A 56,211-nucleotide genomic window follows, 5' to 3' on the forward strand; every position below is an offset into this window, starting at 1 on the left:
CACGTGCGGCACGCGCAGCAGCGCGGCGATCGCCGCGTGCCGGCGGGTCTGCTCGACGACACCGTTGCGGGCGTCGACCAGGATCACCGTCAGCTCGGCGGTGGAGGCGCCGGTGACCATGTTCCGCGTGTACTGCACATGGCCCGGGGTGTCGGCCAGGATGAACCGGCGCCGGGGCGTGGCGAAGTAGCGGTAGGCCACGTCGATCGTGATGCCCTGCTCGCGCTCGGCCCGCAGCCCGTCGGTGAGCAGCGCGAGGTCGGGGCCTTCCTGGCCGCGGCTGGCGGACGCCCGCTCCACGGCCTCCAGCTGGTCGGCGAGGACCGACTTGGAGTCGTGCAGCAGCCGTCCGACGAGCGTGGACTTGCCGTCGTCGACGGAGCCGGCGGTGGCGAACCGCAGCAGGGTGGTGGCCGAGAGGGCCTCGGTCGTGGTCGTACTCATGCTTAGAAGTACCCCTCGCGCTTGCGGTCTTCCATCGCGGCCTCGGAGAGCTTGTCGTCGGCGCGGGTGGCGCCGCGCTCGGTGAGCCGGGAGGCGGCGATCTCGGCGATCACGGCGTCCAGCGTGGTGGCGTCGGAGTCGACGGCACCCGTGCAGGACATGTCACCCACGGTCCGGTAACGGACGAGCCGCTTCTCCACGCTCTCGCCGTCCTTCGGGCCGCCCCACTCACCCGCGGTCAGCCACATGCCGCTGCGCTGGAACACCTCGCGCTCGTGCGCGAAGTAGATCTCCGGCAGCTCGATGCCCTCGCGGGCGATGTACTGCCACACGTCCAGCTCGGTCCAGTTGCTCAGCGGGAACACCCGGACGTGCTCACCGGGCGCGTGGCGGCCGTTGTACAGGTTCCACAGCTCGGGGCGCTGCCGGCGCGGGTCCCACTGGGAGAACTCGTCGCGCAGGGAGAACACGCGCTCCTTGGCGCGGGCCTTCTCCTCGTCGCGGCGCCCGCCGCCGAAGACCGCGTCGAACTTCTCGCTCTGGATCTTCTCGGTCAGCGGCAGTGTCTGCAGCGGGTTCCGGGTGCCGTCGGGGCGCTCCTTGAGCACACCGCGGTCGATGTAGTCCTGTACGGAGGCCACGTGGAGGCGCAGCCCATGTGCGGCGACCACACGATCTCGGTACTCCAGCACCTCGGGGAAGTTGTGTCCCGTGTCCACATGGAGCAGCGAGAAGGGGATCACGGCCGGGGCGAACGCCTTCAGCGCGAGATGCAGCATGACGATGGAGTCCTTGCCACCGGAGAAAAGGATCACCGGGTTCTCGAACTCGCCCGCCACCTCGCGGAAGATGTGGACCGCCTCGGACTCCAACGCGTCCAGGTGCGACAGGGCGTACGGGGTGTGCGTACCGTTCGCGCCCTCGTCGTCCGTCGTTGCCTTGGCGACGGTGGTCATGCCAGTCCCCTCTCACTGAGCAGGGCGTACACCGACGCCGCGGACTCCTGCACGGTCTGGTCCTGCGATTCGATCCGCAGGTCCGGCGACTCGGGCTCCTCGTACGGGTCGTCGACCCCGGTGAGCCCGGTCAGCTCGCCCGCGGCCTGCTTGGCGTACAGCCCCTTCACATCGCGCACCGAGCACACCTCGACCGGCGTCGCCACGTGGATCTCCAGGTACGGCGTCCCGTTCCCCGCGTGCCGCCCCCGCACCGCGTCGCGGCTGTCCGCGTAGGGCGCGATCACCGGGACCAGCACCTTCACGCCGTTACGGGCCAGCAGTTCGGCGACGAAGCCGATGCGCTGCACATTGGTGTGCCGGTCCTCGCGGCTGAAGCCGAGACCCGCCGAGATGAACTCGCGGATCTCGTCGCCGTCGAGCACCTCGACGAGGTGGCCCTGCTCACGCAGCCGGCCGGCCAGCTCGTACGCGATGGTGGTCTTGCCGGCGCTCGGCAGACCCGTGAGCCAGACGGTGGCCCCGGTCGTCACGTGATTCTCCTGCTTGTCGGTCGAAGTCGTCATCCGTGCAGTCCGCACTCGGTCTTGGCGCGCCCGGCCCAGCGGCCGGCGCGCGCGTCCTCGCCCTCCAGGACGCGGCGGGTGCACGGGGCACAGCCGACGGAGGCGTAGCCGTCCATCAGCAACGGGTTGGTCAGCACGCCGTGTTCGACGACGTAGGCGTCCACGTCGTCCTGGGTCCAGCGGGCGATCGGGGAGATCTTGACCTTCTGCCGCTTCTCGTCCCAGCCGACGACCGGGGTGTTCGCCCGGGTCGGGGACTCGTCGCGGCGCAGGCCCGTCGCCCACGCCTGGTAGTCCCCCAGTCCCTCCTCGAGGGGCTGGACCTTGCGCAGAGCGCAGCACAGGTCGGGGTCGCGGTCGTGCAGCTTCGGGCCGTACTGCGCGTCCTGCTCGGCGACCGTCTGCCGCGGGGTGAGGGTGATGACGTTGACGTCCATCACGGCGGCCACGGCGTCGCGGGTGCCGATGGTCTCCGGGAAGTGGTAGCCGGTGTCGAGGAAGACCACGTCCACTGGGGCCCCGCCCTTGCGTACCCGGGAGGCCAGATGGGCGACCACGGCGTCCTCCATCGAGGAGGTGACGCAGAACTTCTCGCCGAAGGTGTCGGCGGCCCACGTGAGGATCTCCAGGGCGGAGGCGTCCTCCAGATCACGCCCCGCCTGCTCGGCGAGCGCCTTCAACTCGTCGGCGGATCGCTCGCGCTGAGGTGTCGTCATATCCGGTCATCCCCTCCGTTGTCGGCTCGCTGCAGCCCCCGGGCCAGCAGCCCGAGGAACTTCAGCCGGAATGCGCGGTTGCACGCCCCGCATTCCCAGGCGCCGTGGCCCTCTTCGCTCGGACGCAGGTCCTCGTCGCCGCAGTAGGGGCAGTGGAACGGCGCGGCACGCTCGCTCATGACAGGGCCTCCTCGGAAGCGCGCGCGGCCCAGGTCGCGAACCGCTCGCCGTCCTTGCGTTCGGCCTGGTAACGCCGGAGCACCCGCTCGACGTAGTCGGGCAGTTCCTCAGACGTCACCTTCAGACCGCGCACCTTGCGGCCGAAGCCCGCCTCCAGGCCGAGCGCGCCGCCGAGGTGCACCTGGAAGCCCTCGACCTGGTTGCCCTGGTCGTCGAGGACCAGCTGGCCCTTGAGACCGATGTCCGCGACCTGGATGCGGGCACAGGCGTTCGGGCAGCCGTTGAGATTGATGGTGATCGGCTCGTCGAAGTCCGGCAGGCGGCGCTCCAGTTCGTCGATCAGCTGGGAGCCGCGCTGCTTGGTCTCGACGATGGCGAGCTTGCAGAACTCGATGCCCGTGCAGGCCATGGTGCCGCGCCGGAAGGAGGACGGCCGGGCGGTGAGGTCCAGCGCCTCCAGGCCCTCCACCAGCGAGTCGACCTTGTCCTGCTCGACATCGAGGACGATCATCTTCTGCTCGACGGTGGTACGCACCCGGCCCGAGCCGTGTGCCTCCGCGAGGTCGGCGATCTTCGTCAGCGTGGCGCCGTCGACGCGGCCGACGCGCGGCGCGAACCCGACGTAGAACCGGCCGTCCTTCTGCCGGTGCACGCCGATGTGGTCGCGCCACTGCTGCACCGGCTGCTCGGGGGCGGGGCCGTCGACCAGCTTGCGGCCCAGGTACTCGTCCTCCAGCACCTGCCGGAACTTCTCCGGGCCCCAGTCGGCGACGAGGAACTTCAGGCGGGCACGGTTGCGCAGCCGGCGGTAGCCGTAGTCACGGAAGATCGAGATGACGCCCTCGAAGACGTCCGGGACCTCGTCCAGGGGCACCCAGGCGCCGAGGCGCACACCGAGCCTGGGGTTGGTGGACAGGCCGCCGCCGACCCAGACGTCGAAGCCCGGCCCGTGCTCGGGGTGCCGTACGCCGACGAACGCCACGTCGTTGATCTCGTGCACGACGTCCAGCAGCGGCGAACCGGAGATGGCCGTCTTGAACTTGCGGGGGAGGTTCGAGTACGCCTTGTTGTTCAGGACGCGGCGCTTCATCTCCTCCAGCGCCGGAGTGGCGTCGATGATCTCGTCCTCGGCGATGCCCGCCACGGGGGAGCCGATCATCACACGCGGGGTGTCGCCGCACGCGGTGACCGTGGACAGGCCGACGCCCTCCAGCCGGTTCCAGATCTCCGGCACGTCCTCGATCCGGATCCAGTGGTACTGGACGTTCTGCCGGTCGGTGATGTCCGCCGTGCCCCGCGCGAACTCCTGCGAGATCTCGCCGATCACCCGCAGCTGCCCGGTCGTCAGCGCCCCGCCGTCGATGCGCACCCGGAGCATGAAGTAGGTGTCGTCCAGCTCCTCCGGCTCCAGGATCGCGGTCTTGCCGCCGTCGATCCCGGGGCGGCGCTGGGTGTAGAGGCCCCACCAACGCATCCGGCCGCGCAGGTCGTTGGGATCGATCGAGTCGAAACCGCGCTTGGAGTAGATCGTCTCAATGCGTGTCCGCACATTGAGACCGTCGTCGTCCTTCTTGAACTGCTCGTTGCCGTTGAGCGGGGTCAGGTGCCCCACCGCCCACTGCCCCTCACCACGGTGACGGCTCACCTTGCGGCGGGGCGCGGCGGCGGCGGGGTTCTGTGGGGTGGCGGCCATGGTTTTTACGTCCTTCGGGACCGGCGGAAACGGCTCTGACCTGCGCATATAAGCGCATGCGGGCATGCGTGCGCACCCTTGCGGGGGCAGGCATCAGGTTCGGGGAGGAGCGGCGGTGCTGGGGCGATCAGCTCGCCGGACAGATGGCGCTGGACATGCGGCCGAGGTCGACGTGCCGCCGACTCACCAAGGCAATTCCAGTTCCAGGCATGGCGGAAGCGTGGCACGGCGATCTGGACACAGTCCAGCTTCGTCCATCATGCGGACACCCTTGTCCCGAAACGTGGACAAGGGTGTCGTCGGTCACATGCCGTGCGTGACGGCTTGTCGTGGCAGATCAGGCCTGGTACGCACCGGGCCAGGGTCCCGGCGTCGCCACCTCGGGCTCCTGCTCGACCTTGGTGTCGAACAGCGTGAAGCCGCGGCGCAGGTAGTTGTCCATCGCGAACTCACCGTCCTTGCTGCACGTGTGCAGCCACACCCGCTTGGTCGGGGTCCGGCCCGGCCACCGCTCGGCCAGGTCCCAGGCCCGCCGGGTGCCGTACGACAGCAGGTGGCCGCCGATGCGGTGCCCGCGGAAGGCGGGGATCAGCCCGAAGTAGACGATTTCGACCACGCCTTCGTCCTGCGGCTCCAGTTCGACGTACCCGGCCGGGGTGCCCCGCTCGTAGGCCACCCAGGTCTCCACACCGGGCCGCTCCAGGTACTCCTGCCACTGCGCGTACGTCCAGCCCAGCCGGTCGGTCCAGCGGATGTCACCCCCGACCGAGGCGTACAGGAACCGGCTGAACTCGGGGGAGGGCACCTCGGCGCGGACGATCCGCACGTCGCCCTCGGGCGCGGCGGCGGGCAGGAGGTCGGCCGGGGACGTCTGCTCCAGGGACCAGGTGGTGACAGGGACGCTGCTCATGCCGGCCAGGGAACCATCCCGTCCGGCCATCTGTCGATCGCCCGCCTCAAGCCTCCGGCACCTTCGGGGTGGGTAGGGCCTTCCGGTGGGGCGGGTTCTTCACCTCACCGCGCCCCCTCTCTCGGCCGGCCCGTTCCGGTCGCTCCGGCGGGTGGTCCGGTCCGGCGGGCGGTCCGGTCACTCCGGCGGGCGGTCCGGTCACTCCGGCGGGCGGTCCGGTCCGGCGGGCCGTACGGCGAACAGCATGCGGTCGGACAGCGACCACAACTCGCCCGTCTGCGGCCAGTAGGACAGCGAGCCGGGCGAGCGTGCCCAGCAGCGGTGCGGGACGGACGAGCCGCAGCCTGCCGCCTCGGCGCCCCGCGTGTCCTGCCGCCACAGCGCGCCGCGCCCGTCCCGGGGACCGGGCACGTGTCCCACATACCAGGACGGACGGCCAGCCCCGGCCGGCCGGTACGGCAGCACGCCCCGGATCCCGGCCGTGCGGGTCCGGTACGCCTCCACCGCCTCGGCCCGCCCCGCGGCGTCGGTGGCGAGCAGTCCGCCGCGCGCCGGGTCCGTGCTGAACGCGTACCGCCACAGCCGGGCGCGCCGCTCGCCGCCGGGGGCGGTCCACTCGCCGGCGGCCAGCGAGGCGGGGGCCGTTGTGCGGTCCAGCGCGAGCGCACCGGGGCAGGGCGGACCGGAGGGCGCGCAGCGGCCGGCGGTGAAACGGTAGGAGCCGATCGCCGGCAGCACGTACCGGTAGCCGTCGGCGGACCAGCCGCCGGGCACGCGGCCGATCGCGGGCGCGTCCACGGTGGTGCGCTCGATGCGGTCGAGGTCGTAGACGTAGAGCGCCTCGGCGCTGCCGGCCGTGGTGGTGACCAGCAGCTTGTCCCGGTACCAGACCATGCCGGAGACAGCGGAGACCAGGCCCCGGTAGTTGCGGCCCCCGTCGACGGGCACCACCAGAAGGGCCCAGCGGTAGGTGGGACGGGCGGACTCGTCGGCGTCGACGAAGGCGACCCTGGCGAGGCCGCGCTCGGCGGCGGGCCCGGTGTCGGTGCGATGGGTCCAGCCGGTGAGGATCACCCGGTGGCCGTCCCGCACGCCGTCGTCCTCGGCGTCGCCGGAGGCGGTCACCGCCGCGGGCCGCCATGCGCCGGCCGTATCGGCGCGGTCCCAGCAGTAGGCGCGGGTGACGGCCGGGGCGAGGGGCAGGCTCGCGCGGTCACCGGGCGAGCAGTCGGCGGCCTCGCGCAGTGTGCGGTCGGCGCCGTTCAGCACCGCGTCGACGCCGACCGGCCGGCCCATCGCGGCGGAGAGCCGGTTCAGGGTGCGGGCGGGCGTCAGCCGCTCCTGGAGCCGTAGCGGTGCCGTCTCGGCCCGGGAGGTGAGCGGCGCCAGCGCGCCGGGGTTCTCGGTGACCGTGGCCTGCGAGGCGCTGATCAGCGTGGCGGCCGCGGTGAGCGCCAGCCCGGTCCCGGCCAGAACCGCGCGCAGGGCCGCACCGCGCCTGCGCCGGCGGTGTCTGCCGCGATGTCTCATGTCTCCTCCCGGACGGGCCAACTGCGCCTGGTGATCCCCGCGTTGACCGAGAAGCAGATGGGGAGGCCCGCAGGCGATGCTACGACAGTGAAGGGCCGCGACGGGCCAGGACCGGCACATACCGGCAGGGCGAGGCTCACCGGCGCGCGCTCCGCGCCCGCGCCACCGCCGGAGCCGTCGACCGGGGCAGCAGGTCACGGGGATCGTCGGGGAGTAGCACCGAGACGTCCGCGTCCTCGCAGAAACGATACGGCCGATGCCGTAGGAGAGCCCCCAGATAGCGGCGGATCCGTGAGATCTCGGCCCGTACGGTGACCGTGCGCGAAGGATCGCCGAACAGGTCCTCGGCGAGGCCCGCCGCGCTCCGGCCGGCCGGGTGCTCGCTCAGCAGATACAGCAACTCGGCGTGTCGGAGGCCCAGTTCACGCGACCAGGAGCCGGCCGATCCCGTCACCGTCAGCGAACAGCGGGCCGCCCGGCCCAGGTCGAGCACGATCCGGGTGGCGGCGGACGGCACCGGCTCCTCGGCAGCCCGCAGCAGCCAGCCGTCCGCCAGCGGCTCCACGGCACACGGACCGAGGGCGGGCAGCGACCGGCGGCCCGGAGCAAGCGACTTGGGCAGTGCGACGCGCCGCACGTACGGCATGCCCGTCACCGCCGCCGCCCAGCCGTCCCGGTCCACGGCCAGCGCCCGCCCGGACAGCCGTGCCAGCACCGGCGCAGCCACCGTGCGCAGCCGCTCCAGCGATTCCAGATGCAGTTCGCGCAGCCGGGCCTCGGCGAGCTTGGCCACCGAGTCCACCCAGGCGAGGGTCGCCGGGTGCATGGTCTCCAGCGGGCCGCTGACGTCGACCACACCGAGCAGGCTGCCGTTCCTCGGGTCGGTGATCGGGGCGCCCGTGCAGGTCCAGGAGGCGTGCGAGCGCACGAAGTGCTCCGCGGCGAACACCTGCACGGGCCGTCGCGCGACCGCGGCCGTGCCGACGCCGTTGGTGCCGACGACGTCCTCCCGCCAGTCGGCGCCGAGTTCGAGTCCGAAGCCGGTGGCCTTGCGGAGCACCTGCGGGGAGCCCTCCCGCCACAGCACGCGCCCGTCCGCGTCCGCGATGATCATGATGTGCTGGGTGACGTCCGCGACCGAAAGCAGACCCTCGCGCAGCACCGGCAGGACGTGCCGCAGCGGCGACTCCTCGCGTCTGCGCCGCACCTCCTCGGGGGAGAGCAGTTCCGAGCGGTAGTCGCCGTCGGGGTCGACCCCGCTGCGCAGCATCCGTACCCAGGACTGCTGGATCACCGGCCTGGGCGCCATGCGCGCACGCTGTCCGGCGAGTGTTGCCTCGCGTATCTCGCTCAGCAGCCGCGCCGCCTGCGCCGCGTCCACGGCGGCCAGCCGCGCCATGTCCATCGGCGGGTTCACCACGGGGGTCCTTTCGGGGGATGCGCCCAACAAACCTGTCAAGCCTCCCGGACGGCGGTTTCCGGTCCGGCTGTGCCTCACATACTGCCGCCACGGGCAGGCCGGACGCTCATACTCCGCACACCGTCACCCACAAGTTGCAACCCTCTGCAACCCTGGTGAATCGCTGAACCCTCGCCGAGACTTGACCCTGGCGCCGCCCGTGGGCGGCGTGCGCGGCCTTCAACGGGGCCGAAAGGCGGGGATGGTGCCGTGTCGGCGCAGCACCATCCCCGCCGGGGGACCGGCCGGGGCCGCCGCAGAGCCCGCAGGTCCGGCAGGGCCCCGCGCCCCTGGGGCGGCGCCGCGACTGTGGGGTGGCGCCGCGACCGTGGGGTGACACCGTTTGCCGGTGCCTCACAGCGCAGGGCGTGACCGCTCCACCACCGACTTCAGGTCCAGGCCCGTCGGCAGTGTGCCGAAGGAGGCACCGCGGTCGGCGCCCAGACGAGAGGCGCAGAAGGCGTCGGCGACCTCGGCGGGTGCGTGGCGCACGAGCAGGGATCCCTGGAGGACCAGGGCGAGGCGCTCCACCAGGCGGCGGGCCCGCATCTCGATGCCGTCCAGGTCGGCCAGTTCGGTGAACAGGTCCTTCACGGCGCGGTCCAGGCGGTGGTCGGCGCCGTGCGCGCGGCCGATCTCCGTGAGGCAGGCGTCCAGCGCGCCGGGCTCCCGCCGCAGCGCTCGCAGCACGTCGAGGGCCTGCACGTTCCCGGCGCCCTCCCAGATCGAGTTCAGCGGAGACTCGCGCACCAGCCGGGGCAGCCCCGACTCCTCGACGTAGCCGTTGCCGCCCAGGCACTCCGCGGCCTCGACCACCACCGGCGCGCACCGCTTGGTGATCCAGTACTTGGCGGCCGGGACCGCCAGCCGCAGGAAGGCGCGCTCCTGCTCGCCGCCGTCGTCGCAGGCCGCCGCGAGCCGCAGCGTGAGCGCGGTAGCCGCCTCGCACTCCAGCGCGAGGTCGGCGAGGACATTGCGCATCAGCGGCTTGTCGATCAGCTTCCCGCCGAACGCCTCCCGGTGCGCGCAGTGGTGGATCGCCTGGGTCACCGCCTGCCGCATCAGCCCCGCCGAGCCGAGTGCGCAGTCCAGGCGGGTCGCGGCGACCATCTCGATGATGGTGGGCACCCCGCGCCCCTCCTCGCCGACCCGGCGCGCCCAGGTGCCGTCGAACTCGACCTCGGCGGAGGCGTTGGACCGGTTGCCCAGCTTGTCCTTGAGGCGCTGGATCAGGAAGGCGTTGCGGCTGCCGTCGGCAAGGACGCGCGGCACCAGGAAGCAGGTCAGACCCGCCGGGGCCTGGGCCAGGACGAGGAAGGCGTCGGACATGGGCGCCGAGCAGAACCACTTGTGCCCGGTCAGCGTGTACGTCCCGGCCTCGGCCAGCGGACGGGCCTCGGTGGTGATCGCCCGTACGTCGCTGCCGGCCTGCTTCTCGGTCATGCCCATGCCGAAGAGGGCGCCGGACTTGCTGCCGGCGGGCCGCAGCTGCTGGTCGTAGATCGTGGACGTCAGCCGCGGCACCCACTCGGCGGCGAGCTCCGGGTCGGCGCGCAGCGCGGGCACGGCCGCGTGGGTCATCGACAGCGGGCAGCAGGTGCCCGCCTCCACCTGCGTCCAGAGCAGGAAGCCGGCCGCCCGGCGCACATGTCCGGCCGGCCGGACCCACGCACCGGTCAGCCCCGCCGAGACGCCCTTGCCGAGCAGCCGGTGCCAGGCCGGGTGGAACTCGACCTCGTCGATCCGGTGCCCGTACCGGTCGTGCGTACGCAGCCGGGGCGGATACTGGTTCGCCTGCGCCCCCCACTCCTGCACCTGTGCGGAACCCGAGGTGGTGCCCAGCGCGGACAGCTCCGCGCGCACCTCCTCCAGCACCGCGGGGTCGGTGTGGCGCTCGACCGCCTCCACCAGGGCCCGGTCGCTGCTGTACAGGTCGTATCCGGCCAGCGGGGGCGGCTGGTTCGTCACGTTATGGGTGGAGGTGCCTGTCATGACTGCGTACCTACCCGGGACGGCGCTGATGCTGGCCTCCAGAGTGGCACAGCTGTGCGCGTCGGATGCGCCGGACGCCCGCCACCTGCCCCGGGGGGTTTTGTCACCCTCCCCGGAAGGTGAGGACAGTCGGCCACGGCGGATACGGTTGGACTGTGCAGCCAGCAAGTGAAACCCCCGACACGCCGGCCGGTCGGCTCCATCGGGCCAGAGCCCTCTACCGGAACGTCTCCAAGCGCAGGACCGCCTGGCTGTTGCTCAAGGACACCGTCAATTCCTGCATGGAGTACCGCATCCTGGGCCTGGCGGCCGAGGCGGCGTTCTTCACGCTGCTGTCCGTGCCGCCGCTGCTGCTGAGCCTCATCGGCCTGCTCGGCTACGTCGACGACTGGACCGGCGCCGACACCATCCAGAGCCTGGAGGCCAACCTCCTCGACGCCTCCCGTACCGTGCTGTCCGAAAAGGGCGTCCGGGAGATCGCCCAGCCGATCCTGCACGACGTCATGAGGGGCGGCCGGCCCGACGTCATCTCCATCGGCTTCCTGTTCGCCCTGTGGTCGGGCTCCCGCGCGGTGAACGTCTTCGTCGACACCATCACCGTGATGTACGGGCTCGACGGCGTCCGGGGCATCGTCAGGACGCGGGTGATGTCGTTCCTGCTGTTCATCGTGGCCCTGCTGATCGGCTCGGTGGCGCTGCCGCTGATGGTGGCCGGGCCGGACGCGGTGGTACGCGTCGTGCCGTGGTCGGCGACGCTCGTCCAGGTCCTGTACTGGCCGGTCGTGATCGTCCTGTCGATCGCCTTCCTGACGACCCTCTACCACGTGTCGGTCCCCGTCCGCTCCCCCTGGATCGAGGACGTGCCGGGCGCCCTGGTCGCACTCGCCATGTGGGTCCTCGGCAGCTTCCTGCTCCGCATCTACCTCACCCACACCATCGAGGGCGCCACCATCTACGGCTCCCTGGCCGCCGCCGTCGCCGTGCTCCTCTGGATCGGCGTGTCGGCCTTCGCCGTGCTCGTCGGCGCGGCGGTGAACGCCGCCATCGACAGGGTCTGGCCCGCCGCTGCCACGGCCGCCGCCCGCGAGGCCAACGAGCGGCTGCGCCACGCCCAGGTCGCCGAGTACGTCGCCCGCGCCGCCGCGGCCCGCGAGGCCGACCCCGACGACCCCGACATGCCCTCCGAGTTCCCCGAACGCTGGTCCCGCTTCCTGCCCCCCGAGGACGTCACGGCCCGCCTGCGCGCCCACGCGAGGAGCACCCACCACGCCCACAAGGCCCACGGAGAGCCGGCCCACGGCGACGACAAGTGACAGCGCCACCGGCGGTACGTGACCGCACCACGCTGACGCCCTGACGGCACGGCACGGCACGGCCTGCCGCTTTTTCGTACGGGGCAACCTCTTCCCCGTGACACCCACCCCGCTGCGCCACCGCACCTCTTGCGTCGCGACGGCACACACCGAAACGACGCTGTCCGGCGGTGCCCGGCAACCCAGCACCGCCGAGGCCCGCAGGGACCCGTAGCCTGATCTACGTGTACGAGGAGCGGGCGGCCCGGCTGGACGGGGCGGTGGTCTGGCACCGGGCCCCGGAAGATCTCGCCGCCACCCGCCCGGTGCTGCCCGATGGCTGTATGGACCTGCTGTGGAGCGAGGGCCGACTGCTGGTGGCCGGTCCCGACACGCGTGCGTACGTCCCCGAGGGCCCGCCCCGCTTCTGGGCCGGCATCCGCTTCTTCCCCGGCACCGCGCCCGCCCTGCTCGGCGTACCGGCGCACGAGCTCCGGGACAGCCGGGTGGAGCTGGCCGACCTGTGGCCGGCCGCCCGGGTCCGCCGGCTGTGCGACCGTATCGAGGCGGCGCCCGACCCGGTGACGGCACTGGAGGACATCGCCCTGGAGCAGGCGGCGCTCTCCCCGGCCCCCGACCCGCTGCTGCGCCGGCTGGTCGAGTGCATGGAACAAGGCCGCCCGGTGTCCGCGACCGCCGCTGAGCTCGGCATCGGAGCCCGCCGGCTGCACCGCCGCTGCCTGACCGCGTTCGGCTACGGCCCGAAGACACTGGCCCGCATCCTTCGCCTGCGGCGGGCGCTGGACCTGGCGCGTTCCGGGGTGCCGTACGCCGAGACCGCGGTCCGTGCCGGATACGCCGACCAGCCCCACCTCTCCCGTGACGTGCGGGAGTTGGCAGGGCGGACGCTCGGCGAGCTACTCGGCCGGTAGCGGGGCGAACAGGTCGACGCCGTTGCCGTCGGGGTCGTGCACGGTGGCGTACCGCTGACCCCAGAAGGCGTCCCACGGCTTCAGCTCCCCGTGGTACCCGGCATCCACCAGCTCCTCGTACAGGGCGTCGACCTCGGCGGGTGACCCGCAGTGGAACGCGAGCGAGACCCGGCCCCCCTCCGCGGGCGCACGCCAGCCGGGGTGGAAGGACCGGATGGTCTCCTCGGTGTCCAGCGCGAGCACCAGTCCACCGGGCAACTCGGCCTCGACATGCGGCTGCTCCTCGGCCCCGGCGGGGAAGGCCAGCCCGAGGTGACGGTAGAAGGCGAGCGAGGCGGCCAGATCGGAGGCCACCACGCCGATCACGGCGAATCGTGCGGTCATGCCGTCACCGTAGACGGGGGAGGGCGGCCGGGTCTTGAAGGAATCGGACACTCCACCAGCAGGGTGCGGTCGTCGAGCCCGGTGCCGTGGTCAGGCCATGCGAGGAGGCGGGCGGCGTCGGGGGACCGCGTGGGTGTGGTCGCCGATGAGGTCCTCGGCGTCGTCAGCAGGCCGCCCGGGACACCGGATTGCCGACGAGCCCTGGCGGCGTGACCGGGGACAGTGCAGGCAGGGGCAGGGGCAGGGGCAGGGGCAGGGGCAGCGGCCGAGTCGGACGCAGGCGCAGCGACGGGTCCGTCACGCCGGGCCCCCGGTGTCGACGGGCAGCTCGGCCAGGCGCCATTCGAGCATGCCGTCGTCGAGGCGGATCGCGCGCCGGCCGCGCTCGGTCAGCAGCCGTACGGCGTCGCGAGCGAGGACGCAGTACTCGCCGCGGCAGTACACGACGATGTCCGTGTCCTCCGGCAGCTCCTCGATGCGGCCGGCCAGTTCGTCGACCGGGAGGGACAGGGCACCGGGGATGTGTCCGGCCAGGTACTCCTCCACCGGCCGCACGTCCAGCACCACCACGTCCCCCGCCGCCACGCGGGCGAGCAGTTCCTCACGGGTGACCTCGGGTGTGCCGTCGTCGCCGAGGTAGGCGTCCCGGGCGGCGGGCACGGCTGCCTGGTGACGCTCGGCGACCTTGCGCAGCAGGGCGAACAGCTGGGCCACGTCGTCACCGGCGAGCCGGTAGTGGATACGTACCCCGTCGCGGCGCGTCGCGACGAACCCGGCCTGCTTGAGCGTCTGCAGATGCGCCGACGCGGTCGTCAGGTTCAGCCCCGCCGCCTTCGCGAGGGCGTCGACGGGCCGCTCGCCCTGGGCGAGCAGGTCGAGCAGTTCCAGACGCCTGCCGCTGGCCAGCGCCTTGCCGCTGGCCGCGAAGGCGTCGTAGAGCTGGGCCTTCGAGCGGGTGGTGACGGTCTCCGGCACGACATCCTCCATAAATCCATGGAATAGCCTAGAGGAAATGGGGACGCGGTGGCCAGCCGGACGGCACCTCATCAGGCCTTGGCTCGCCCGAAAACCTCACCCTTGGGTTCGCCCGAAGGCCGCCCAGCCGAAGGTCACCTCACCGGAAGGCCGCTCACTCGAAGGTCACCGGCCCGTTCGGGGTGTCCACGGTGAAGGAGAGCGCGGACGGGCCCGGTGTGAGCGGGAGGTCGGTGCCGAGGGCCGACAGCGGCCCGCGGACCTCCTCCGGATCCGGAGCCGTCGCCGTCACCTGCAGCAGCGGGGTGACGGGCAGGCCAGAGGCGGCCGGGTGCCGGGACCCGCCCCAGTCGATGAGGAAAGGGACCAGGCCGCAAGGGTGCGCGGCGCCGCTGTCGGTGAGCCGCCAGCGCAGCAGGGTGCCGTCCGGGGTACGCCGGCTCATCGCGTGCACCGGACCGGGGTCGTAGCCCCGCGCGCGGGCGGCCCGGATCGCCGCGTCCAGGTCGGGCGGGCTGATCGCCCAGGTCACCGTGCGCGGCCCGGGCAGCCGGTCGACGTCGAAGGGCCGCAGCTCCGCCGGCTCCGGCTGCTCCGGGTCCGGGCCGATGATCTCCAGGTAGCTCCGGCCGCCCAGGCCCACCAGGTGGTTCCGCGTGCCGAGCCCGACGTGCACCCCGCCGGGTGCGGGTGTCACCCCGGTACGCCGGACGAAGTCCGCCACGGTCGCGTAGAGGTCGGGCGTGGCGAGGACGAGGTGGTCCAAGAGTGCGGGAACGGCCTTCATTGCGGGGGAGGTTACGGTCATCGGCCGCGCCCTTCAAGGGGGTCCGCAGCCCTCCGGTCTCCTTTGCGTCCAGGTGGGACGGTCCTGTGCGTGACGTTTCTGCGGTGAACCCGTTCCGCCGTCCGAGTGAGCAAAGCTGGCGTAGAGAGATGGTCATGTGCGTATCTAGAGATGCTCTTGTCTTGGCAAAGGGCGTCGAGACGTGGAGGCCTGGCCGCCCCGCGTCACCCACCCACAGGAGGAGCCGGACCTTGACTTACGGAAAGAAGCTGCGCGAGCAGATCGCAGGCCCCGGGACCACGCCACTGATCGGCGTGTATGACATGTACTCGGCATCGATCGCCGCCAAGCACTATGACGGCATGTTCGTCTCGGGCTTCGGCTTCGCGGCCTCGTACTACGGACTGCCGGACATCGGTTTCATCGCCTGGCCGGACATGGTGGCCTTCGTCCAGCGGCTGCGGGGCGCGTTCCCGCACCACCACCTGCTGGTCGACATCGACGACGGGTACGTCGACCCCGAGGTCGCCTGTCATGTCGTCGAGGGGCTCGAGCGCATCGGCGCCTCGGGGGTGATCCTGGAGGACCAGAAGCGGCCCCGCCGCTGCGGCCACGCCGACGGCAAGCAGGTGCTGCCGCTGGAGGAGTATCTGGAGAAGCTGGAGAAGGTGCTGGCCACCCGCCAGGACCTGGTCGTCGTCGCCCGTACGGACGCCACCGACGAGCACGACATCCTGCACCGGGCCGAGCGGCTGGCCGCGACCGATGCCGATGTGGTCCTGGTCGACGGCGTGCGCAGCGTCGAGTGGATCAAGCGGATCCGCGAGGTCGTCGGGGACAAGCCGCTGCTGTTCAACCAGATCGCCGGCGGCAAGTCGCCCCGGCTGTCCCTCGGTGAACTGTCCGAACTCGGCGTCGACGTCGCGATCTACAGCACTCCGTGCCTGTTCGCCGCCCACGAGGCGATGGACTCCGCGCTCGCCGGACTGAAGGCCGCGGACGGCCGCCTGCCCCAGGTGGACGCCACGACGGGGGTCGGCGTGAAGGCGTCCACCACTCTGCTGGAACGCAACATCGATCCCGAGCGGCGCGTCCCCGAGGGCGTGGGCGTATGACGGGTGCCGTGCCCCGGCTCGGGGCTGCCGCCGCGCTGGTGGCGGCGCTCCTCGGCGCTGGTGCAGGTGCTGGTGCCGCATCCGCGGTCGCGCACGACAGCCTCATCACCGTCATCGACAACTCGCAGGCCGACTCGATCCTGGAGGTCGACCGAACCGCAAACCTCCAGACCGGCCGCGGCACGGCCGGAAGCGACCACGACGGCAGCGCCGTGGAAGTGGTGAAGGCCCTGGCGGGCGCCGCCGACGGAGACGAGGAGGAATGACGACGGCCAAGGTCTGACGGCCGACACCTGGAACAGCCAAGGACCCGGGACGGCCGAGGAACGAGAACGGCAGGACGGCATGCGGCCGGGCACCCCCGTGCGGGGGGATGCCCGGCCGCTGCTCGTTCCGGTGCGCGCGGAGGGGCCGGACAGCCGTGCCGAGCGCGCTGACCAGGGCGACCGCAGCCACGCCAAGCGTCGCAGCGGTGCGTGCGGCGACGTTCAGGCCGGGACGCATCCCCGGCAAACGATCTCGAGCGGCCGACGGCCGTCCGTCCGAAGCACGGACACCGTCACGCCCCGGGCTGCGGCAGTCGGACACCTCACCTGCCCGGGCGAGTACGGCGGCCGGCGCCGCCGTGCGCCGTCCTGGGACGCGACCGCGGGCGGCACCGGCACCCGTGCCTCACATCGTGTACGCGGCGCCGGCCGAGCGGGGCCTTCGGGTGCTGGACGGCATCAGCGTGGTCCGCTTCGACGACCCGCCGCAGGATACGGCGGCCATGTCCCCCGAACGGCTCAGTGAGGGTTCCGTGCACCGGAATACATCCGCGCGCTGTGATGCTCTGGAGTGAACGGTGCACGAGCACGGCAGCGAACCGTGCGGGGCACGGCGAAGGGCTGGTGGGCGATGACGGCAGACCGGACGGGCCCCGTGGTCACAACGCCCCACGGGGCCGTACGCGGCAGGTACGAGCAGGGCATCGCGGTGTTCCGGGGCATCCCGTACGCCGCCCCGCCCTTCGGTCCCCGGCGGTTCCGGCCGCCCGAGCCCCCCGAACCCTGGGACGGAGTGCGCGACGCCGTCGCCTTCGGGCCGACCGCGCCGAAGCCGCCGTACTCCGAGGCGTTCGCCCAGTACCTCTCCGACCCGGTCATCCCCGGCGACGACTGCCTCAACCTGAACGTCTGGACCCCCGAACCGGGCCCCGCCGCCCGGCTCCCCGTCCTGGTCTGGCTGCACGGCGGCGCCCTGACCAGAGGCTCCTCCGCCGTGCCCGTCTACGAGGGCAGGACCTTCGCCCGCGACGGCGTCGTCTTCGTCTCGGTCAACTACCGCCTCGGAATCGAAGGCTACGGCCTGTTCCCGGACGCACCCCCGAACCCTGGCCTCCGCGACCAGCTCGCCGCCCTGCGCTGGGTGCACGAGAGCATCAGTGCCTTCGGCGGCGACCCGGACCGGATCACCCTGGCCGGACAGTCGGCCGGCGCCATCAGCACCGGCGCCCTGCTCGCCGCACCCCAGACCCAGGGCCTGATCCGCCGCGCGGTGCTGCAGAGCGGCTCACCGGACGCATCCGAACGCGACAGGGTACGGCGCATGGTGCGCCGCATGGCGACCCGGCTCAAGATCCCCGCCACCGCCGCGGCCTTCGCGGACGTCACCCCCGACCTGCTGCTGCGCGCCCAGGCCGAGGCCGGCCGGCTCAGCAGCCCGGTGCTCGGCGGCCCCGCCTTCGGCATCGTCGTGGACGGCGACGTCGTACCCCGCAACCCGCTCGACGCCCTCCTCGAGGGCGAGGCCGCCCGGGGCGTCGACCTGCTCATGGGCTGGACCCGGGACGAGTACCGGCTGTGGCTGGTCCCCGGCGGGCTGCTGGAGCACGTCGACCGGCTCGGCCCCGTGGCCGTCGCCGGTGCCATGGCCCGCTGCCACGTCGGCCACGAGGTACCACGCGGCTACCGCGCCCTGCACCCCGACGCGGGCGCCGCCGAGGTCGTCGGCCAGATGGTCACCGACCACCTGCTGCGGGTCCCCCTCCACCGCCTCGCCGACGCCCGCCCCGGCACCTCGTACCTCTACGAGTTCGCCTGGCCGTCCGGCCTGCCCGGCCTCGGTGCCTGCCACGCCCTGGAGCTGGGCTTCGTCTTCGACACCCGCGGGGTTCCGGAATCGGTGAAACTCGCCGGTGAGGGTGCCCCGCTGGAGCTGTGCGACGCGATGCACCAGGCCTGGGTGCGGTTCGTCTCGACCGGTGACCCCGGCTGGCCGGCCTGGGATCCCTCCCATCCGGTGCGGGTGTTCGGCGACGGTGCGGCGCCTGTCGCCCACGGTCCGAGGGACCGGGAAGTCGCCCTGTGGTCGACCGCAGCCACCGTCCCCGTTCAGGCGTCACCGGCCTCCGAGCCGCGCGCCCCCGGCGCGGAAATCGCCGCAGCGATGCGCCGGCTGCGGCGCTCGGTGGAAACCCGGGCCCTGCGGCGCTGAGCCGCCTCGCGGCCGGCGCTCAGCGCGCCGTCAGCGTCTGCGCGAGAGCGCTGATCGCCTCCGGCCCGACCCGGCAGCAACCGCCGATCAGCCGCCCGCCGGCGTCCCGCCACGCCTTGACCTGCTCGGCGCCGAACGAGGTGCGCCCGGTCCAGGTGCGCGCCCGCGCGTCCCAGGACTCGCCGCTGTTGGGGTAGACGACGACCGGCTTGCCCGTCACCCGTGCCGCCGTCTCGACCGCGTACTCCGCATCGCGCGGGGCGCAGCAGTTCACGCCGACCGCGATCACCTCGTCCACGCCGGCGGCGAGTGCGAAGGCCTCCTCCAGGGGCTGTCCCGCGCGGGTGTTCCGACCGTCGACGGTGTACGAAAGCCAGGCGGGCACCCCCAGCCCGGACACCGCACGCAGCAGCGCGACGGCCTCGTCCGCGTCCGGGACCGTCTCCAGGGCCAGGGCGTCCGGCGCGGCGGCGGCCAGCAGCTCGATCCGCGGCCGGTGGAACCGCTCCAGCTCGGCCACGCTCAGCCCGTAGCGCCCCCGGTACTCCGAGCCGTCGGCGAGCATCGCTCCGTACGGACCGACCGACGCCGCCACCCACAGTGGCCGTTCGACACCCGCGGCGTGGGCCCGCCGGCCCGCCTCACGGGCGAGTTCCACACTCAGCGCCATCAGCCGCGCCGCCTCCGCGTGACCGGTGCCGCGCCGGGCGAAGCCCTCGAAGGTGGCCTGGTAGCTGGCGGTGATCGCCACGTCCGCACCCGCCACGAAATAGGCGAGGTGCGCCTCGGTGACCGCCTCGGGCTGCTCGGCGAGCAGCCGCGCCGACCACAGCGCGTCGCTCAGATCGTGCCCGGCCGACTCCAGCTGGTTGGACATGCCGCCGTCGAGCACGACCGTCCCGTTGGCGAGGGCCTCGGCGAGGCCGGGGAAGGGATTGCTGGTCATGCCACGACGCTAGTCGAAGCGGGAGGCGAACGGGCCCGTGCCCGCCCGCCCGTTCCTGAGCGCCCGCCGTTCCTCGTCAGGCGAGCGGGTGGATCGAGTCGATCGCGGTGCCCGCGGCGGGATCACCGGTCGTCCCCGAACCGCTCACCACCTCCATCTTCAGTCCATCTTCAGTCCATCTTCAGCGGTCGCCCCGCACGCGGTCGGTCATGATTCTTCCCCGCCCCGGTTCCGCCGCTCCGTGGGCCAGTGTTCGAGGGCGAGGTGGAGTGCCTCGACGGCCTTGTCCCAGGAGGCCTGGACGTCCCGGGCCGCGCCGAAGCCGCCCGCGGACTCCAGGGCGCAGTAGCCGTGGAAGGTGCTGCGCAACAGCCGTACGGCGTCCGTCAGGTCGGGCTCGGCCAGGCCGTAGGCACGCAGCATGCCGTACGTGATCTCGGCGGTGCGGTGCAGCGCGGGGGCCCTGGCCACCACGTCCTGGTCGATGCGGATCTGGGTGGCCGCGTACCGGCCCGGGTGCTCCAGGGCGTAGGCCCGGTAGGCGCCGGCGTACGCGGCCAGCGCGTCCTTGCCGGCGCGGCCGGCCACGGCCGCCGCGATGCGCTCGATCAGCTCCGCGCCCGCGTACAACGCGAGCCGGGTGCGCAGGTCCTGGAGGCCGCGCACGTGCGAGTACAGGCTCGCGTCCTTCACGCCGAAGTGGCGGGCCAGCGCGGACAGGGTGACGTTCTCGAAGCCCGCCTCGTCCGCGAGTTCTGCGGCGGCTGCGACGACGCGGTCGGCGGTCAGACCGGCTCGGGCCATGAGTCACTTCCTTGGATGCCTAGCAAGAGACCTAGGGTATCCAGGACCCCAAAGCGAGGCAGGCGCCAGGGACCGGTGCGACTGGCGGGTGGACGGAGGAGAGCCCGGGAGCAGAGTTTTGCATACCGCGGGTGAGGCGCGGGTCCGGAAACCGGGGGATGCGACGCCGAGGCCGCCGTAAGGTGGCGTCACAGGGGAGGGGGACACGTGAGCAAGGGGACGGGCAGGACGGACGGGGCGGGGGACGGGACAGGGCCCGGTGACGAGGCACGGCTCGCCGACGGGGCCTGCGGGGGCTCCGGGGCCTCCGGCTCTTCCGGGCCCTCGGATTCCTTACGACCCCTTTGGCGGCAGCGGGACTTCGGCGTCTTCTGGGCCGCGCAGACCCTCTCCGTCCTCGGTGACTCCTTCTCCCTGATCGCCCTGCCCCTGCTCGTCCTCGACGTCACCGGGTCCGTGGCCAGCATGGGCCGGCTCACCGCCGCCGGCGCGGCCGCATCCGTCCTCGCCGCCGTCTTCGCCGGAGCCGTCGTCGACCGCGTGGACCGGCGCCGGCTCCTCATCACCTGCGACCTGGTCCGCATGGCCCTGTACGGTCTGGTCCCGCTCGTGTGGGTTTTCGGCCCGCGCGTGTGGCTGCTGTACACGGTCCTGCCCGTGTGCGAGGCCGTCGGCATGTTCTTCGCCGTCGGCTATGTCACCGTCGTCCGGGGCCTGGTCGACACCGGCCGGCTCACCGAGGCCAACGGCCGGCTGAACGCCACCGCCGCCGCGGCCGGCGTCCTCGGTCCGCTGTGCGCGGGCCTGGTCGCCGCCTGGACCGGGCCGGTCACCGCCGTCGCCGTCGACGCCGCGAGCTTCGCCGTCTCGGCCGCCTGCCTCACCTTCGTACGACTGCGCCCCCGCGCCGCCGACGACGGGCAGCCGCCCAAGGACACCACCCTGTGGCAGGACCTGCGCACCGGCGTGGCCTTCCTCTACAGGCACCCGGTCCTGCGCTCCCTCAACCTGCTCCTCTTCCTCTTCAGCTTCCTCACCCTGGGCCTGAACGACCTCGTCATTTACCACCTCAAGCACGACCTGGGCCATGACGACGGCACCGTCGGCACCGTCCTGGCCGTCGGCGCCGTCGGCACCATCGCCGGGTCGCTGCTCGTCGCCCGCGTCCGACGCCGGCTCGGCTTCGGCCCCACATGGATCGGCGCGACGGCGGTCTGCGGCCTGGCCTTCGCCGGCCTCGGCCGGGTACGCGAACTGCCCGCGCTCGGTTTGCTCAGCGCCGCCTTTCTGGGATGCGTCGCCATCGCGGGCACCTGCTCCATGTCACTGCGCCAGGAGATCACCCCCGAGCCCCTCCTCGGTCGGGTGACCTCTGCCTACTGGACCATCCAGTACTCCGCCGCCCCCGCCGGTGCCGCCCTCCTCACCTGGGCCGCCGAAGCCCACGGCACCACACCGGCGGCCCTGGCCGCGGGCACCGGCTGTGTCCTCGTCGCGGCGGTCGCCCTCCTCACCCCGGTCCGCGCCGCGGGCCGCTCCTGACCTCGACTCACGCCCGGTACGCCGCTGTCCGCCGTGTCCACCGCAGGACGCGACCGCGGCCGGCCGGTTGAACCCGGCCGGCCGCGGGGGCCGTCAGGACCGTGTCGGCCGACGGATCTACAGGGCGGCGGTCGGTGCGGTCGGGGCCGTCGCCGAGAAGACGAAGGAGAACTCCGCCGGCTCGGCCGACAGGTGGTAGCGGGGCAGCGGGCCGGGCCCGCACGACTGGGAGCCGATACCGTGCTGGCCGTGGTCGAGGTTGACCCACACCGTGTCGCCGGGAGTGAGATCGGTGCGGTGCGCTGCCGCGTCCAGCTGCTCGGTGGTCCAGCGGCGGGCGGTGAGGAAGAACAGCGGGTCGCCCTCGATGCGCAGGCCGCCGATCTCCGCCCAGCGGACGTCGATGCGGGCACCGTTCTCCTGTGGGCGGACGTACGGCGTCTGCAGTTCCTCCACCGTCGACTGCCAACAGCCGACCGCGGACGCCATCCTCGTGTCGGGATACGCCTCGCCGGGACCGCCGCCGAACCATCGCACGCGGTCGGCTGCCGGCCGCGCAGCGTCGGCTGACGGCAGCCCGAGGCGGATGCCGAGCCGGGGTAGCGGCACCGTCCAGTGGCCTTCCGGTGCCACGGACACGGTCAGCTGCAGACGATCTCCGTCCGACGTCCAGCGGTAGACCGCCGACAGGCCCAGCTCCCGGCCGGCCGGCGCCACCCGGGTGCGTACCGTCAGCGCGTCCGCGCCCGCCTCGACCCCGTCCAGGCGGTGCCGCATGCGGTGCAGGCCGAGCTTGCGCCACAGCAGGCCGTAGCGGATGCCGGACTGCCAGGCGGCGCCGTCGTCGTTGTCGGTGGTGGCCCGCCACACGTCCAGGCGCAGGCCGGTGACGTCCACGCCGCCGATCGTGCGCAGCGCGCCGGTGCGGGCGTCGAAGGCGGCCGGGCCGAGGGTGATCACCCCGGCGCGGGCCACCGGCGCGGCGGTCGCAGGCACGCCCGGCGCGCGGCGGGCGGACACCGCGAACTGGCCCCAGGCGACGATGTGGCCCTTCGGTGCCCACGGGGTGTCGGCGGCGAGCAGGGCCCGTACCGTGCCGTGCATCTCCCCGGCCGAGGCGGCGGGCGGCGGCTCGGGCAGCTCGACCTCGGCCGACTCGCCGGGGGCGAGAGGGGGCACCGGCAGCGCGCCGGAAGCCACCGTCTCCCCGTCGACCTCGTACGACCAGGTGAACGCGAGCGCCGACAGGTCCGCGAAGTCGTACCTGTTGGTGATGCGGACCGTGCCGCCCGCGCCGTCGCCGTCGATCGCGACCGGTTCGATCACCTTCTTGTACTCGACGAGGCCGGGGGAGGGCCGGCGGTCGGGGAAGAGCAGGCCGTCGCAGACGAAGTTGCCGTCGTGCAGCTCCTCGCCGAAGTCGCCGCCGTACGCGTAGCCGTACCGCTCGTCCTTGATGCCGTGGTCGATCCACTCCCAGACGAACCCGCCCTGCAGCCGGTCGTAGGACTCGAACAGCCTTTGGTAGTCGACGAGTCCGCCGGGGCCGTTGCCCATGGCGTGGCCGTACTCGCACAGGACGAAGGGGAGCCGGCGGCGCTTGCGGGGGCCGCCGTCCAGGCCGCGGCCGATCCGCTCGACCTCGGCGTGGTCGGCGTACATCCGTGAATACATGTCCGTGTCACGGCAGTTGGCGTCGCCCTCGTAGTGGAGGAGCCGGGAGGGGTCCCGGCCGCGGATCCACTCGGCCATGGCGGTCAGGCCCCGGCCGGTGCCGGCCTCGTTGCCGAGGGACCAGATCACCACCGAAGGGTGGTTCTTGTCCCGCTCCACCATGCGGGCGGCGCGGTCGAGGAGGGCCGGGGTCCAGCGGTCGTCGTCCACCGGGTTGTCCCGCCAGGCGCGTTCGGTGAAGCCGTGGGTCTCCAGGTCGCACTCGTCGATCACCCACAGGCCCAGCTCGTCGCACAGGTCGAGGAAGGCCGGGTGCGGAGGGTAGTGGGAGGTGCGGACGGCGTTGACGTTGTGCCGTTTCATCAGCAGCACGTCCTCGCGCATGGTCGCCAGGTCCAGCGCGCGGCCCTTCTCCGGGTGCCACTCGTGCCGGTTGACGCCCTTGAACAGGACCGGCCTGCCATTGACCCTGATCAGTCCGTCGGCGAGTTCCACCGTGCGGAAGCCGATGCGCAGCGGCACCCGCTCGCCCGCGGTGGCCAGCACACCGTCGTACAGCCGTGGCGTCTCCGCCGACCACGGCCGGACCGGCACGGTCAGCGGCTCTCCGGTGGCGATGTCGATGCCGAGCTCCGGTACGGTCACGCGGCCGGGCACGTCCGAGTCGACGCGCAGCGTGCCGGTGCCGGTGGTGTGGTCGTAGGAGGCGTGCACGAAGTGGTCCAGGACGCCGTCCGCCGGCCGGTGCAGCAGGGTCACGTCACGGAAGATGCCCGGCAGCCACCACTGGTCCTGGTCCTCGAGGTACGAGCCCGCCGACCACTGGTGGACGCGGACCGCCAGTACGTTGTCCGCGGTCTTCAGCAGATGGCCGACCGCGAACTCGTGCGGAAGCCGGGACCCTTTGAACTCGCCGAGTTCCGTGCCGTTCAACCAGACCCGCGCGCAGGACTCCACCCCGTCGAAGCGCAGCACCGCGCCGCCCTCGGCGGGCCAGTCCGCGGGCAGGCCGAAGACGCGCAGGTGGTCGCCGGTCGGGTTCTCGGTCGGCACGCGCGGCGGGTCGACGGGGAAGGGGTAGAGATGGTTGGTGTAGACGGGGGATCCGAAACGGCCGCCGCCGTGGAGGACCCAGTGGCCGGGGACCGGGATCTCCGCCCAGCCGCCGGCGTCGTACCCCTCCGCCGCGAAGGAGTCGTCCTCGGCGTCGGCCGTCGGCGACAGCCGGAAACGCCATGTGCCGTTCAGGGAAAGGGACGTGGCGTCCGATGACGCGTACCGGGCGCGGGGCGGGAGGGCCCCGGATCCCGGCGAGACGTCCTCGACGTAAGTGGTCACGGTGTGGGTGCGAAAGGACATCGGTCTCCTAGCTCAGCCCTTTTTCCAGCCGTTGATGAGCGCGATCGTGGCGATCGCCGTGCGGAAGTTCCGCGAGTCGGGCAGACGACACGTCAGTACGCGCCCCGGTATCCGAGCCCGTCCCCACGTGCGGCCTCCTCCAGTTCCTTCGGGAACCCGAGGAAGTACTGCCGGAACAGCAAGCCGGTGAAACCGCCGAAGAGCTTCGGACGATGAGGCTCCCGCCGTGCCGCCGACGGTGAGGGGACGATGTCTGCGGGAAGGACATGGGGTGAGGCGGGGCGAGGGCCGCCGGGGCAGGGTGAGGGCGAGGACCCGACGCTTCTTCGGATTTCGTTGCAATGAGCTACTGAAACACCTGGTTCGGTAAATACATGGCCATGCTTGTGCGCTTTCAGTACCTTTCCGTGCATGACCTCAGATGCCCTCGCCACCCGGCTTCCCGAGACCGACCGCACCCGCCACCGCCGCCTTCGCGAGCAGGGCAGCCTCGAGCGGGCTGATCTGGAGGCGGTTCTCGACGCCGGGTTCGTCTGTCACCTGGGCGTGGTGATCGACGGGCGGCCGGTGGTCGTGCCCACCGTGTACGGGCGGGACGAGCGGTGGCTCTATGTGCACGGGTCCGTGGCCAGCCGCAGTCTCGCCGGTGACGTGCCGGTCTGTGTGACCGTCACGCACGTCGACGGACTCGTGCTCGCCCGGTCCGTTTTCGAGCACGGGGTGAACTACCGCAGCGCCATGATCCACGGTGACGCCCGCAAGGTCACCGACCCCGAGGAGAAGCTGGAGGGGCTGCGCCGGCTCACCGAGCACTCGGCGCCGGGGCAGTGGTCGTACGTCCGCCGGCCGAACCGCAAGGAACTCGCCGCCACCACCCTCCTCGCCCTCTCCCTGGAGGAGGCCTCCGTCAAGATCCGCACCGGCGCCCCCGACGACGGCGACGGACCCGACGCGGCCCTCGGCCTGTGGGCCGGAGTGCTGCCCCTCACCACCGCCTGGGGGACACCCGTGCCCGACCCGGCACTGCCGCCGGAGACGGCCGTGCCGGCACACATCGCGCGCCGTGCGGGGACCCGGCACGGCTGACCGGGAGGCGGGGGCATACGGTGAGAGCCGTACGCCTGAGCCGGGAGGAGATTTTACGGATGGGCAGTCGTACCGCGCTGGTCGAGGATCTGATGGAGCGCTTTCCGCATGTGCCGCGGGAAGCCGTCTTCAAGGAGGACCTGCTCCGGGGTGGCGTCGCCTTCGACCAGTCCGCCCTCAGCGACAACGAGGACGGGGACGTCAAGCCGAAGTCCTACTTCATCTTCTCCTTCGACCACGGCACCCTGCCCGAGCTGGGCGAGGCCGCGCTGCGCCGGCCACCGGAGGAGATCATCCTCACGGGCGGACCGTACGACCTGCGCCGTACCGTCGTCTCCGTGCGGGTGAACCCGGCCTCGCCGTACCGGGTCGCCGCCGACGCCGAGGGGCTGCTCGGCCTGTACCTGGACGGGAAGCGGATCGCCGACGTCGGTGTGCCGCCGATGCCCGAGTACTACCGGCACACCCTTTCCAACGGCAAGTCAGTCATGGAGGTCGCCCCCACCATCCAGTGGGGCTACCTGATCTACCTGACCGTCTTCCGGGTCTGCCAGTACTTCGGCGCCAAGGAGGAGTGCCAGTACTGCGACATCAACCACAACTGGCGCCAGCACAAGGCGGCCGGCCGGCCGTACACAGGGGTCAAGGACGTCGACGAGGTCCTTGAAGCACTGGAGATCATCGACCGGTACGACACCCAGAAGTCGTCCACCGCCTACACCCTCACCGGCGGCGCCATCACCAAGACCGTCGGCGGGCGCGACGAGGCCGACTTCTACGGCCGTTACGCCAAGGCCATCGAGGAGCGCTTCCCGGGCCGCTGGATCGGCAAGGTCGTCGCGCAGGCGCTGCCCAAGGCGGACGTGCAGCGGTTCAAGGACTACGGCATCCAGATCTACCACCCCAACTTCGAGGTGTGGGACCGCCGGCTGTTCGAGCTGTACTGCCCCGGCAAGGAGCGCTACGTCGGCCGGGACGAGTGGCACCGCCGCATCCTGGACTCGGCCGACGTCTTCGGCGCGCGCAACGTCATCCCCAACTTCGTGGCGGGCGTGGAGATGGCCGAGCCGTTCGGCTTCACCACCGTGGACGAGGCCATCGCGTCCACCACCGAGGGCCTTCGTTTCTTCATGTCGCACGGCATCACGCCCCGCTTCACCACCTGGTGCCCGGAGCCCACGACCCCGCTGGGCAAGGCCAACCCGCAGGGCGCGCCGCTGGAGTACCACATCCGGCTGCTGGAGGCCTACCGCGCCACCATGGACGACTTCGGTCTGTCCTCCCCGCCCGGCTACGGCCCGCCCGGGCCCGGCCGTGCGGTCTTCTCCGTCAGCTCCTTCATGGACAGCCTCCCGGCGCGCGAGCCCGCGCAGGCGGAGGAGACGGCACAGGCGTGAGGCGACCTGGGCGGGCGGCTCCCCAGTGAGCTGAGCTCGTTCGCGGACACGGCAGTCCCAGGCCCGACCTGCCGACCGCCCAGGGCGCCGCCGAGGCCGCGCCGTTCTCGCTCGGGATCGGCAGCCCACCGACTCTGCGACGCCCGGCTGCGCGACGCCCGCCGGGCCGCAGGGCTGCCGACGGTCCCGGCCCTCGTCACCGCCGTACGCAGCGCGGCCGTCGGCTGGGAGCCGACGGCCGCGGCCACCGGCTCGACCCCGGCCACCCCGTCGCGCTGCGGGGACTGCGGGACATGCAGGAGGAGACCTACGCCTCGCCGCTGTGGCCGCCGAGGTGGAGACGCTGCCCGTCCGCCGCGGCCCGCCCGCTCGGCCGGACCCGGCCGGCGTCGTGGCCGCACTCGACCAGGCCGGCGCCCTGTTCCAGGACCGCCGCCGGCCCGCCCACCGCGACAGCCCGACCGACTCCGGGTGCCGCAGCCACGCCCGGCTGCCGGACGCCGTCAGCGGCACGCCCGCCACCGCGCCCGACGACCTCTCCCGGCACCTCGCCACCTGCCCGCGGTGCGTAGAGGCCACCACCTGCCTGCGTCCGTACGGCGGCGCCCTGCCCGCGGCCCCGGCCGAGGAAGTGATCGGCAGAGAAGGCCTCGCCCACCCGGGACACCGCCGCCGTGCCGCCGAGGTCCGCCCCGGCACCGGCCGCCCCGGCACCGCCGCCCCTCCCACCGCCCACCCACAGCTCAACGGCTCGCCCGGCGCGGCGGACTGAGCGAATACGGCGCCGCAAGAAAAATGCTTTGACGCCACGCCGCGCCCCCGGGCTACAGTGGGCCCGCGCGTCGAGGTGACGTGCGTGAGCGCGAGCAGGAACGAGGAGGTGTCGACCGAATGGCTGTCACTGAGCTGGGCGCTGCCCTCATCCAGGAACTCCTCAAGTCCACCTCCGTGGCCACCGGCTGACGAACCGGCGCCTGCGCGCCCGCCCGGGGCCACCCTTGTGAAGGGTCTCCCTTGACTTCCACCTCCGCTGCTTTCTCCGCGCTGGCTCCCTACGGCTGGGACGCGGACTGGGCCGACGCATTCACCCCCTACGCGAGCGAAGGGCTGCTGCCCGGGCGGGTGATCCGGGTCGACCGCGGCCAGTGCGACGTCGTCACCTCGGGCGGAGTCGTCCGCGCCGACACCGCCTTCGTCACCCCGCACGACCCGATGCGAGTCGTGTGCACCGGCGACTGGGTCGCCCTCGAACCCGGCGGCAACCCCCGCTATGTGCGCGCGTATCTGCCGCGCCGCACCGCCTTCGTGCGCTCCACCTCGTCCAAGCGGTCCGAGGCGCAGATCCTCGCCGCCAACGTCGACCACGCCGTCGTCGCCGTCTCCCTCGCCGTCGAACTCGACCTCGGCCGCGTCGAACGCTTCCTCGCCCTCGCCTGGGAGTCCGGCGCACAGCCCGTGGTCGTCCTCACCAAGGCCGACCTCGTACCGGACCCGGTGACCCTCGCCCACCTCGTCCAGGACGTCGAGACGGCCGCGCCCGGCGCGCCCGTGGTCACGGTCAGCGCCCTGCACGGCGACGGACTCGACGTGCTCGGCGCGCTCGTCGGCTCCGGTACGACCGTGCTGCTCGGGCAGTCCGGCGCCGGCAAGTCCACGCTCGCCAACGCCCTCGTGGGCGAGGACGTCATGGACGTGCAGGCCGCCCGCGACGTCGACGGCAAGGGGCGGCACACCACCACCACCCGCAACCTCCTGGCCCTGCCCGGCGGGGGAGTGCTCATCGACACACCCGGCCTGCGGGGCGTCGGCCTCTTCGACGCCGAGGGCGGAGTCGGGCAGACGTTCGCCGAGATCCAGGAACTGGCCGGGCGGTGCCGGTTCCACGACTGCGCCCACGAGACCGAGCCGGGCTGCGCGGTGCGCTCCGCCGTGGACAGCGGCGAACTTCCGGTACGACGGCTGGAGAGCTACCGCAAGCTGATGCGGGAGAACCAGTGGATCGTGGCCAAGACCGACGCGAGGGTCCGTGCGGAGCTTCGGCGGAACTGGAAGCAGAAGGGAGCCGAAGGCCGGGTGGCGATGGAGATCAAGCGCGGGCGCCGCTCGTAGCCGGCCCGTGCCGCAGCGGGTGTCCGCAGTGGGTGTCCGGGGCCTGCCGTCCCCGGACACCCGGCGGGATCGGCTTGATGTCCGATTTCCGCCAGCCGACCTGCGCCCGCCGCCCCACACTGGACCATGTGAGGGACGAAGACAGCAGGTACGAGGCCGTGCGCAGCCGGGACGGCCGGTTCGACGGGGCGTTCTTCTTCGCCGTCGCGACCACCGGCATCTACTGCCGGCCCAGCTGCCCCGCGGTGACACCCAAGCGGCACAACGTGCGGTTCTTCCCCACGGCCGCAGCCGCCCAGGGGTCCGGCTTCCGGGCCTGCCGCCGGTGCCGTCCGGACGCGGTGCCGGGTTCGGCGGAGTGGAACGTCCGCGCGGACGTCGTCGGCCGGGCCATGCGCCTGATCGCCGACGGCGTCGTGGACCGCGAGGGCGTCGCCGGGCTCGCCGGACGGCTCGGCTACAGCGCCCGGCAGGTGCAGCGGCAGCTCACCGCCGAGCTGGGCGCCGGCCCCGTGGCGCTCGCCCGCGCCCAGCGGGCGCACACCGCGCGGGTGCTGCTGCAGACCACCGACCTGCCGGTCACCGAGATCGCCTTCGCGTCCGGGTTCGCCAGCGTGCGGCAGTTCAACGACACCGTCCGGCAGGTGTACGACTCGACACCGACCCAGGTCAGGGCCGCCGCACCCCGCGGCGCGGGCGCCCGCCGGGCCACCCCGGGTGCCGGCATCCCGCTACGGCTCGCCCACCGCGGGCCGTACCAGGCCGCCCCGGTCTTCGACCAACTGGCCCGGGAGGCCGTACCGGGCGTCGAGGAGGTCACCGGCGGCCGTGGCGGCCGTACCTACCGGCGTACCCTGCGACTGCCGTACGGCACCGGGCTCGTCGCCGTCACGGAGCGTACCCGGGCGCCGCAGCCGGGCCGCGGCACACATCCGGGCGGCTGGCTCGACGCACGCCTGCACCTCACCGACCCGCGCGACCTGGCCACCGCCGTCCAGCGGCTGCGGCGGCTGTTCGACCTGGACGCCGACCCGTACGCCGTCGACGAGCGGCTCGGCGCCGACCCGCGGCTCGCCCCGCTGGTCGCCGCCCGGCCCGGACTGCGCTCGCCCGGCGCCGTCGACCCGCTGGAGCCCGCCGTACGCGCCCTGGTCGGGAAGGAGGAGGCAGAACAGCTGGTCCGGCGGTGCGGCAAAGCGCTCGACGCGCCCTGCGGCAGCCTCACCCACCTCTTCCCGGAGCCCGCCACCCTCGCCGAGGCCGAGCCCGGCGGACCGCTCGGCGCGCTCGCCGCCGCCCTCGCCGACGGCACCGTACGCCTCGATCCCGGCGCCGACCGGGACGGCACCCAAGAGGCCCTGCTCGCGTTGCCCGGCATGGACCCGGCCGTCGTCGCCGTCCTGCGGGCCCGAGCCCTCGGCGACCCGGACGTGGCACCGCCCGGCACCGACGTGCCCGACGCCTGGCGGCCCTGGCGGTCGTACGCGGTCCAGCATCTGTACGTGGCAGGGGAGTGGAACCGGTGACGATCGTGTACTTCACCCATCTGGACACGCCCGTCGGGCGGCTGCTGCTCACCGCCGACGCCGACGGCGCGCTCACCTCGCTGTCCGTGCCCGGACAGAAGGGCGGGCGGGCCGTGCAGGACGGCTGGCGCGGCGATCCCGGGCCGTTCCGGGCGGCGCGGGCGCAGCTCGCCGCCTACTTCGCCGGGGAACTCAGCGTGTTCCGGCTGCCGTTGCACGCGCAGGGCACCGAGTTCCGGCAGCGGGTGTGGGCCGCGCTGGACGAGGTGCCGTACGGCGCCACCGTCAGCTATGGGGAGATCGCCGCACGGATCGGCGCTTCCCGGGCGGCCGTTCGCGCCGTCGGCGGAGCGGTGGGTGCCAATCCCCTGCTGATCGTGCGCCCCTGCCACCGGGTGATCGGCGCGGACGGGTCGATGACCGGTTACGCGGGCGGACTCGAGCGCAAGGTACGCCTGCTCACGCTGGAGGGCGCGCTCACGCCTCCTTCAGGCCCCAGCTGTGCACCTTGCGCGGATGGACGCGGATCAGCTCCTCGCTGAAGTGCGCGCCCAAGTCATGGGGGCCTACGAGGAGTTCGGCCTCGCCGCGGATGTCCACGCCGCGCACCCGCCAGGGCCGCATGCTCACGATGTCGTCCACGACCAGGGCGATCCGGGGGTTCTTCTGGAGATTGCGCCATTTCTTCGTGGTGCCCATCGAGTAGCCGCCGATCAGGAGGGTGCCGTCGTCCTGGAGGCGGAAGCCCACGGGGTTGGCCTGCGGCTGCCCGTGCGGGTCCACGGTCGCCATGCGGCCGAGCCGCTGGGAGCGGAGATACGCGCGCTCGGCCTCGGTGAATGCGGTCATGGCGGTAGCCAAGCACGCCTGTCCGCCGCGCACATCGGCTCTCCGGCGTAGGACCCGGGACCTGCACCCCGGCTGCGCCGAGCGGGTGGACCAGAGCCGTGCTTCCCGCTCCCCGAGGCGGGCGTATGGCACGGTCCCTCCCACGGATCATGGAAGGGCGGGCGTGCACATGGCCAAGGTCGGACGCGTCCTCGCGGTCCTGCTGCTCGTGGCGCTGCCGGGTACGGCGGCGGGGGTGTCCGGGGCGCGGGCCGGAGCCCGGGGCGGTGGCTGGACCGGCAGCTGGGAGACCGCCCCCTCCGGGACCGCCGCCGCGCTGCCCGGCGCCGCCGTCCGCAACGTCGTCCACCTCAGTGTCGGCGGCACCACCGTGCGCCTACGGCTCAGCAACCGGCTCGGCACCGCGCCGCTCGGCCTCGACGCCGTCACCGTCGCGCTCAGGCTGGCGGCCGACGCGGACGCCGTGCCCGGCACCGTGCGCGCCGTGACCTTCGACGGCGAGCCCGCGGTCACCGTCCCGCCGGGCCAGGACATGGTCAGCGACCCGGTGCCGCTGCCCGTCCCGGACGCCGCCGACCTGCTCGTCACCGTCCACACCCCCATCGACTGCGGTCCGGCCACCTACCACCGCACCGCCCTCCAGACCGGCTACCTGGCCCCCGACGGCGCCGGGCACGCCGACGACGAGGATGGCGCCGCGTACACCGGCCGCACCACCTCCTGGTACTACGTCACCGGCGTCGACGTGCAGGGCGGCACCGCCGCCGGCAGCGTCGTCGCCCTCGGCGACTCCCTCACCGACGGCACCGGCTCGACCCGCGAGACCAACTCCCGCTGGCCCGACCGCCTCGCCGCGCTGCTGCGCGCACACCGGCTCGGCGTCCTCAACGCCGGGGTCGCCGGGAACCGGCTGCTGCGCGACGGCACCGGACCGAGCGCCCTCGCCCGGCTGGACGCGGACGCCCTGGACCGGGCCGGGGTACGGGTCCTCGTCGTCCTCGAAGGCATCAACGACATCAAGGGCGCCCCGCCCGCCGACGACGTCACCGCCTTCACCGACGCCTACCGCACCCTCGTCGCCCGCGCCCACGCACGCGGTATCCGGGTCGTCGGCGTCACCCTCACGCCGTACGGCGGCTACTTTGCCTGCACGGCGGCCGGTGAGGCGGTACGGCAGCAGGTCAACGCGTTCATCCGCACGGGCGGTGCCTTCGACGCGGTCGCCGACGCCGACGCCGCGGTGCGCGACCCGGCCGACCCGCAGCGCATCCTGCCCGGCTACGACCCCGGGGACCACCTGCACCTCAACGACGCGGGCATGGCCGCCGTCGCCGGTGCCGTCGGCCTCGCGCTGGCGTCCTGAGCGGTCCCGCGACCGTTCGGCCCAGCACCCGGCACGCCGCCTCGCGCGGCTCGTCGGGCCCTGTCTCATACGGCTGTTCGGCTCATCCCTCCACCGGCCGTTCGAGGCGGTCCGAGGAGCGGGATTTTCCCGATGTCCCGTTTTCCTGCGGCCCGTGCGGTGGACAATGACGGGCATGAGCCAGCAGGGGGGCAGGCCCGCGCGCCAAGAGGACGACTGGTGGCGGGAGCTGTACGACGACTCCACCGACGACACGGGCCCCACGCAGGCGCCCGACTCCCTGGACGACCGCTTCGCGTCGGCGAGGAGCACCGTGGCGGCCCATGAACCGTCTGCCGAGCCGGCGCAGCCCGCGCCGCCGGCCGAGCCCGCGCCGCCGGCCGAGTCCGCGCCGCCGGCCGAGTCCGCGCCGCCGGCCGAGTCCGCGCCGCCGGCCGAGTCCGCGCCGCCGGCCGAGTCCGCCGGGCGCGTGGAGCCTGCCGTACCCGCGCAGCGCACCGCGGAGCCCGTCGCCGGACCGGTGGCCGGGCAGCCCGCCCCCACCCTCACGCCCACGCCGTCCTCGGCTCTGCCCGCACCCACCGACTACGTGGGCTCCGGGCCGCCCACCTACGACCCCGAGCCCACCGCTCTCCCGCCCGCCGACCCGGACCAGTTGGACGAACTCGTCGCCGACACCGTGCTGGACGGGGCGCGTTGCGGGGCGTGCACGCTGCGGGCGGTGTCGCTGCGCGGGGACTCGGCGCGATACCGGGGCGAGCCGCGCCGGGACGCGCTGCTCACCGCGCGGTTCGGCGCGGGGGAGCAGGCGCTCGTGCTGGTCGCGATGGCGACCGGCACGCGGGCGGTGCCGGGCGCGCACCGGGCGGCGGCCGAGGCGTGCCGGTGGATCGGGCGGGCCGTGGGCCGCAGCCACCAGCGGCTGGCCGAGGACATCCGGGCCGCCCGGCGCGACGACCTGAAGTCGGGGCTGCACCGGCTGACGGACCGCAGCCTCGGCAGGCTCCGGGCGAGCGCCGCCGAGCGGGGCGCCGACCCGGAGGAGTACCCGGCGTACCTGCGCTGCCTGCTGCTGCCCGCCCATCCGGACTGCCGTACCCGCGTGTTCTTCGGTGTCGGCGACGGTGGACTGTTCCGGCTGCGGGACGGCGAGTGGCAGGACATCGAACCGCACGTCCCCCCGGACGACACCACCGGCGCACCGGTCCCCGGCTTCGGCTCGCTGCCCGCGGAGACACCCGGGGGCGACCGGCTCACCATGGACCTCGGCATCACGACGGCGCCGAGCCCGCACGAGCCGGCCCCGCCGCCACGCGAACGCTTCCGCTTCCGCGCCTCGGTGGGCCGCCCGGGTGACGCCCTGGTGATGTGCAGCGCGGGCCTGGCCGAGCCGCTGCACGGCGAGCCCGCGCTCTGCGCCTACCTGGCGCGGCGCTGGTCCGGCCGTACCCCACCAGGGCTCGCCGCGTTCCTCGCGGACGCCCAGGTGCGCGTGAAGGGGTACGCGGACGACCGTACGGTCGTGGCTGTCTGGGAGGCGTAACCGACAACGCTGTGACTGTATGGAGTCATGGCCAAACAGAACGTCGCCGAGCAGTTCGTCGACATCCTCGTCCGCGCCGGGGTGCGCCGCCTCTACGGCGTGGTCGGCGACAGCCTCAACCCTGTCGTGGACGCCGTCCGCCGCAACGCGGCCATCGACTGGATCCACGTGCGCCACGAGGAGACCGCCGCCTTCGCGGCCGGTGCCGAGGCCCAGATCACCGGGAAACTGACCGCCTGCGCCGGTTCCTGCGGGCCGGGCAACCTGCACCTGATCAACGGCCTGTACGACGCCCACCGTTCCATGGCCCCGGTGCTCGCACTCGCCTCGCACATCCCCGCCGGCGAGATCGGCCTCGGCTACTTCCAGGAGACCCACCCCGACCGGCTGTTCCAGGAGTGCAGCCACTACAGCGAGCTGATCTCCAGCCCGAAGCAGATGCCCCGGCTGCTGCACACCGCCATCCAGCACGCGGTCGGGCGGAGCGGCGTGAGCGTGGTGACGCTGCCCGGAGACATCGCCGCCGAACCCGCCCCGGAGAAGGCCCCGCAGAGCGCCCTGGTCACCTCCCGGCCCACCGTCCGGCCCGGCGACGCCGAGATCGACCGGCTGGCGGAGATGATCGACGCCGCCGAGAAGGTCACCCTGTTCTGCGGCAGTGGGACGGCCGGTGCGCACGCCGAGGTGATGGAGTTCGCCGGGAAGATCAAGTCACCGGTGGGGCACGCCCTGCGCGGGAAGGAGTTCATCCAGTACGACAACCCGTACGACGTCGGCATGAGCGGACTGCTCGGCTACGGCGCCGCCTACGAGGCCACCCACGAGTGCGACCTGCTGATCCTGCTCGGCACCGACTTCCCGTACAACGCCTTCCTGCCGGACGACGTGCGGATCGCCCAGATCGACGTGCGGCCGGAGGTCCTCGGCCGCCGCTGCCGGCTCGACCTCGCCGTGTGGGGCGACGTACGCGAGACGCTGCGCTGCCTGATCCCGCGGGTGAAGGAGAAGACCAGCCGGCGTTTCCTCGACAGGATGCTGAAGAAACACGCCGACGCGTTGGAGGGCGTCGTCAAGGCGTACACGAGGAAGGTCGACAAGCACGTCCCGGTCCACCCCGAGTACGTGGCCGCCGTACTCGACGAAGTCGCCGACGACAACGCCGTGTTCACGGTCGACACCGGTATGTGCAATGTGTGGGCCGCCCGGTACGTCTCGCCCAACGGGCGCCGCCGGATCATCGGTTCGTTCTCGCACGGTTCGATGGCGAACGCGCTGCCCATGGCGATCGGCGCGCAGTTCACCGACCGGGACCGCCAGGTGGTGTCGATGTCCGGGGACGGCGGGTTCGCCATGTTGATGGGCGACTTCCTGACGCTCGTACAGCACAACCTGCCCGTCAAGGTCGTCCTGTTCAACAACTCCTCCCTCAGCATGGTGGAGTTGGAGATGCTGGTCGCCGGACTTCCCTCCTACGGCACCGCCAACACCAACCCCGACTTCGCCGCCGTGGCCCGCGCCTGCGGTGCCCACGGGGTGCGGGTGGAGCATCCCAAGCAGCTCGCCGGCGCGCTGAAGGAGGCCTTCAGGCACAAGGGGCCCGCGCTGGTGGACGTGGTGACCGATCCGAACGCGCTGTCCATCCCGCCGAAGATCAGCACCGAGATGGTCACCGGCTTCGCCCTGTCCGCATCGAAGATCGTGCTGGACGGCGGTGTGGGCCGCATGCTCCAGATGGCCCGCTCCAATCTGCGCAACGTCCCCCGGCCGTGAACCCGCCGCCCCCGCACGACGCGGAACGTCGGTTTCCGGACATTTTCCCGTCGCGCGGCGGCGGCCGGACACCCGGTGCCGGGGGCGCCGTCCCTCCGTGCCGGGGCGAACGGGTTGCCGTACGGCGACCGCCCGGTGTCCCGCGGCGGTCCAAGCGGGCGCGGCGCGAGCGGGAGGGGGCCGCAGGACCGGTGAGCAGGGGCGTCGAACAGTGGCCGAACAGGCGGGCGTGGCCGGGCCGCAAGGAGTGTGCGGGGGCCGGCCGGGAAAGGATCTGCCGTGAACGTGTTCGACCGGAGGGGCGGTTCAGCGGCGTCGGGCGGGGGTCATGAAGAGGCAGGCACGAGGGGGCGGCCCGGTGGCCGTCGGGGGCGCCTCGGCACAGGCGGGGGAGCCGGTCCGGGCGGGCAGGCCGGTACAGCTCCGGCGCAGGCTGGGACGGGCTGACCTGAAGGCGGTGCCGGAGGCGCGCCGGGAGGTGCGCGAACTGCTGCAGCACTGGGGCAGGCCGGGCCGCTCGCAGATCGCCGAACTGCTGACGAGTGAACTGGTCACCAACGCGCTCGTCCACACCGACGACGAAGCTGTCCTGACAGCCGTGGTCGGGCCCGGCGTACTGCGGGTGGAGGTACGGGACTTCATGGCGTGCAGGCCGCATCTGCGGGCGCCTGACGCGGACAGTGACACCCACGGCCGTGGCCTGCTCCTGGTGCAGTCCCTCGCGGACGCGTGGGGCGTACGGCCGCACAAGGTGGGCAAGTCGGTGTGGTTCGAGCTGGGGCCCGAGGCCGCGTGAGCCCAGCGGTGACGGAACGACGCGCATGCGCGTCGGCACAGGGACGGAAACGGGCCGGGGCGTGACCCCTGCGGTCACGCCCCGGCCCGTCGGATGCCAGACGTCCGGACTGTCAGGCCCGGCCTAGCCGAACTGCTGCTCCAGATCCTTCAGTTTGCGCTCCAGGGAGTCCAGTCGCGGCAGAGCCATGGTGTCGTCCTCCGCGGTGAGGTCGACGGTGACCGGCTCAGAGCCGCGGCGGACCGGCTGGAGGGAGGGCCGAGCGCGTACCGGCAGCTGCTCCGCGGTCGATAGGGCAGGCTCCGCGGTCGGCTGCGCGGAGCCGCGCTCCACGGCCTGCACCTCGACCTGACGCCCTCCGGCGCGGCCGGCGAAGCCGCGGTGACCCCGGCTGATGGCCTTGAGCTGGGCGCGCTCCATCCGCTCCTGCTCGCGCCGCCGCTGCCGCGTCTCCTCCTTCTTCCGCGCGTCGTCGCGGACCTCCTCGACTGCCTCGTCGAGGCTGCGCACGTTCTCCAGCAGCATCAGCGACCACGCCCTGTAGGTCTCGCGGGGAGCCCGCAGCCAGCGCACGATGCGGATCTGCGGCAGCGGACGCGGCACCAGGCCCTGCTCGCGCAGCGCGGCCCGTCGGGTCTGCTTCAGTGCCCGGTCGAACAGCACGGCCGCCGACAGGGACATGCCCGAGAAGAACTGCGGGGCGCCCGCGTGGCCGACACCCCTGGGCGCGTGCACCCAGTTGAACCAGGCCGCTGCCGCCGCGAACAGCCACACCAGTATCCGGGAACCGAGGGCCGCGTCACCGTGGCTGGCCTCGCGCACCGCGAGGACGGAGCAGAACATCGCCGCGCCGTCCAGGCCGAACGGCACCAGGTACTGCCAGCCGTCGGTCAGTCCGAGGTTCTGCTCGCCGAAGCCGACCAGGCCGTGGAAGGACAGGGCAGCCGCCACCGCGGCACAGCAGAACAGAAGCACGTAGGAGGCCGTGCCGTAGATGGCCTCCTTGCGCCTGCGGCGCTCCTCGCTGCGCTCCCACGAGTCGTCCGCACTCGCGTTCTCCCCGGAGGAGCGCTTGCCGCGCGCGAGCACCGCCACCGCCGCCAGCATGCCCAGGAGCAGTACGGCGCCCGGAAGCAGCCAGTTCAGCGATATGTCGGTCAGTCTCATCAGGGGTCCCTTGCATTGGGATAGGGCGTAACGCCCGCCATAGTGGCCCACTCCCGAGGGCCCTCAGGGGGTTTCGGGGCAAGAGGCCGCCAAGGAGGTGCAAGGGGATGCCCAGGACGGCGTTCTGCTCGAACTGCCGCATGAGGGGCGGGAGTTGAGTTCGAATAAGACTACCCGTACGGATGGTTCCTCGGAAAGTTCCTGCGGCAAGTGAGGAACTCGTGAATTACCTGTCCGCGACCGGGCGGTCCCATCGCGATGATCTTAGTGGATGAGTGGCCGTACCCGGCGGCCGTGCGGGAGTCACGGAGCGCGCTCAGGCAAGGTAAGGCTAGCCTGATCAGGCGCTTTCGAAGTTTGACGTACCGGCCGGTGCGCATAAGGTGCTTGACGGACAGGAGACAACCCGTCGTTAATGACCCAAGTGCCGACAAGCCGCCAGGAGGGCCCGTGAAGCAGGGCGCGCAGGGCTTTCCCGCCGCCGTGCGGGGCGCGCGCGGTGAGCACACGCAGAGTGAGCAGCCGATTGCGCAGCCGCGTTCCGTCGTGCGGCGCTCCTCCGTGCGCGGGCAGATCCTGGACGCGCTGCGCACGGCCCTGGTGACCGGCGAGCTGCACCCCGGGCAGGTCTATTCGGCGCCGGTGCTCGGGGAGCGTTTCGGGGTCTCCGCGACGCCCGTGCGGGAGGCCATGCAGCAGCTCGCCCTGGAGGGTGCCGTCGAGGTCGTGCCCAACCGCGGCTTCCGGGTCGTCGAGCGCGGCGCACGTGAGCTGGCCGAGCTGGCGGAGGTACGGGCGCTGATCGAGGTGCCGGTGATGATGCAGCTCGCCTGCACGGTGGCCGCCGAACGGTGGGCCGAACTCCGGCCGCTCGCGGAGGAGACGGTATGCGCCGCATCCTCCGGCTGCGCGGCGACGTACGCGGAGTCCGACCGGGCCTTCCACCGGGCGCTGCTGTCCCTGTCCGGCAACGGGCAGCTGGTCCGGATCGCGGAGGACCTGCACCGGCGCGCGCAGCTGCCGCTGGTCGGGGGGCCGGTTCGGCACAGGCGGGCGGAGCTGCTGGCGGACGCGGCGGAGCACACGGCGCTGCTCGAGGCGCTGATCGCGCGGGACCTGGACGTGGTGCGGGACCTGGTGGGCGAGCACTTCGCGGGCGCGGACTGATCGGTCCCCTGTGCTTCGGCGGACGACCACCCTGGAAGGCGCGGGCCGCCTTCCAGGGTGGGTCCGTCGTGGCCGCTCGCGTTGTACCGCGTGGCTGTGGGGGCGGGGGCCTGTCGGTGGGGTGACCTTCCGGGTGTGGGTCGGTCGTGGGTGTTCGTGGTGTTTGCCGTGCCTCTGGGGGCCCGGAGGGCGCTTTCCGGGGTGGGTCGGTCGTGGCCGCTCGGGTTGTGCCGCGTGGCTGTGGGGGTGGGGGCCTGTCGGTGGGGTGACCTTCCGGGTGTGGGTCGGTCGTGGGTGTTCGTGGTGTTTGCCGTGCCTCTGGGGGCCCGGGGGGCTGTCGGCGGGGTGGCTTTCCGGGATGGGTCCGCTGTGGCCGCTCGCGTTGTTTCCCGCGCCCTTGGGAAGCCGCGGTCCCGTCGGCGCGGGCACGTGAAACCCCGGTCGGCCCACGCCTACGCCGTCGCCACCCCCGGCGTGGGCGGCGTCAGCTGCCGGGCCAGCCAGGTGGGTACACCCCCGAGGAGTCGAAACAGACGCCGGGCCTCATCGCGCAGCCGGGACGCCTCCGGTTCGGACTCCGTGTCCGCCAGGGACGCCAGCGCGGGCGCCGTACCCACCAGGTACCCCAGCTCCTCCCTGATCCGGAGGGACTCGGCGAAGCCGTGCCTCGCCTCGGCCAGCTCGCCGTCGCGCAGCGCGAGTCCGGCCAGGTGGCGCCAGGTGAAGGACAGCAGCAGCGGGTCGGCGTGCGCGGTGGCGCCCGCATGGGCCCGGCGGTAGGCCGCGCGGGCCGCCTGCGGGGAGCGGGTCAGGTTCTCGGCGAGCAGACCCCGGCGGAAGTCCAGCAGCGCCCGGCCCGCACCCCCCGGAGGGATCAGCGCCGCCGCCCGGCCGAGCGCCGCCCGCGCCTCGTCCGCCCGGTCCCGTACGCCGTGCAGCGTGGCCGCGTAGGCGAGCTGGCCGCGTTCGCAGGCCGCCGCTCCCCGCTCCTCGTCGCTGTGGGCCAGCGCCTCGGCCATCCGCAGCGCGTCCTCGGCCTCCGCCCAACCGCGCTCGGTGTACAGGCACCGCTCCACCAGCAGCGCGGCCCGTTGCAGAGCCGAGCCGGGGCTGTCGGCCGGCAGCAGCGCCGCCGCGTCTGCCCAGCAGGCCCGCGAGCGCAAGCGCCATACCGCGGTCTGGAGCGGATCGTCGTCGGCGGTCGTTCCGTTACCAGACATGGCGGAATGCGCCACGTTGCCTCCCCGAGCACGCCATCGAGCTGTTGAGTGGTGGCGGCATTCCAGCACCAATATCCGCGCCGGGCCAAGAGGGTGGGTGAAAGATTTCACAAAGTAGGGGGAGGTTGGCGTGACTTGGTTTGTCCGCCGTGCACCCCCGTGACCTCAGCTCATGCGCAGCGCCAGGAAGAAGTCGAGCTTGTCCTCCAGGCGCGACAGGTCACGTCCCGTCAACTGCTCGATTCGGCCGACCCGGTAGCGCAGCGTGTTGACGTGCAGGTGGAGGCGGGTGGCGCAGCGGGTCCAGGAGCCGTCGCAGTCCAGGAACGCCTCCAGGGTCGGGATCAGCTCCGCGCGGTGGCGGCGGTCGTACTCCTTCAGGGGGTCGAGCAGGCGCGCGGTGAACGCGCGGCGGACGTCGTCGGGGACGAACGGCAGCAGCAGGACGTGACTGGCCAGTTCCTGGTGGCCGGCCGCGCAGACCCGGCCGGGGCGGGCCGCCGCCACCCGGCGGGCGTGCCGGGCCTCCTCCAGAGCCCCCCGCAGTCCCTCCGCGGAGTGCACGGCAGCGCTGACGCCGAGGGTCAGCCGCCCGTCGTCGTCCAGGCCCGCCGACAGCGGCTCCCGTACGGACTTCACGAGGGCGTCGGCGAGCAGGCCCCGCTCGGAGCCGTCGTGCTCGCTGGAGACCGCCGGGAGCGGGACGAGCGCGATCGCCTCGTCGCCGGTGTGCGCGACCGCGATCCGGTCGGACGGCTCGGGGCCGGTGGCCTGCGGGTCGACCAGGACCTCCTCCAGCAGCGACTGGGCGACCGGGCCGCCCTCGATGTCGCCGCCCTCCCACTCGACCCGGGCCACGACCACCTGCCAGTGCGGGGCGGCGCCGAGGCCGGGCAGCAGCACCGGCGCGGCGACCCGGAGGCGCGCGGCGATCTCGGCGGGCGCGGCGCCCGTCTGCACCAGCTCCAGCACCTCCTGCGCGAGCCGGCGCCGCACGGTGCGCGCCGCTTCCCTGCGGTCCCGCTCGACGGCGATCAGCTGGGTGACGCCCTGGAGCAGGTCCAGACGCTCCTCCGGCCAGTCCCCGGCATCCGCCTCGACGGCCAGCAGCCAGTCCGACAGCACCGTCTCGCGCACGTCGCGGGCGGCCTGCGGGGAGCGGCCCGTGGAGCGGATCGGGAAGAGGGAGTACGTCGTCTGGCCGAGCGGCACCCGGTACGGTCCGCGCCGGCCGGTGCGGGTGGCCGCCAAGTGCTCGCCGGCGAGCCTGGCGCAGGTCTCCGCGGGCAGCGCCGGGCCCGCCTCCTTGGAGCCGGCTATCAGCCGGCCGGTGGGGGAGAGTACCCAGGCGCGCAGGTCCAGGTCGGTGCCGAGCAGGTCCAGGACCACGTCCGGGCCGCCGCCCGCCGGGCCCGAGGTCATCATCCGCCGGTGCCGGTCCACCACGGCCGCGAGGTCCCCGGCCCGCTCGACGGAGACCTGCCGTACCACGTGCTCGGTGATCGTCGCGAACGCCACCGACTCGTGCACCGCGAACAGCGGCAGCCGGTGCCGCGCGCAGGCCAGCACCAGGTCGTCCGGCACATCGCCCAGCTCCGCCTCACCGGCCGCCAGCGCCGCCACCCCGGCCTGTACGAGGATCCGCACGAACGGCTCGGAGTCGTCTGCGTTCCGGCGCCAGGCCAGGCCGGTCAGCACCAGTTCGCCGCCGGAGAGGTAGCGGCTCGGATCGCGCAGGTCGGTCGTCATGACCCCGCGCACGGTGCGGTCCAGCTCGTCCTCGCCGCCGAGCAGCCGCAGGCCCAGCGCATCGGTGTCCAGCAGTGCGCGCAGCCGCATGTCGTCGCCGCCGTTCTTTGTCTCGAAACCTACGATGAGCCCCGGTGGAGGGACAGACAGGAGGTACCGGTGCGGGGGCGCACGGGCCGTCCTGCGGGGCCGTCGGGCCGCTTTCCCGCGTTTCCCCGGGAAAACGGAGAGGTTACCGATGACCTTCGTTCATACGAATCTACAAGATGCCCGCCCTGGCCAGCCAACTCCTTCATGGTTTCGGTGACTGACCCCGCTGGAGTGCCGAGCGGTGTACTGAGTCCGCTCCGCGTTGACAGGACACGAACGAGCCGGGCCCGCCGCACACGGATTGGCTCAATCTGAACGACCCACGAGACGAAGAAGAAGAGAGCCGGTCATGGACTTCCTTCGCCCCGCCAGCTGGGAGGAGGCGCTCGCCGCGAAAGCCGAGCACCCCACCGCTGTGCCGATTGCGGGTGGCACCGATGTGATGGTCGAGATCAACTTCGACCACCGCCGGCCCGAGTACCTCCTCGACCTGAACCGCATCGGCGACCTCTACGAATGGGAGGTCGGCGAGGAGACCGTACGGCTGGGTGCCTCCGTCCCGTACACCACGATCATGCAGCATCTCCGTGCCGAGCTGCCGGGCCTCGCGCTCGCCTCGCACACGGTCGCCTCCCCGCAGATCCGCAACCGCGGCGGCGTCGGCGGCAACCTCGGCACGGCCTCGCCCGCCGGTGACGCCCACCCCGCCCTCCTCGCCGCCGGCGCGGAGGTCGAGGTGGCGTCGGCGGCCCGCGGGACCCGGCTGGTCCCGATCGACGAGTTCTACACGGGCGTCAAGCGCAACGCGCTCCAGCCCGACGAACTGATCCGCGCCGTGCACGTGAAGAAGGCGGACGGACCGCAGCAGTACTCCAAGGTCGGCACCCGCAACGCCATGGTCATCGCCGTGTGCGCGTTCGGTCTCGCCCTGCACCCCGAGACCCGCACCGTCCGCACCGGCATCGGCTCCGCGGCCCCCACCCCGGTGCGGGCCGAAGCGGCCGAGGACTTCCTGAACGCGGCCCTGGAAGAGGGCGGCTTCTGGGACAACGGAAAGATCATCAGCCCGTCGGCCGCCAAACAGTTCGCGGACCTGTGCTCCGCCGCCTGCAACCCGATCGACGACGTCCGGGGCACCGCGAGCTACCGCCGCCACGCGGTCGGCGTGATGGCCCGCCGGACGCTCACCTGGACCTGGGAGTCGTACCGCGGCGCCCGCCGCGCATCGGAGGGAGCTGCGTAATGCGCGTCAACTTCACCGTCAACGGACGCCCGCAGGAGGCCGACGACGTCTGGGAGGGCGAGTCCCTGCTGTACGTCCTGCGCGAACGCCTCGGACTGCCCGGCTCCAAGAACGCCTGCGAGCAGGGCGAGTGCGGCTCCTGCACCGTGCGCCTGGACGGCGTCCCGGTCTGCTCCTGCCTGGTCGCGGCCGGGCAGGCCGAGGGCCGCGAGGTCGTGACCGTCGAGGGCCTCGCGGACTACGCCCGGCAGCGCGCCGAGAGCGGCAGCGCGCGCGGCACCTGCGGTACGTCCCTGCAGGACGCCCGGCTGTGGCAGGCCAAGGGCACCGACTCCGGGACCGGCGAAGGAACGGAACTCTCCCCCGTCCAGCAGGCGTTCATCGACGCCGGCGCCGTCCAGTGCGGCTTTTGCACCCCGGGTCTGCTGGTGGCCTCCGACGAACTGCTGGAGCGCAACCCCAACCCGACCGACGCGGACATCCGCGAGGCCCTGTCGGGCAACCTGTGCCGCTGCACGGGCTACGAGAAGATCATGGACGCGGTCCGCCTGGCCGCGGCCCGCCAGTCCGAGGGGGTCTGAGCATGCCGTCCCCCAAGCTCTCCACCACGTTCGAGCAGGGTGGTGCACCCACCGGCGCTCCCACGAAGATCACGCAGGGCTCCCAGACCAAGGGCGGCATCGGCGAGTCCACGCTCCGCCCGGACGGCACCCTCAAGGTCACCGGCGAGTTCGCGTACTCGTCCGACATGTGGCACGAGGACATGCTGTGGGGCCAGATCCTGCGCTCCACCGTCGCGCACGCCGAGATCCTGTCGATCGACACCGCCGAGGCCCTGGCCACGCCGGGCGTCTACGCGGTCATGACGTACGACGACCTGCCGGCCGAGGTGAAGCACTACGGCCTGGAGATCCAGGACACCCCGGTCCTCGCCCACGGCAAGGTACGCCACCACGGCGAGCCCGTCGCCATCGTCGCCGCCGACCACCCGGAGACGGCCCGCCGCGCCGCCGCCAAGATCAAGGTGGAGTACAAGGAGCTGCCCGTCATCACCGACGAGGCCTCCGCCACCGCGCCCGACGCGATCCTCGTCCACGACAACCGCGACGACCACCACTGCGGGCACGTCCCGCACCCCAACATCGTGCACCGGCAGCCGATCGTCCGCGGCAACGTCGAGGAGGCCCGCAGGCGGGCCGACGTGATCGTGGAGGGCGAGTACACCTTCGGCATGCAGGACCAGGCCTTCCTCGGCCCCGAGTCCGGGCTCGCCGTGCCCGAGGAGGACGGCGGCGTCCACCTCTACATCGCCACCCAGTGGCTCCACTCCGACCTGCGCCAGATCGCGCCCGTCCTCGGCCTGCCCGAGGAGAAGGTGCGCATGACCCTGGCCGGCGTCGGCGGCGCCTTCGGCGGTCGCGAGGACCTGTCGATGCAGATCCACGCCTGCCTGCTGGCGCTGCGCACCGGCAAGCCGGTGAAGATCGTCTACAACCGGTTCGAGTCCTTCTTCGGACACGTCCACCGGCACCCCGCCAAGCTGTACTACGAGCACGGCGCCACCAAGGACGGCAAGCTCACGCACATGAAGTGCCGGATCGTGCTGGACGGCGGCGCCTACGCCTCGGCCTCCCCGGCGGTCGTCGGCAACGCCTCCTCGCTCTCCGTCGGCCCGTACGTCGTCGACGACGTCGACATCGAGGCCATCGCCCTCTACACCAACAACCCGCCCTGCGGCGCGATGCGTGGCTTCGGCGCGGTCCAGGCGTGCTTCGCCTACGAGGCACAGATGGACAAGCTCGCGAAGAAGCTCGGCATGGACCCGGTGGAGTTCCGCCAGCTGAACGCGATGGAACAGGGCACGGTCATGCCGACCGGGCAGCCGGTCGACTCCCCGGCCCCGGTCGCCGAACTCCTGCGCCGCGTCAAGGCGATGCCGATGCCGCCCGAGCGCCAGTGGGAGTCCAGCGAGGGCGCCGACGTACGGCAGCTGCCCGGAGGCCTGTCCAACACCACGCACGGCGAGGGCGTCGTACGCGGGGTCGGCTACGCGGTCGGCATCAAGAACGTCGGCTTCTCCGAGGGGTTCGACGACTACTCCACCGCCAAGGTGCGCATGGAGGTCGTGGGCGGGCAGCCGGTCGCGACCGTGCACACCGCGATGGCGGAGGTCGGACAGGGCGGGGTCACCGTCCACGCGCAGATCGCCCGCACCGAGCTCGGTGTCACCCAGGTGACCATCCATCCCGCCGACACCCAGGTGGGCAGCGCCGGTTCGACCTCCGCCTCCCGGCAGACGTATGTCACCGGCGGCGCCGTCAAGAACGCCTGCGAACTCGTGCGGGAGAAGGTCCTTGAGATCGGCCGGCGCAAGTTCGGCACCTATCACCCGGCCTGGGCCACCGCCGAACTCCTGCTGGAGGACGGAAAGGTGGTGACCGACGGCGGTGAGGTCCTCGGCGACCTGGTCGACGTCCTCGAGGACGAGGTCGTGGAGGTCGAGGAGGAGTGGCGGCACCGGCCGACCGAGGCCTTCGACCTGCGCACCGGCCAGGGCAACGGACACGTGCAGTACTCCTTCGCCGCCCACCGCGCCGTCGTCGAGGTCGACACCGAGCTCGGCCTGGTCAAGGTGATCGAGCTGGCCTGCGCCCAGGACGTCGGCAAGGCGCTGAACCCGCTCTCCGTCGTCGGCCAGATCCAGGGCGGCACGACGCAGGGCCTGGGTGTGGCGGTGATGGAGGAGATCATCGTCGACCCGAAGACCGCCAAGGTCAGGAACCCCTCCTTCACGGACTACCTGATCCCCACGATTCTCGACACGCCGACCATCCCGGTCGACGTGCTCGAACTCGCCGACGAGCACGCCCCGTACGGGCTGCGCGGCATCGGCGAGGCCCCGACGCTGTCGTCCACCCCGGCCGTCCTCGCGGCGATCCGGAACGCGACGGGACTGGAGCTCGACCGCACTCCGGTACGGCCCGAGCACCTCACGGGAACCGCGTAACAACCGAGCTCTCCGGGCGGCGCAGGGAACGTCACACACTCCGCCGCGCCGCCCGGAGGAACCTCCTTCGAGTCCGCACCGCTCGCGGTCCTTGAAGTACCAGGAAATTCGTTCGTCTCGGGCCGTCCCCCGGGTCGTCCATTCCCAAATCCCGTGCGCGGTAGGGACGTTGCACGGGTGCCCCTGTGAACCTTGGGAGATGGCACCATGACCCAGCAGTCAGTGGAGCCGAGGACCGCAAGCGAGGACGCCGGCGAAGGCAGCCGCGTCCCCGCAGGCCGGTCCTGGCTCGACCGGTACTTCCACATATCCCGCAGAGGATCCACCCTCGCGCGTGAGGTGCGCGGCGGCATCACCACCTTCATGGCGATGGCCTACATCCTCCTGCTCAACCCGCTCATCCTGTCCGGCAAGGACGTGTCGGGGGACACGCTCGGCCAGAAGGCCCTCATCACCGCGACGGCGCTCGCGGCGGCCGTCACCACGCTGCTGATGGGTTTCGCCGGCAAGGTGCCCCTCGCGCTCGCCGCCGGCCTCTCCGTCTCCGGCGTCCTGTCCACCCAGGTCGCACCCGAGATGACCTGGCCGCAGGCCATGGGCATGTGCGTGATGTACGGCGCGGTCATCATGCTGCTGGTCGTCACCGGCCTGCGAGAGATGATCATGAACGCGATCCCGCTGGCGCTCAAGCACGGCATCACCATGGGCATCGGCTTGTTCATCGCGTTCATCGGTTTCTACAAGTCCGGCTTCGTCCACCAGGGCAAGGGCGGCCCGGTCACCCTCGGTTCCACGGGCCAGCTCACCGGCTGGCCGGTGCTGCTCTTCGCCGCCACCCTGCTGCTGATCTTCATGCTCCAGGCCCGCGACGTCCCCGGCGCCATCCTGATCGGCATCGTCTCCGGCACCGCCGCCGCCGCCGTCCTCAACGGCCTCGGCGTCATCGACCCGCGGCAGTGGGCCAACGGCGCCCCCGAACTGCACGGCGGTGCCGTCTCGATGCCCGACTTCTCGCTCCTCGGACACGTGGAGTTCGGCGGCTGGGAGAAGGTCGGCGCGATGACCGTCGGCATGATCGTCTTCACGCTCGTGCTCGCCGGGTTCTTCGACGCGATGGCCACCATCATCGGCGTCGGCACCGAGGCCGACCTGGCCGACGACAAGGGCCGGATGCCCGGCCTGTCCAAGGCGCTGTTCATCGACGGCGCCGGCGGTGCGATCGGCGGCTTCGCCGGCGGCTCCGGCCAGACCGTCTTCATCGAGTCCGCCACCGGTGTCGGCGAAGGCGCCCGCACGGGTCTGGCCTCGGTCGTCACCGGTCTGCTGTTCGCGGCCGGTCTGTTCTTCAGCCCGCTGACCGCGATCGTCCCGCAGGAGGTCGCCTCCGCGGCCCTCGTCGTCATCGGCGCGACGATGATGATGAACGCGCGGCACGTGGACTGGGCCGACCGCGCCACGGCGATCCCCGTCTTCCTGACCGTCGTCCTGATGCCGTTCACGTACACCATCACCACCGGTGTCGCCGCGGGCGTCATCTCCTACGTGGCCATCAAGGCGGCCCAGGGCAAGGCCCGCGAGATCGGCGCGTTCATGTGGGGTCTGACGGTCGTCTTCTTGATCTACTTCGCACTCCACCCCATCGAGGCGTGGCTGGGCGTGCAGTAGCCGCCCTGTCGAACGTCCCTTCCGTACAACCCGTGAGGAGACCCAGAGATGCTGGACATCGCCGAAGAGCTGAACCGGTGGGTCGAGCAGGGCCGTGACTTCGCCGTCGCGACGGTGGTGGCCGTCGGCGGCAGCGCCCCGCGCCAGCCCGGCGCCGCCCTCGCGGTGGACGCCGACGGCACGGCCGTCGGCTCGGTCTCCGGCGGGTGCGTGGAGGGCGCCGTGTACGAGCTGTGCCGACAGGCGCTGGAGGACGGCGAGACCGTCGTCGAACGCTTCGGGTACAGCGACGAGGACGCGTTCGCCGTCGGCCTGACCTGTGGCGGCGTCATCGACATCCTCGTCACCCCGGTACGGGCGGACGGTCCCGCCCGGCCGGTGATCGCGACCGCGCTGGCCGCCGCTGTCCGTAGGGAGGCGGCGGCGGTCGCGCGGATCGTCTCGGGCCCCGCCGAACTGCTGGGCCGGGCCCTCCTGGTCCGCCCCGGCGGCTCCCCCGACAGTTCCTCCCGCGGCTCCACCAGTGGCTCCTGGGACGGCTCCTACGACGGCGGCTTCGGCGCCCACCCCGAGCTGGACCGCACCGTCGCCGCCGAGGCCGCCGCCTTCCTGGACGCGGGCCGCACCGGCACCCTGGAGATCGGCGAGCAGGGCTCGCGCTGCGGAGCACCCCTCACGGTGCTGGTCGAGTCATCCGTCCCCGCGCCGCGCATGATCGTCTTCGGTGCGATCGACTTCGCCTCGGCGCTGGTCCGCGTCGGCAAGTTCCTGAACTACCACGTGACGGTGTGCGACGCCCGGCCCGTCTTCGCCACGAGGACCCGCTTCCCCGAGGCCGAGGACATCGTCGTCGAGTGGCCCCACACGTACCTGGAGCGCACCGCCGTCGACGGCCGCACCGTCCTCTGCGTCCTCACCCACGACGCCAAGTTCGACGTACCCCTGCTCCAACTGGCCCTGCGCCTGCCGGTCGCCTACGTCGGCGCCATGGGCTCGCGCCGCACCCACCTGGACCGCAACAGACGGCTGCGGGAGGCCGGCGTCACCGAACTGGAACTGGCCCGGCTGCGTTCCCCGATCGGCCTGGACCTCGGCGCCCGTACGCCGGAGGAGACGGCCCTGTCGATCGCCGCGGAGATCGTCGCGGCCCGGCGGGGCGGCAGCGGGGTGCCGCTGACCGGCGCGCACACCCCGATCCACCACGACACGGCGGCACGGCCGACGGGGCGGATCGGCTCGGTGGCCTGAGCGGCCCGCACCGGAAGGGCGCGTGCCGTCCGCCGGAAGGGCGGGTGCCGTCCGTGGGGGAAAACGGCTTGCCGGAGGCGGCGGGCCCTGTGTTTGCATGAGCCCATGGTGTCCACCGACCGGCTGTCGGCCTTCGCGGCCCTGTCCTTGCTGCTGATAGTGATCCCCGGCCCCAGCGTGCTCTTCGTGATCGGCCGGGCGCTCGCCCACGGGCGGCGTGCCGCGCTGACCACCGTCGTCGGGAACACCATCGGTGCCTACACGCTCGTCGTGGCCGTGGCCCTCGGCGTCGGCTCGGTCGTGCAACGCTCGGTCCTGGTCTTCACCGCCCTGAAATTCGCGGGCGCCGCCTACCTCGTGTACCTCGGTGTCAAGGCCTGGCGGCAGCGCGGGTCGCTGCGGGCGGCGTTCACCGGGTCCGAGGCGGCGCCGCACGGCGGTCTGCGCACTCTGTGGGAGGGGTTCGCGGTCGGGGTGGCCAACCCCAAGACCGTCGTGTTCTTCGCCGCCGTGCTGCCCCAGTTCGTCGACCGCGAGCAGGGACACGTCCCGGGGCAGATGCTCCTGCTCGGCCTGGTCTTCAACGTCATCGCGATCGCCTCCGACAGCCTCTGGGGACTGGTCGCCTCGGCCGCCCGTGACTGGTTCGCCCGCTCCCCGCGCCGACTGTCCGTGGTAGGCGGGGTCGGTGGCCTGACGATGATCGGCCTCGGCGTGACGGTGGCCGTGACGGGCCGCAAGGACTGAGCGGCTCCGCAGCCTTCCGCGTGCCTGCGCAACGCCGGTCGAGCGCCTTGGCGGCGCCGGTCACGCCGTTCTCAGCAGCCGGTTCACGGCCCGCTCGAACACCGTACGGCCCGCCCGCGCCACCAGGCCGTCGCACCAGCCGGGCAGGAACCGCAGCCGCAGATCCTCCCGCCACACCACCCGGCTCCGGCCCCTGGGCCCCGGCCGGACCTCGATCTCCGCCCAGCCCCGCACCGTCCGCCCGCGCTTCTCCAGCCGGCACAGCCCCGGCTCGCCGTCGGCGGGCGGGCGCCAGACGGTCACCTCCATCACGTCGTCGAGGACCAGCGGCCCGAGGCCCGAGCGGGCCACGAAACGCGTGCCCTCGCGGGTCGGCGCGGACGTGACCACGATGATCCGGGTCAGCGGGACCACGCCGGAGTGGCGGGGCCACTCGGTGAGCCGACGCCACGCCTCGTCGAGGGGGAGCGGGGTCGTACGTTCGAAGGAAAAGACCGGCACGGCACGATCCTAGGCAATTGCCGCCCGTCACCTGCGTGTTCGCCGATTCCTCCCCCGTTCGGCGCACGTCGGCCCCACGTGCCCCGCCCCCACGGGCCCGCTCCCGGACATGCGGGGACTGCGCACGCGGTATCTAGAAGACATGTTCGAATTCTCCGTAAGGGCTCCGCCGTAGCACCATGGAAAGAGGGGCTCCCGCGGAGGAGGATGACCATGCGCTTCCGGGACCGCGCCGAAGCCGGCCGGGAACTCGCCGGACTGCTGAGCGACCTGCGGGACGGGGGAGACCTCGCCGACCCGGTCGTGCTCGCCCTGCCCCGGGGCGGGATCGCCGTGGCCGAGCCGGTCGCCAGAGCTCTCGCCGCCCCGCTCGACGTCCTCGTCGTACGCAAGATCGGTGCCCCGCACCACGAGGAGTTCGCCGTGGGCGCGCTCGTCGACGACGACCCGCCGTTCCTCGACGCCGGCACCCTCGACATGCTCGGCCTCACCGAGGACGCCCTCGCCCCGGCCGTGGAGCGGGAGCGGCGCGAACTGCACCGGCGCGAGCGGGTCTACCGGGGCGACAGCCCGCCGCCCGACCTGGCCGGCCGCACGGTGATCGTCGTCGACGACGGGCTGGCCACCGGCGCCACCGCCCACGTCGCCCTGCGTCACGTCCGGCACCGCGACCCCGCCCGGCTCGTCCTGGCCGTCCCGGTCGGCGCCCCGGACGCCGTCCACCGGCTCTCCGCCGAGGCCGATCTGGTCGTGTGCCCGCACCGGCCGGCCGGCTTCTCCGCCGTCGGCCAGTGGTACGACGACTTCGGCCAGCTGACCGACGCCGACGTGCTCGACCTGCTGCACGCCTCGCACGGACACTGAGCCCGAACGGACACCGGGCCCGAACGGACACCGGGCCCGAACGGACACCGGGCCCGCACGGACACCGGGCCCGCCCCGAAACGGGTGCGCGCTGAGGCCGGGGGCGCATCGAAAAATCGGGCGCGTCCGGCACCGAAACCCCCAACGGCTGCGGGAGACCGATCTGCACCGCTCAACTCCGTGCACACCAGTAGTAACGAGGTCATACGCGGAGTAGCCTCGGGTGCCATGACGCGCACGGGGGAGCGAGCCGTCACCACGCGGTTACGCATGCCGCCCTGGATCGCCCGCATCGAGGAACCGGACGGGCGGGTCCTCGGCGCCGGAGTCCTGCTCGCCCCCGACCGGGTGCTCACCGCGGCCCATGTCGTCAATCCCGGCCTGCCCTATGTCGTCCGCTTCGTCGGCGTCCCCGGCGTGCCCGGCGTCCCCGCCACCGCCGGCGCGGACGAACACGTGCCGCAGCGGGTGGACGACTTCGGGGACCGCAGCGGCGACGTCGCCCTGCTGCGCCTGGCCGAACCGATGCCCGCCCGGCACACCACCCGGCTCTACCGGCTGGCCACCCCCTACGGGGCCGTGAGCATGTACGGCTTCCCGGCCGGCGACGACGGGGGCCGCTGGCACGGCGCCACGCTGGTCGCCGCCCGCGGCCGGGACAGCCAGGTGCAACTGCGCCCGCAGACCCCGGGCGAACTGGCCGCCCCCGGCTTCAGCGGCGGGGGGGTGGTCGACCACGCCACCGACGAGGTCATCGGCATCGTCCTCAGCGTGGACGACGGGCCCGCCTCCACGTTCAGCTACATGAGCCCCACCGAGACGATCCTCAGACATCTGCCGCAGGTCGCCGCGTGGACCGACGGCGTCGAAGCCGTCAGTGCGAGCCTGCGCACCGGTGCGACCGGCGGCACCGGGGAACTCGACGTGCCGTTCGCCGCTGAACTCGCCTCCTGGTTCCGCGGCGAGGGCTGGCCGGTGCTCGTCACCGTCGTCCCCGCCCACGGCGACCGCGCCTGGACCCTGAAACGTGCGATCACACTGGCCGACCGAGAGCTGCGCAACCAGGACAACACCAGCGCCTTCAGCCACGACCCGCCCGAGACCGTCCCCCCGGTCGGCGGCCACGACATCGCGATCGACGTCGCAGACCTGACGGTCGGCCAACTCCTCGACCGGATCGCCGAGCGGCTCGGCATCCGCGACGACCCGCGGCCCGAACGGCTGGGCGCACTGCGCGGGTCGCTCGCCGCCGTCCTCGTCGGCGTGGACCAGGCCGCCGACCCCGACGCCCTGCTCGCCCTGCTGGACGGGCTCACCCGGCAGAGGGCGCGTCTGCTGCTGGTGTTCCGCCACCCGGGGCAGCACGCCGAACGGGCCGCACAGGCCCTCGTGGACCGCCCGCTGCGCGACCGCTGGGACATGCTGGACGCCGAACTCCACCGCATCACCGAGGAATTGGGCCCGGCGCTTCACGAACGCCGGGACCGCGTGCTGCCCGACCCCGGAACCCGGCAGCTGCTGGACCAGGCCGAGGCAGGGCTGCGGCGCACCCGGATGCTGCGCGCCTGGACCGCCCACGCCCCCGAACAGGAACGCGAATCCCGCCGGGCCGAGCTGCTGTTCACCTTCGAGGACGCCGCCGAACGCCGCCGTCGGCGCCTGGAGCAGGCGATCGCCGCCCTTGATGCCCGGCTGCGCCGGCGCGACGAACTCCTCGGCCGCGTCAAGGCCGAGTGGCCGCTGTTCAGGGAGCGCGCCGCCGACCGCGGCGACCAGGTCATGGAGGCGTACGAGTACTACGAATTCGCCCTGTCCCTGCTGCACCAGATCCCCTGTGACGTCGACGAGGCCGAGGCGGCCGCCGGACGGTTCATCGCCTACTGCTCCGGTACCGCACCCGGCCGCAAGGACACACCATGACCTCGTGCGTCCGGCCCGGTTGCGCGGGCCACATCATGGGCACCGGCTACTGCGACACCTGCGGGCGCCGGCAGCCCGACCCGCGCACCGGGCCGCCCCCGCCGCCCGACACCGCCGCCGAGGACTCCTCCGGGCCGCCGCCCGTCCACGTCGTCGCGGGCGTCGGCGAACTCGACCAGCACGGACTGGTCGTACTGCCCGACGTCCCCGCCCCCGTCCCCGAGGACGTGCTGATCGAGGACCCCCGGCCGCCCAAGGAGGGCCGCCGCTGCGGCGCGGACGGCTGCGACATGATCGTCGGCGTCGGCTACGGCGGCCAGCCCGCCCGCCTCACCGGCCGCTGCCACCGCTGCGGCACCCCCTACTCCTTCCTCCCCCAGCTGAGACCGGGCGACGTGGTCGCCGGCCACTACCGGGTGCTCGGCTGCCTCGCGCACGGCGGCCTCGGCTGGATCCACCTCGCCGAGGACACCCGGGCCGACGGCCACCGTGTGGTCCTCAAGGGCCTCATCAACGCCAACGACGCCCTCGCCCGCCGCAACGCCGTCGAGGAACGCCGTTCCCTCACCGACCTGCACCACCCCGACATCGTCCGGATCATCACCTACGCCGAGCACCAGGCCCCCGGCCGGCCGCCCACGGGCTACCTGGTCATGGACTACATCGGCGGACCCTCCCTGGGACAGCTGTTCGGCGCCGAGGACGTGGAACGGATCTTCCATGGCCGCCCCCGCCTCGACCACGTGCTCAGCTACGGCTGCAAGATCCTCGGCGCCCTGGAGTACCTGCACGACCGCGGGCTGCTCTACTGCGACATGAAACCCGTCAACGTCATCCACTTCGGCCGGGCCGTCAAGATCATCGACCTCGGCGCGGTCCGCGCGATCGGCGACCGCACCTCCACCCCTGTGTACACGGAGACCCACGCCCCGCCCAAGGAGGAGATCCACAGCCGCGGCTGGCACGTCGACAGCGACCTGTACACCGTCGGCATGACCCTCTCCTCCCTGGCCCACGGCACCGAACGTGCCCGCGGCCTCGCTCCCGAGTCCTTCCGCCGGCTCATCGCCCGCGCCACCCACCCCGAACCCCGCGCCCGGTTCAGGTCCGCCGCCGAGATGTCCCGCCAGCTCTGGGAGGTGCTGAGGGAGTTCCGCTCCCTTCAGTTCGGCGAGCAGCTGCCCGAGGCGTCCACGCGGTTCCGTGCCGGCGAGGCCAGCCTCGACGCCGGACTCGGCGCGATCCCCGCCCTCGCCCACTGGACCCGCCGCGTGCCCGGCAGCCCCGCCGCACTGGACGTCTGTCCGCCCCCCGCCGCCGAGGTGGCCGGCGCCCTCCCCGAACCCCGGCCCGACCCGGACGACGGGGCCGCCCTGCTGCTCGGCACCTATCCGCCGGACGCCCCGGACCGGGTCGCCGTCCAGTGGCGGCGCGAATCCCGTTTCGGCACCCCCGAGACCGCGCTGTGGCTGTGCCGCGCCTACCTCCGCCTCGGTGAACAGGACAAGGCCGAGCGCTGGCTCGCCGAGGCGCAGACCCAGCTCGGGGAACGGGCCGCCGTCCACGACTGGCGGATCGCCTGGCACCGCGGTGTCCTGCATCTGAGCAAGGGCGAGGTGAAGGAGAGGGCCGGTGGCTGCTTCGACGCCGTCTACCGGGCACTGCCCGGCGAGTACGTGCCCAAGCTGGCCCTCGGGTACTGCACCGAGCACGACAGCGACAGGAAGCCGTCGATGCGCTTCTACGAGGCCGTGTGGAGACGGGACTTCGCGCACACCGCCGCCGCGTTCGGGCTGGCCCGCGGCCACCTCGCCGGCCACGACCGGGACGCCGCGGTACGCGTCCTGGACGACGTCCCCGCCACCTCCAGACACCACGACGCCGCCCGGATCGCTGCCGTGCGCATACGCGCCGGCATCCTGGACGGCCGCCCGCCCTCGGTGACCGACCTGCGGGACGCCGTCCGGCGGCTGCATGAACTGCGCCTGGACGACGGCGAGTCACGCGCCCGGCTGGTCGCCGAGATCCGCGAGAACGCCCTGCGCAGCCGCCCGGAAACGGGCTGGGGTCCGGAGTTCCTGGGCGGGGACCTGCTCGGCGACGGCACCGAGGACCGGTTGCGGACCCTGTTGGAGCACTCCTTCCGGCAACTCGCCGACCAGGCCCGCACCGCCCAGGACCACGGCCGGCTGCTCGACCTGGCCCATGCCGTCCGTCCGATGTCCACGATCTGACCGGCGAACCCGAGGGAAACCGAACCGATGACGAGCCGTGGGAGGGAGCCGCAACGATGAGTGTGGCCCGGCAGATCGAGGTGACCCTCGCGGTCGGTCAGCAGAAGGAGCTGCCTGTCCTGCCCGCCGCCGGGCAGCTCCGCGACCGCGAGATGCACGCCATCCTGGAGATCGGCGTCCGCGGCGGCACGGACAGGGACACCGGGCCCGTGGGCGGGG

General features: G+C 72.7%; 49 protein-coding genes and 1 pseudogene (2 of these 50 running past the window's edge). 27 read left to right on the top strand and 23 right to left on the bottom strand.

Translation table 11 applies throughout. The annotated features are described in order from the left end of the window. The 11 genes from K7G59_RS05125 to K7G59_RS05170 all read right to left on the bottom strand — a co-directional run. Positions 1-444, bottom strand: the beginning of a protein-coding gene (locus K7G59_RS05125) for a sulfate adenylyltransferase subunit 1 (RefSeq protein ID WP_225830618.1). It extends 891 nt beyond the left edge of the window; 444 of the gene's 1,335 nt are visible here — the first part of the coding sequence; it begins with the start codon at positions 442-444; the stop codon falls past the left edge of the window. A gap of 2 nt (positions 445-446) precedes the next feature. Beyond that, the gene (gene cysD, locus K7G59_RS05130) at positions 447-1,400 is read right to left on the bottom strand and encodes a sulfate adenylyltransferase subunit CysD (protein WP_225830619.1); all 954 of its coding nucleotides are present in this window, start codon (positions 1,398-1,400) and stop codon (positions 447-449) included. Continuing rightward, entirely contained in the window at positions 1,397-1,966 is a 570-nt protein-coding gene (gene cysC / locus K7G59_RS05135) for an adenylyl-sulfate kinase (RefSeq protein ID WP_225830620.1), read from the bottom strand. The genes cysD and cysC overlap by 4 nt, the downstream gene beginning before the upstream one ends. Beyond that, positions 1,963-2,682 (bottom strand): phosphoadenylyl-sulfate reductase, encoded by a 720-nt coding sequence (locus tag K7G59_RS05140; protein ID WP_225830621.1) that lies wholly within the window; start codon positions 2,680-2,682, stop codon positions 1,963-1,965. Before K7G59_RS05140 ends, cysC begins: the two co-directional genes overlap by 4 nt. Beyond that, positions 2,679-2,861: a hypothetical protein gene (locus K7G59_RS05145; RefSeq protein WP_225830622.1), complete on the bottom strand. Its 183-nt coding sequence runs from the start codon at positions 2,859-2,861 to the stop codon at positions 2,679-2,681. The genes K7G59_RS05140 and K7G59_RS05145 overlap by 4 nt, the downstream gene beginning before the upstream one ends. Further along, complete coding sequence (locus K7G59_RS05150) at positions 2,858-4,555, bottom strand: nitrite/sulfite reductase (protein ID WP_225830623.1); 1,698 nt, start codon at positions 4,553-4,555, stop codon at positions 2,858-2,860. The genes K7G59_RS05145 and K7G59_RS05150 overlap by 4 nt, the downstream gene beginning before the upstream one ends. A 127-nt stretch (positions 4,556-4,682) precedes the next feature. Then, positions 4,683-4,766 carry a putative leader peptide gene (locus K7G59_RS35250; protein ID WP_310739661.1) on the bottom strand — a complete coding sequence of 28 codons (84 nt, stop codon included), beginning with the start codon at positions 4,764-4,766 and terminating at the stop codon, positions 4,683-4,685. Between the two features lie 126 nt (positions 4,767-4,892). Further along, positions 4,893-5,465, bottom strand: a complete 573-nt coding sequence (locus K7G59_RS05155; RefSeq protein WP_225830624.1) for a GNAT family N-acetyltransferase — start codon at positions 5,463-5,465, stop codon at positions 4,893-4,895. A gap of 198 nt (positions 5,466-5,663) precedes the next feature. Beyond that, positions 5,664-6,995 (bottom strand): hypothetical protein, encoded by a 1,332-nt coding sequence (locus K7G59_RS05160; protein WP_225830625.1) that lies wholly within the window; start codon positions 6,993-6,995, stop codon positions 5,664-5,666. A 136-nt stretch (positions 6,996-7,131) separates the two neighbouring features. Beyond that, complete coding sequence (locus K7G59_RS05165; protein ID WP_225830626.1) at positions 7,132-8,415, bottom strand: GAF domain-containing protein; 1,284 nt, start codon at positions 8,413-8,415, stop codon at positions 7,132-7,134. Positions 8,416-8,808: 393 nt separating this feature from the next. After that, entirely contained in the window at positions 8,809-10,446 is a 1,638-nt protein-coding gene (locus K7G59_RS05170) for an acyl-CoA dehydrogenase family protein (protein ID WP_225830627.1), read from the bottom strand. Between the two features lie 155 nt (positions 10,447-10,601). Here K7G59_RS05170 and K7G59_RS05175 point away from each other — a divergent pair, with 155 nt between their 5' ends. Then, positions 10,602-11,759, top strand: a complete 1,158-nt coding sequence (locus tag K7G59_RS05175) for a YihY/virulence factor BrkB family protein (protein WP_225830628.1) — start codon at positions 10,602-10,604, stop codon at positions 11,757-11,759. Positions 11,760-11,983: 224 nt separating this feature from the next. After that, positions 11,984-12,670, top strand: coding sequence for a helix-turn-helix domain-containing protein (locus K7G59_RS05180; RefSeq protein ID WP_225830629.1), 687 nt, complete (start codon positions 11,984-11,986; stop codon positions 12,668-12,670). Here the strand turns inward: K7G59_RS05180 and K7G59_RS05185 are convergent. The 3 genes from K7G59_RS05185 to K7G59_RS05195 all read right to left on the bottom strand — a co-directional run bounded on the left by K7G59_RS05185 (position 12,656) and on the right by K7G59_RS05195 (position 14,816). Beyond that, positions 12,656-13,054 carry a VOC family protein gene (locus tag K7G59_RS05185; protein WP_225830630.1) on the bottom strand — a complete coding sequence of 133 codons (399 nt, stop codon included), beginning with the start codon at positions 13,052-13,054 and terminating at the stop codon, positions 12,656-12,658. The genes K7G59_RS05180 and K7G59_RS05185 overlap by 15 nt on opposite strands. Before the next feature lie 297 nt (positions 13,055-13,351). Continuing rightward, positions 13,352-14,041, bottom strand: coding sequence for a metalloregulator ArsR/SmtB family transcription factor (locus K7G59_RS05190; protein WP_225830631.1), 690 nt, complete (start codon positions 14,039-14,041; stop codon positions 13,352-13,354). A gap of 142 nt (positions 14,042-14,183) precedes the next feature. Further along, complete coding sequence (locus K7G59_RS05195; protein WP_225830632.1) at positions 14,184-14,816, bottom strand: VOC family protein; 633 nt, start codon at positions 14,814-14,816, stop codon at positions 14,184-14,186. Between the two features lie 251 nt (positions 14,817-15,067). Here K7G59_RS05195 and K7G59_RS05200 point away from each other — a divergent pair, with 251 nt between their 5' ends. From K7G59_RS05200 to K7G59_RS05210, 3 genes are all read left to right on the top strand, one after another. Continuing rightward, positions 15,068-15,931, top strand: a complete 864-nt coding sequence (locus K7G59_RS05200; protein WP_225830633.1) for an oxaloacetate decarboxylase — start codon at positions 15,068-15,070, stop codon at positions 15,929-15,931. Beyond that, positions 15,928-16,197, top strand: a complete 270-nt coding sequence (locus K7G59_RS05205; RefSeq protein WP_225830634.1) for a hypothetical protein — start codon at positions 15,928-15,930, stop codon at positions 16,195-16,197. Before K7G59_RS05200 ends, K7G59_RS05205 begins: the two co-directional genes overlap by 4 nt. A gap of 631 nt (positions 16,198-16,828) precedes the next feature. Then, positions 16,829-18,406, top strand: a complete 1,578-nt coding sequence (locus tag K7G59_RS05210; protein WP_225830635.1) for a carboxylesterase/lipase family protein — start codon at positions 16,829-16,831, stop codon at positions 18,404-18,406. Positions 18,407-18,425: 19 nt separating this feature from the next. Here K7G59_RS05210 and mmuM read toward each other — a convergent pair whose 3' ends face one another. Further along, a complete protein-coding gene (gene mmuM / locus K7G59_RS05215; RefSeq protein ID WP_225830636.1) occupies positions 18,426-19,352 on the bottom strand; it encodes a homocysteine S-methyltransferase in 927 nt (308 codons plus the stop codon). A gap of 207 nt (positions 19,353-19,559) precedes the next feature. Then, positions 19,560-20,156: a TetR/AcrR family transcriptional regulator gene (locus tag K7G59_RS05220; RefSeq protein ID WP_225830637.1), complete on the bottom strand. Its 597-nt coding sequence runs from the start codon at positions 20,154-20,156 to the stop codon at positions 19,560-19,562. A gap of 207 nt (positions 20,157-20,363) precedes the next feature. Here K7G59_RS05220 and K7G59_RS05225 point away from each other — a divergent pair, with 207 nt between their 5' ends. Beyond that, positions 20,364-21,698: an MFS transporter gene (locus tag K7G59_RS05225; RefSeq protein WP_225830638.1), complete on the top strand. Its 1,335-nt coding sequence runs from the start codon at positions 20,364-20,366 to the stop codon at positions 21,696-21,698. Between the two features lie 117 nt (positions 21,699-21,815). On the opposite strand, the gene K7G59_RS05230 is transcribed toward K7G59_RS05225, so the two are convergent. Both K7G59_RS05230 and K7G59_RS05235 read right to left on the bottom strand, forming a co-directional pair. Continuing rightward, positions 21,816-24,731: a glycoside hydrolase family 2 TIM barrel-domain containing protein gene (locus tag K7G59_RS05230; RefSeq protein WP_225830639.1), complete on the bottom strand. Its 2,916-nt coding sequence runs from the start codon at positions 24,729-24,731 to the stop codon at positions 21,816-21,818. Positions 24,732-24,755: 24 nt separating this feature from the next. Further along, positions 24,756-24,940, bottom strand: a pseudogene (locus K7G59_RS05235) (carbohydrate ABC transporter permease); the annotation flags it as partial. A 202-nt stretch (positions 24,941-25,142) separates the two neighbouring features. Between K7G59_RS05235 and K7G59_RS05240 the strand changes: the two are divergent. The 6 genes from K7G59_RS05240 (at position 25,143) to K7G59_RS05265 (ending at position 31,391) form a co-directional block, all read left to right on the top strand. Further along, on the top strand, positions 25,143-25,817 hold the full coding sequence (locus K7G59_RS05240) for a pyridoxamine 5'-phosphate oxidase family protein (protein ID WP_225830640.1): 675 nt from the start codon (positions 25,143-25,145) through the stop codon (positions 25,815-25,817). A 59-nt stretch (positions 25,818-25,876) separates the two neighbouring features. Further along, positions 25,877-27,214: a radical SAM protein gene (locus tag K7G59_RS05245; RefSeq protein WP_225830641.1), complete on the top strand. Its 1,338-nt coding sequence runs from the start codon at positions 25,877-25,879 to the stop codon at positions 27,212-27,214. Between the two features lie 322 nt (positions 27,215-27,536). After that, entirely contained in the window at positions 27,537-27,986 is a 450-nt protein-coding gene (locus K7G59_RS05250; RefSeq protein ID WP_225830642.1) for a hypothetical protein, read from the top strand. A 242-nt stretch (positions 27,987-28,228) separates the two neighbouring features. After that, positions 28,229-29,323, top strand: a complete 1,095-nt coding sequence (rsgA, locus tag K7G59_RS05255; protein WP_225830643.1) for a ribosome small subunit-dependent GTPase A — start codon at positions 28,229-28,231, stop codon at positions 29,321-29,323. Positions 29,324-29,400: 77 nt separating this feature from the next. Next, complete coding sequence (locus tag K7G59_RS05260; RefSeq protein WP_225830644.1) at positions 29,401-30,849, top strand: DNA-3-methyladenine glycosylase 2 family protein; 1,449 nt, start codon at positions 29,401-29,403, stop codon at positions 30,847-30,849. After that, complete coding sequence (locus K7G59_RS05265; protein WP_308294993.1) at positions 30,846-31,391, top strand: methylated-DNA--[protein]-cysteine S-methyltransferase; 546 nt, start codon at positions 30,846-30,848, stop codon at positions 31,389-31,391. The genes K7G59_RS05260 and K7G59_RS05265 overlap by 4 nt, the downstream gene beginning before the upstream one ends. Here the strand turns inward: K7G59_RS05265 and K7G59_RS05270 are convergent. Beyond that, positions 31,327-31,698, bottom strand: coding sequence for a PPOX class F420-dependent oxidoreductase (locus tag K7G59_RS05270; RefSeq protein WP_225830645.1), 372 nt, complete (start codon positions 31,696-31,698; stop codon positions 31,327-31,329). The two genes, K7G59_RS05265 and K7G59_RS05270, sit on opposite strands and share 65 nt — an antisense overlap. Positions 31,699-31,867: 169 nt before the next feature. On the opposite strand from K7G59_RS05270, the gene K7G59_RS05275 reads away from it, so the two are divergent. The 4 genes from K7G59_RS05275 to K7G59_RS05290 all read left to right on the top strand — a co-directional run bounded on the left by K7G59_RS05275 (position 31,868) and on the right by K7G59_RS05290 (position 37,170). Further along, positions 31,868-33,061: a GDSL-type esterase/lipase family protein gene (locus K7G59_RS05275; protein ID WP_225830646.1), complete on the top strand. Its 1,194-nt coding sequence runs from the start codon at positions 31,868-31,870 to the stop codon at positions 33,059-33,061. Between the two features lie 175 nt (positions 33,062-33,236). Next, positions 33,237-34,604 carry a protein phosphatase 2C domain-containing protein gene (locus tag K7G59_RS05280; protein ID WP_225830647.1) on the top strand — a complete coding sequence of 456 codons (1,368 nt, stop codon included), beginning with the start codon at positions 33,237-33,239 and terminating at the stop codon, positions 34,602-34,604. 27 nt (positions 34,605-34,631) lie between these two features. Further along, positions 34,632-36,374, top strand: a complete 1,743-nt coding sequence (locus K7G59_RS05285) for a pyruvate dehydrogenase (protein ID WP_225830648.1) — start codon at positions 34,632-34,634, stop codon at positions 36,372-36,374. Between the two features lie 328 nt (positions 36,375-36,702). Further along, positions 36,703-37,170, top strand: coding sequence for an ATP-binding protein (locus K7G59_RS05290; RefSeq protein WP_225830649.1), 468 nt, complete (start codon positions 36,703-36,705; stop codon positions 37,168-37,170). 123 nt (positions 37,171-37,293) lie between these two features. On the opposite strand, the gene K7G59_RS05295 is transcribed toward K7G59_RS05290, so the two are convergent. Next, a complete protein-coding gene (locus K7G59_RS05295; RefSeq protein WP_225830650.1) occupies positions 37,294-38,337 on the bottom strand; it encodes a DUF2637 domain-containing protein in 1,044 nt (347 codons plus the stop codon). Positions 38,338-38,787: 450 nt separating this feature from the next. Here K7G59_RS05295 and K7G59_RS05300 point away from each other — a divergent pair, with 450 nt between their 5' ends. Then, positions 38,788-39,504 carry a GntR family transcriptional regulator gene (locus K7G59_RS05300; RefSeq protein WP_225830651.1) on the top strand — a complete coding sequence of 239 codons (717 nt, stop codon included), beginning with the start codon at positions 38,788-38,790 and terminating at the stop codon, positions 39,502-39,504. A gap of 452 nt (positions 39,505-39,956) precedes the next feature. Here the strand turns inward: K7G59_RS05300 and K7G59_RS05305 are convergent, their stop codons facing one another. Next, positions 39,957-40,724: a hypothetical protein gene (locus K7G59_RS05305; RefSeq protein ID WP_225830652.1), complete on the bottom strand. Its 768-nt coding sequence runs from the start codon at positions 40,722-40,724 to the stop codon at positions 39,957-39,959. A gap of 165 nt (positions 40,725-40,889) precedes the next feature. Then, positions 40,890-42,563: a PucR family transcriptional regulator ligand-binding domain-containing protein gene (locus tag K7G59_RS05310; RefSeq protein ID WP_225830653.1), complete on the bottom strand. Its 1,674-nt coding sequence runs from the start codon at positions 42,561-42,563 to the stop codon at positions 40,890-40,892. Between the two features lie 349 nt (positions 42,564-42,912). On the opposite strand from K7G59_RS05310, the gene K7G59_RS05315 reads away from it, so the two are divergent. From K7G59_RS05315 to K7G59_RS05340, 6 genes are all read left to right on the top strand, one after another. Continuing rightward, a complete protein-coding gene (locus K7G59_RS05315) occupies positions 42,913-43,806 on the top strand; it encodes a xanthine dehydrogenase family protein subunit M (protein WP_225830654.1) in 894 nt (297 codons plus the stop codon). Continuing rightward, complete coding sequence (locus tag K7G59_RS05320; RefSeq protein ID WP_225830655.1) at positions 43,806-44,387, top strand: (2Fe-2S)-binding protein; 582 nt, start codon at positions 43,806-43,808, stop codon at positions 44,385-44,387. Before K7G59_RS05315 ends, K7G59_RS05320 begins: the two co-directional genes overlap by 1 nt. Before the next feature lie 2 nt (positions 44,388-44,389). Next, positions 44,390-46,813 carry a xanthine dehydrogenase family protein molybdopterin-binding subunit gene (locus K7G59_RS05325; protein ID WP_225830656.1) on the top strand — a complete coding sequence of 808 codons (2,424 nt, stop codon included), beginning with the start codon at positions 44,390-44,392 and terminating at the stop codon, positions 46,811-46,813. A gap of 207 nt (positions 46,814-47,020) precedes the next feature. Further along, positions 47,021-48,478 carry an NCS2 family permease gene (locus K7G59_RS05330; RefSeq protein ID WP_225830657.1) on the top strand — a complete coding sequence of 486 codons (1,458 nt, stop codon included), beginning with the start codon at positions 47,021-47,023 and terminating at the stop codon, positions 48,476-48,478. A gap of 48 nt (positions 48,479-48,526) precedes the next feature. Further along, positions 48,527-49,726, top strand: coding sequence for an XdhC family protein (locus tag K7G59_RS05335; RefSeq protein WP_225830658.1), 1,200 nt, complete (start codon positions 48,527-48,529; stop codon positions 49,724-49,726). Positions 49,727-49,831: 105 nt separating this feature from the next. Then, positions 49,832-50,473 carry a LysE family translocator gene (locus tag K7G59_RS05340; protein WP_225830659.1) on the top strand — a complete coding sequence of 214 codons (642 nt, stop codon included), beginning with the start codon at positions 49,832-49,834 and terminating at the stop codon, positions 50,471-50,473. A 60-nt stretch (positions 50,474-50,533) separates the two neighbouring features. On the opposite strand, the gene K7G59_RS05345 is transcribed toward K7G59_RS05340, so the two are convergent. Then, positions 50,534-50,974, bottom strand: a complete 441-nt coding sequence (locus tag K7G59_RS05345; protein ID WP_225830660.1) for an SRPBCC family protein — start codon at positions 50,972-50,974, stop codon at positions 50,534-50,536. A 213-nt stretch (positions 50,975-51,187) separates the two neighbouring features. On the opposite strand from K7G59_RS05345, the gene K7G59_RS05350 reads away from it, so the two are divergent. The 4 genes from K7G59_RS05350 to K7G59_RS05365 all read left to right on the top strand — a co-directional run. Then, positions 51,188-51,838: a phosphoribosyltransferase gene (locus tag K7G59_RS05350; protein WP_225830661.1), complete on the top strand. Its 651-nt coding sequence runs from the start codon at positions 51,188-51,190 to the stop codon at positions 51,836-51,838. 228 nt (positions 51,839-52,066) lie between these two features. Then, on the top strand, positions 52,067-53,758 hold the full coding sequence (locus tag K7G59_RS05355; protein WP_225830662.1) for a serine protease: 1,692 nt from the start codon (positions 52,067-52,069) through the stop codon (positions 53,756-53,758). Then, positions 53,755-55,992: a serine/threonine-protein kinase gene (locus K7G59_RS05360; RefSeq protein ID WP_225830663.1), complete on the top strand. Its 2,238-nt coding sequence runs from the start codon at positions 53,755-53,757 to the stop codon at positions 55,990-55,992. Before K7G59_RS05355 ends, K7G59_RS05360 begins: the two co-directional genes overlap by 4 nt. A 56-nt stretch (positions 55,993-56,048) precedes the next feature. After that, positions 56,049-56,211, top strand: the start of a protein-coding gene (locus K7G59_RS05365) for a vWA domain-containing protein (protein ID WP_225830664.1). It continues 1,364 nt past the right edge of the window; the window shows 163 of its 1,527 coding nt (coding positions 1-163); the start codon lies at positions 56,049-56,051; its stop codon lies off the right edge, out of view.

It is taken from the genome of Streptomyces sp. NK08204 (assembly GCF_020400585.1).
GTDB lineage: Bacteria > Actinomycetota > Actinomycetes > Streptomycetales > Streptomycetaceae > Streptomyces.

What these genes read in the sequence shown, in the direction of transcription:
- cysD (WP_225830619.1), bottom strand. Translation starts at nt 1,400, where the DNA reads ATGACCACCGTCGCCAAGGCAACGACGGACGACGAGGGCGCGAACGGT.
- cysC (WP_225830620.1), bottom strand. Translation starts at nt 1,966, where the DNA reads ATGACGACTTCGACCGACAAGCAGGAGAATCACGTGACGACCGGGGCC.
- K7G59_RS05140 (WP_225830621.1), bottom strand. Translation starts at nt 2,682, where the DNA reads ATGACGACACCTCAGCGCGAGCGATCCGCCGACGAGTTGAAGGCGCTC.
- K7G59_RS05145 (WP_225830622.1), bottom strand. Translation starts at nt 2,861, where the DNA reads ATGAGCGAGCGTGCCGCGCCGTTCCACTGCCCCTACTGCGGCGACGAG.
- K7G59_RS05150 (WP_225830623.1), bottom strand. Translation starts at nt 4,555, where the DNA reads ATGGCCGCCACCCCACAGAACCCCGCCGCCGCCGCGCCCCGCCGCAAG.
- K7G59_RS35250 (WP_310739661.1), bottom strand. Translation starts at nt 4,766, where the DNA reads ATGCCTGGAACTGGAATTGCCTTGGTGAGTCGGCGGCACGTCGACCTC.
- K7G59_RS05155 (WP_225830624.1), bottom strand. Translation starts at nt 5,465, where the DNA reads ATGAGCAGCGTCCCTGTCACCACCTGGTCCCTGGAGCAGACGTCCCCG.
- K7G59_RS05160 (WP_225830625.1), bottom strand. Translation starts at nt 6,995, where the DNA reads ATGAGACATCGCGGCAGACACCGCCGGCGCAGGCGCGGTGCGGCCCTG.
- K7G59_RS05170 (WP_225830627.1), bottom strand. Translation starts at nt 10,446, where the DNA reads ATGACAGGCACCTCCACCCATAACGTGACGAACCAGCCGCCCCCGCTG.
- K7G59_RS05185 (WP_225830630.1), bottom strand. Translation starts at nt 13,054, where the DNA reads ATGACCGCACGATTCGCCGTGATCGGCGTGGTGGCCTCCGATCTGGCC.
- K7G59_RS05190 (WP_225830631.1), bottom strand. Translation starts at nt 14,041, where the DNA reads ATGGAGGATGTCGTGCCGGAGACCGTCACCACCCGCTCGAAGGCCCAG.
- K7G59_RS05195 (WP_225830632.1), bottom strand. Translation starts at nt 14,816, where the DNA reads ATGAAGGCCGTTCCCGCACTCTTGGACCACCTCGTCCTCGCCACGCCC.
- K7G59_RS05205 (WP_225830634.1), top strand. Translation starts at nt 15,928, where the DNA reads ATGACGGGTGCCGTGCCCCGGCTCGGGGCTGCCGCCGCGCTGGTGGCG.
- K7G59_RS05210 (WP_225830635.1), top strand. Translation starts at nt 16,829, where the DNA reads ATGACGGCAGACCGGACGGGCCCCGTGGTCACAACGCCCCACGGGGCC.
- mmuM (WP_225830636.1), bottom strand. Translation starts at nt 19,352, where the DNA reads ATGACCAGCAATCCCTTCCCCGGCCTCGCCGAGGCCCTCGCCAACGGG.
- K7G59_RS05220 (WP_225830637.1), bottom strand. Translation starts at nt 20,156, where the DNA reads ATGGCCCGAGCCGGTCTGACCGCCGACCGCGTCGTCGCAGCCGCCGCA.
- K7G59_RS05230 (WP_225830639.1), bottom strand. Translation starts at nt 24,731, where the DNA reads ATGTCCTTTCGCACCCACACCGTGACCACTTACGTCGAGGACGTCTCG.
- K7G59_RS05240 (WP_225830640.1), top strand. Translation starts at nt 25,143, where the DNA reads ATGACCTCAGATGCCCTCGCCACCCGGCTTCCCGAGACCGACCGCACC.
- K7G59_RS05245 (WP_225830641.1), top strand. Translation starts at nt 25,877, where the DNA reads ATGGGCAGTCGTACCGCGCTGGTCGAGGATCTGATGGAGCGCTTTCCG.
- K7G59_RS05260 (WP_225830644.1), top strand. Translation starts at nt 29,401, where the DNA reads ATGTCCGATTTCCGCCAGCCGACCTGCGCCCGCCGCCCCACACTGGAC.
- K7G59_RS05270 (WP_225830645.1), bottom strand. Translation starts at nt 31,698, where the DNA reads ATGACCGCATTCACCGAGGCCGAGCGCGCGTATCTCCGCTCCCAGCGG.
- K7G59_RS05275 (WP_225830646.1), top strand. Translation starts at nt 31,868, where the DNA reads ATGGCCAAGGTCGGACGCGTCCTCGCGGTCCTGCTGCTCGTGGCGCTG.
- K7G59_RS05280 (WP_225830647.1), top strand. Translation starts at nt 33,237, where the DNA reads ATGAGCCAGCAGGGGGGCAGGCCCGCGCGCCAAGAGGACGACTGGTGG.
- K7G59_RS05285 (WP_225830648.1), top strand. Translation starts at nt 34,632, where the DNA reads ATGGCCAAACAGAACGTCGCCGAGCAGTTCGTCGACATCCTCGTCCGC.
- K7G59_RS05290 (WP_225830649.1), top strand. Translation starts at nt 36,703, where the DNA reads ATGAAGAGGCAGGCACGAGGGGGCGGCCCGGTGGCCGTCGGGGGCGCC.
- K7G59_RS05295 (WP_225830650.1), bottom strand. Translation starts at nt 38,337, where the DNA reads ATGAGACTGACCGACATATCGCTGAACTGGCTGCTTCCGGGCGCCGTA.
- K7G59_RS05305 (WP_225830652.1), bottom strand. Translation starts at nt 40,724, where the DNA reads ATGTCTGGTAACGGAACGACCGCCGACGACGATCCGCTCCAGACCGCG.
- K7G59_RS05310 (WP_225830653.1), bottom strand. Translation starts at nt 42,563, where the DNA reads ATGCGGCTGCGCGCACTGCTGGACACCGATGCGCTGGGCCTGCGGCTG.
- K7G59_RS05315 (WP_225830654.1), top strand. Translation starts at nt 42,913, where the DNA reads ATGGACTTCCTTCGCCCCGCCAGCTGGGAGGAGGCGCTCGCCGCGAAA.
- K7G59_RS05320 (WP_225830655.1), top strand. Translation starts at nt 43,806, where the DNA reads ATGCGCGTCAACTTCACCGTCAACGGACGCCCGCAGGAGGCCGACGAC.
- K7G59_RS05325 (WP_225830656.1), top strand. Translation starts at nt 44,390, where the DNA reads ATGCCGTCCCCCAAGCTCTCCACCACGTTCGAGCAGGGTGGTGCACCC.
- K7G59_RS05330 (WP_225830657.1), top strand. Translation starts at nt 47,021, where the DNA reads ATGACCCAGCAGTCAGTGGAGCCGAGGACCGCAAGCGAGGACGCCGGC.
- K7G59_RS05335 (WP_225830658.1), top strand. Translation starts at nt 48,527, where the DNA reads ATGCTGGACATCGCCGAAGAGCTGAACCGGTGGGTCGAGCAGGGCCGT.
- K7G59_RS05340 (WP_225830659.1), top strand. Translation starts at nt 49,832, where the DNA reads ATGGTGTCCACCGACCGGCTGTCGGCCTTCGCGGCCCTGTCCTTGCTG.
- K7G59_RS05350 (WP_225830661.1), top strand. Translation starts at nt 51,188, where the DNA reads ATGCGCTTCCGGGACCGCGCCGAAGCCGGCCGGGAACTCGCCGGACTG.
- K7G59_RS05355 (WP_225830662.1), top strand. Translation starts at nt 52,067, where the DNA reads ATGACGCGCACGGGGGAGCGAGCCGTCACCACGCGGTTACGCATGCCG.
- K7G59_RS05360 (WP_225830663.1), top strand. Translation starts at nt 53,755, where the DNA reads ATGACCTCGTGCGTCCGGCCCGGTTGCGCGGGCCACATCATGGGCACC.